We start from the raw sequence: 57,671 nt of genomic DNA, 5'->3' as shown, positions 1-57,671 counted from the left end.
GCCGGTGCCTCCGGACAGCTGCGCAACAAGGCGACCACCGCCGGCAATCTCCTGCAGCGCACCCGCTGTCCGTACTTCTACGATACCGCGCAGGCCTGCAATAAGCGTCAGCCGGGCTCCGGCTGCTCGGCCCTCGACGGCGTCTCGCGCCAGCTTGCCGTGATCGGTGCGAGCGAGGCCTGCATTGCCACGCATCCGGGCGACATGGCGGTCGCCATGCGGGTGCTTGACGCCACGGTCGAGACCGTCGACGCCAAGGGGACCAAGCGGAAGATCCCGATGGCCGAATTCCACCGCCTGCCGGGTGACCGGCCGGAGGTCGACACCACGCTCGCGCCCGGCGAGCTCATCACGGCGGTGACGCTGCCGAAGCCGCTGGGTGGCGCGCACATCTACCGCAAGGTCCGGGATCGCGCGTCCTACGCCTACGCCCTGGTCTCGGTGGCGGCGGTGGTTCAGCCGGACGGCAGCGGCCGGGCGGCCTTCGGCGGCGTGGCGCACAAGCCCTGGCGGGTGGAAGCGGCGGAGGGCGAGATGGCCCGGGGCGCCAAGGCGGTGACCGCGCAGGCCTTCGCCGGCGCCAAGCCGACCCACGACAATGCCTACAAGCTGACGCTGGCCGAGCGCACGCTCAGCGCGGCGCTGAACGAAGCGAGGGCCTGAGCCATGAAGTTCGACACCCCCGCGGGCCAGAACCCGATCGACCAGCTCAAGGTCGTCGGCAAGGCCACCGACCGCATCGACGGCAAGTTCAAGACCACCGGGACGGCGCCTTATGCCTATGAGCGCCACGACGTGGTGGCGAATCAGGCCTACGGCTACGTGCTCGGCGCCGGCATCGCCAAGGGCCGCATCCGCGCCATCGACACGGCGGCCGCCAAGGCGTCGCCCGGCGTCGTCGCCATCGTCACCACCCTGGACATGCCGGCTCTCGGCCTCGGCCGGATGAACGCCGCCAACCTCTTCGGCGGTGCTCAGGTCCAGCACTACCACCAGGCCATCGCGGTCGTGGTGGCCGAGACCTTCGAGCAGGCCCGAGCCGCGGCGTTCCTCGTCAAGGTCGACTATGCCCGCGAGGCCGGCCAGTTCGACCTCGCGGCCGTGGCCCCGTCCGCCAAGCCGGTTCCCGGCGACAGCGGCGAGGGCAGCGGCGGCGGCGGCGAAGATCGGACCGGCGACTTCGAGGGCGCCTTCGCCTCGGCGCCGGTCAAGTTCGACGAGACCTACACGACCCCCGACGAGAGCCACGCGATGATGGAGCCGCACGCGACCATCGCCGCCTGGGAGGGCGACAAGCTCACCCTCTGGACCTCGAACCAGATGATCGCCTGGACCAAGGGCAGCATCGCCAAGATCCTCGACATCCCGGAGGCGTCGATCCGCGTCGACTCGCCCTATATCGGCGGCGGCTTCGGGGGAAAGCTGTTCGTGCGCTCCGACGCCGTGGTGGCGGCGCTGGCCGCCAAGGCCGCCGGCCGACCGGTCAAGGTCGCGCTGACCCGGCCGCTGGTCGCCAACAACACCACCCATCGGCCGGCCACGATCCAGCGGATCCGCATCGGCGCGACGGCGGACGGGACGATCACCGCCATCGCCCATGAGAGTACCTCCGGCAACCTGCCCAAGGGCAAGCCCGAAACCGCCGTGGACCAGACCAAGCTGCTCTATGCCGGGGCCAATCGCCTGACGGCCATGAAGCTTGCCCATCTCGACCTGCCCGAAGGCAATTCGATGCGGGCGCCGGGCGAGGCGCCGGGCCTGATGGCCCTCGAGATCGCCATGGACGAGATGGCCGAGAAACTGGGCATGGACCCGGTCGCCTTCCGCGTCCGCAACGACACCCAGGTCGATCCGGGGCATCCCGAGCGTCCGTTCTCCCACCGCAACCTCGTGGGCTGCCTGAAGCTCGGCGCGAAGACGTTCAACTGGTCGGCCCGCAACCCGAAGCCCGGCCAGGTTCGCGACGGGCGCTGGCTCGTGGGCATCGGCATGGCGGCGGGCTTCCGCAACAACCTGCTGATGAAGTCGGGCGCCCGCGTTCGGCTCGGGCGCGACGGCCTCGTCACGGTCGAGACCGACATGACCGATATCGGGACCGGCTCCTACACCATCATCGCGCAGACCGCCGCCGAGATGATGGGCGTGGGCCTGGACAAGGTGGTGGTCCGCCTCGGCGATTCGTCCTACCCGGTCTCGGCCGGCTCTGGCGGGCAGTTCGGTGCGAACAACTCGACCGCCGGTGTCTACGCGGCCTGCGTTCAGCTCCGCGAGGCGGTGGCGCAGCGGCTCGGCTTCAACTCGGCCGATGCGGTGTTCGCGGACGGGCAGGTCCGCTCCGGAAATCGCACCGAGACCCTGGTGAAGGCGGCCGCCGACGGCGAACTCGTGGCCGAGGATTCGATCGAGTACGGCGACCTCGCCAAGAAGCAGCAGCAATCGACCTTCGCGGGCCACTTCGTCGAGGTCGGCGTCGATGTCGACACCGCCGAGATCCGGGTGCGGCGCATGCTGGCGGTCTGTGCCGCCGGGCGCATCCTCAACCCGAAATCGGCCCGCAGCCAGGTCATCGGCGGCATGACGATGGGCGTCGGCGGAGCGCTGATGGAGGAACTGGCAGTCGACACGAAGCGCGGCTTCTTCGTGAACCACGATCTCGCCGGCTACGAGGTGCCGGTGCATGCGGACATTCCGCACCAGGAGGTGATCTTCCTCGACGAGGTCGATCCGCAATCCTCGCCGATGAAGGCGAAGGGTGTGGGCGAACTCGGCATCTGCGGTGTGGGCGCGGCGGTGGCCAACGCGGTCTACAACGCCACGGGCGTGCGGGTGCGGAGCTACCCGATCACCCTCGACAAGCTCCTCGGGCAGATGCCCGACGCTGCCTGAGACCGAACGCGCGAAGGCCGCGGCAGGGATCCTGCCGCGGCCCGTAGGACGTTGCGCGACCCCCGATGGCCTTCAGGCCGCCGGGGGTCGTTCGCGTTCAGCTGTGTGCCAGCACCGCCAGCAGCAGCAGGGCGATGATGTTCGTGATCTTGATCGCCGGATTCACGGCGGGGCCGGCGGTGTCCTTGTAGGGATCGCCGACGGTGTCGCCGGTCACGGCCGCCTTGTGGGCCTCCGAGCCCTTGCCGCCGTGGTGCCCGTCCTCGATGTACTTCTTGGCGTTGTCCCAGGCGCCGCCGCCCGAGGTCATCGAGATCGCGACGTAGAGCCCCGTGATGATCACGCCGAGGAGCATCGCTCCCACCGTGGCGAAGGCCTGGCTCTTTCCGCCGATCGGCTGGATCACGAAGAACAGCACGATCGGCGACAGCACCGGCAGCAGCGAGGGAACGATCATCTCCTTGATCGCCGCCCGGGTGAGCATGTCGACGGCGCGGCCGTAATCCGGCCGGTCGGTCCCCTGCATGATGCCGGGCTTCTCAAGGAACTGCCGACGCACCTCCTCCACCACGGCGCCGGCCGCGCGGCCCACCGCGGTCATCGCCATGCCGCCGAACAGGAATGGGATCAGGCCGCCCAGCAGCAGACCGACGACCACGTAGGGGTTGGAGAGCGAGAAATCGACGGTCACGCCCTGGAAGAAGCGGTACTGGGTCGGGCTCGCATGGGCGATGAAGTAGTTCAGGTCGGAGGTGTAGGCGGCGAACAGCACCAGGGCGCCGAGGCCGGCCGAGCCAATGGCGTAGCCCTTGGTCACCGCCTTGGTGGTGTTGCCGACCGCGTCGAGGGCATCGGTGGACTTGCGCACGTCCGGCGGCAGGCCGGCCATCTCGGCGATGCCGCCGGCATTGTCGGTGACCGGACCGAAGGCATCGAGGGCCACGATGAAGCCGGCGAGCGCCAGCATGGCGGTGACCGCGATGGCGATGCCGAACAGCCCGGCCAGCGAGTAGGTGCTGATGATGCCCGCGACGATGACGAGCGCGGGCAGAGCGGTGGATTCGAGCGAGATCGCCAGGCCCTGGATCACGTTGGTGCCGTGGCCCGTCACGGACGCGTCCGCGATGGACTTCACCGGCCGGAAGTTGGTGCCGGTGTAGTACTCGGTGATGACGACGATCAGCGCCGTGATGACGAGGCCGATCACCGCGCAGCCGAGAAGGCCCCCGGAGGTGAAGGTCACGCCCGCGTTGGTGGTGAAGGCCGTGCCGAAGCCGCCGAACAGGGCGTAGTTCACGCCCGCGATGGCGACGATCGAGAGGGCTCCGGCGGTGATCAGGCCCTTGTAGAGCGCGCCCATGATCGACTGGTTGGCCCCGAGCCGCACCGCGTAGGTGCCGGCGATCGAGGTCAGGATGCAGGCCGAGCCGATGGCCAGGGGATAGAGCAGCATCGCCTCGAGGACGTTGCGCCCCCCGACCTCGGTCTGGCCGGAGAAGAAGATCGCCGCGAGCACCATGGTGGCGACCACGGTCACCGCGTAGGTCTCGAACAGGTCGGCCGCCATGCCGGCGCAGTCGCCGACGTTGTCGCCGACATTGTCCGCGATGGTGGCAGGGTTGCGCGGATCGTCCTCCGGGATCCCGGCCTCGACCTTGCCGACGAGGTCGCCGCCGACATCCGCGCCCTTGGTGAAGATGCCGCCGCCGAGACGGGCGAAGATCGAGATCAGCGAGGCGCCGAAGCCCAGGGCGACCAGGGCGTCGATGACGTCGCGGCTGGCCGGCGACAGGCCGGCGATGCGGGTGAGGTAGCCGTAGTAGAGCGCCACGCCGAGGAGCGCGAGGCCGGCCACGAACATGCCGGTGACGGCCCCCGATTTGAAGGCGACGTCGAGGCCGCCGCCGAGCGACGTGGAGGCCGCCTGCGCGGTGCGGACGTTGGCACGCACCGAGACGTTCATGCCGATGAAGCCGGCCGCCCCCGACAGCACGGCGCCGATCAGGAAGCCGATCCCCACCTTCAACCCGAGGAAATATGTGAGGGCGACGAACAGCACGAGCCCGACGATCGCGATCGTGGCGTATTGGCGCCGGAGATAGGCCTGCGCCCCCTCGGCGATCGCCCCCGCGATCTCCTGCATGCGCTGGGTGCCGGCGTCGCGCTTCATCACGTCGTTGATCGTGAGGATGCCATAGGCGACGGCGCACAGCCCGCCCAGGATGATAAGCAACAAAGCTGTCATTCGACCGTCCTTGATTGGCGATGCCCGTGCGGGTCTGTCGTGGCGTTGCTGGACTTCGTGGCCGTGATTTCCGGGTGTGCGCAGCGTTTCTGGCGTGCGAAGGTCATCGTTCGCGCGAGCGTCTCCGCCGCGCGCCGCGTTTCTGTTGTTGTGCATCTCCTCCCAAGGAATGCCTGCTCTGAGTGCCAAACTTCACCGGCGCTGGCAAATGCTGCCGAGCTTTTTCAGCCGCGAATATTTTTGCATCGCAAAACAGGTCGGGTTCGGTGGAAGTGTTCGCGCGGGCGCGAGCCTGATCTCAGCGTTCGCGGACGGCGCCGCGCGAAGCGGCCGGCGTCTCAGAAGTGGCTGAAGGACCCTGTCCCCAGCATCCGCGGCGTGCCGTCGGCCTCCCGGAAGGCAGGCGACGCGGAACCGGCCGTGACCGTGCCGATGCAGATCAGGGGCGTGCCGGTGGCGCCCGCCGCCGCCAGGCAGGCGTTCAGGTTCTCGGGGGCCACGGCGCAGAGGATCTCGTAATCGTCGCCGCCCGTCGCGATCGGGGTCAGGAGGGCCGGCTCCTGGGCCAGGGCTCTCGCGGCGGCGGGCGAGAGCGGGAGCCGGGCGAGATCGATCTCCGCGGAGCGCCCCTCCCCTTTCAGCATTTTGGCCAGATCCCCGGCGAGGCCGTCCGAGATGTCCATCGCGGCCCGGGCATAGCGGCGCAGGACCGGAGCGAGGCCGATGCGTGGGCGGGGATGCCAGTAGCGATCGATGAGGGCGTCGTGATCCGCCGCGTCCAGCGCGCCCGCCCAGCCCGGCCCGTTGGGGCGGCGCAGGAGCAAGCCCAGGGCCGCATCCCCGATCGTGCCGCTGACGCAGATCCGGTCGCCGACCTGCGCGGTCCCACGCCGGACGATTCCCCCCGCCGGGACTTCGCCGATTGCGGTGACGCCGATCAGCGCCGGGCCGGCCGCCCGCACGGTATCGCCGCCGAGGAGGTCGAGGCCGAACTCCGAGAGACCATCGGCGAGGCCGGCCGCGAAGCCAGCGAGCCAGTCCTCGGTCCAGTCATCGGGCAGCGCGAGCGTCAGCAGGATTCCGCGCGGGCGGGCGCCCTTGGCGGCGAGGTCCGAGACGTTCACGCCGAGGGCCTTGCGGGCGATCGAACCCGGTGGATCGTCGGGAAAATAATGCACCCCGGCCACGATGGCGTCGGCCGTGAGAACGAGGTCGCAGCCGGGACTGGGCGACAGGGTGGCGGCGTCGTCGCGCAGGCCATCCGCTCCGGGTCCCGCCAGGGGCGCGAAGTAGCGCGCGATCAGCCCGTCCTCGTCGGGCCGGGCCACCGGGGTCAGGCCCGGCCGGAGGCCGGCAGGCCGGCGAATTCGTTGCCCCGCACGTCCCGGGCCACCTTGTCGAGGACGCCGTTGACCATGCCGGGCTCGTCGCCGCCGAAGAAGCTGTGGGCGACATCGACGTATTCGGAGATGACGACCCGCGCCGGTACGTCGCGGCGGGACATGAGCTCGTAGGCGCCCGCCCGCAGGATGGCGCGCAGCACCGCCTCGATGCGCTTGAGGGGCCAGCCCGAGGCCAGTGCCCCGTCGAGGATCGGATCGATGGCCCGCTGCTCTTCGACGACGCCGCGCAGGAGGTCGCGGAAGAAGGCGATCTCCGCGGCCGGATGCTCGATGCCGTCGACCTCGCGCCCGATCCAGAAGGTCTCGAACTCGGTGAGCGCCTCGATCACGCCCTTGCCCGAGATTTCCATGTCGTAGAGCGCCTGCACGACGGACAGGCGTGCGCCGCTGCGTTCGGCGGTCTTCATCCCGGAGTCGTTGGCCATGATCCTCAATCCTCTCCGACCGACGCCGCCGATGCGTCGCGCTTCAGCGACAGCACCGCGAGCGCGGCCTCGGCGGCACCGCCGCCCTTGTTCAGTTCGGCGACCCGGGCACGGGCCTGGGCCTGGGCTTCCGTCTCCACCGTGAGGATGCCGTTACCCAGCGGCAGGCGCAGGGTGACGGACAGGTCCATCAGGGCCCGCGCGCTCTCGCCCGCGACGATGTCGTAATGCCCGGTCTCGCCGCGGATGACGCAACCGAGCGCCACCACGGCATCGTAGGGCTGGCCGGCACGGGCCGCGGCCTCGACCAGGATCGCGATGGCGGCCGGGATCTCCAGGGCGCCGGGCACGGTCACCACCGTGGCCACCGCTTCGGCCGCGGCAAGGGCGCCTTCCGCGCCGGCCAGGAGCTCGTCGGCGAGATCCTCGTAGTAGCGGGCTTCGACCACGAGGACGCGCGCGCCCTTGACGTTGGCGGGAGCGGTGCGGGAAGCGTAGGCGAGCGATACCATCGAGAGGCTTTCACGGGACACGGTCGGCGGACGGCACAGCAGCCGGGACCGGGCGCGCTTGCCGCGACCCTCGGGGATCCGTCGGTGCGCAAGACTCGACCGGCCGGACCTGTCCTGCGCCCGCAGGCGCGAGCGATAGACCCTAGGCGCCGTGGCGACAAGCGCGAGCCCCGCCAATCCGGGACGGCGAGTGCTGGTCCGCGCGCGCTCAGGCCCCTGCGGCGGCGCGGCTCTCGGACAGGCGGGCGGCGTAGCGGGCGATGAGGTCGACCTCGAGGTTGAGCCGATCCCCGGCCCGCCGCTCGCCCCAGGTGGTCACCGCCAGGGTGTGCGGGATGAGCAGCACCGAGAACAGGTCGCCGTCCACCGTGTTCACGGTCAGCGAAGTGCCGTCGAGGCAGACCGAGCCCTTCTCGGCGATGAAGCGTGCGAGCTGGGCCGGGGCGCGTAGGGTGAAGCGGTCCGAGGGGGCCCATTGCGGATCCCCCGCGCCGCCCGTGACGGGGTCTCGGGCCACGAGTTCGGCCAGGCCGTCCACGTGGCCGGTGACGAGATGGCCGCCAAGCTCGTCGCCGATCTTCAGGGAGCGCTCGAGATTCAGGCGCCGGCCCTCGCGCCACGTGCTCACATGGGTGCGGGCCAGCGTCTCGGCCGCGGCATCGACGGCGAAGATGCAGCCGTCCTCCGCCGGCTCGATCGCGACCGCCGTGAGGCAAGGGCCCGAGCAGGCGATGGAGGCACCCAGCGCGATGGTGGCGGGATCGTAGTGCGAGCGGATGCGAATGCGGCGCAGGCGGTCGTCGCCGGCGACCGACACGACCTCTCCGACATCCGTGACGAGACCGGTGAACATCTCAGGCGCTCCGCTCGTAGGTGACGGCCCGGTCGGGACCGAGAATCCGGGTTTCGACGACCCGGAGGTGGTGTTCGTCGAGCCGCTTCCGAAGCACAGGGCCGATGGCCGGCAGGCCGCCGGTGTCGCCGAGTCGTCCTGGGCCGGTGATGAGCGTGAAGACGTCGACGAGGTCGGCGCCCGCCAGGGCATCGGCGAGGTGCGGGCCGCCTTCGCAGCAGAGGCGCGTCACGCCCCGCTCGGCCAGGGCCCGCAAGGCGGCGTGCAGGTCGACCCGTCCCGCGCCGTCGGCATCGACGCCGATCACCTCCACACCGAAGGAGGCCAGCATGCGCTTGGCGTGCACCGGAGCCCGGCGGGTGCTGAGGATCAGGGTCGGAACGTCGCGGGCGCTCCGCACCAGGGTGGTGGAGGGCAGCAGGCGGAGGTTCGAATCGAGCACGACGCGCAAGGGCGAACGGTCGGACAGCCCCGGCAGCCGGACCGTGAGGGACGGATCGTCGGCGCGCGCGGTGCCGATGCCGACGAGGATCGCATCCGCGTGCGCTCGCCAGAGATGGACTGCTCCGTCGGCGATGGCGCCGGTGATCCGCAGGCGCTCGGCGGGTGCACCGGCGAAACCATCCTGGGTCTGGGCGAGCTTGAGGTGCAGGCTCGGCCGCCCCCGCGTCACACGGGTGACGTGGCCGCGATGATCGCGGGCGGCCTCCTCCGCCAGGAGGCCCGTGGTCACCGCGATCCCGGCGGCGGCGAGGAGATGATGGCCGCGCCCGGCGACCCGCGGATCGGGGTCCTCCAGGGCCGTGACGACGCGGGCGATGCCGGCTGCGACGATGGCGTCGGTGCAGGGTGGGGTCCGTCCGTGATGGGAGCACGGCTCCAGGCTGACGTAGAGCGTGGCGCCGCGGGCCGCCTCCCCCGCCATGGCGAGAGCGATCGGCTCCGCGTGCGGGCGGCCGCCGGGGGCGGTCACGCCCTGGCCGACGATCCGCTCCGCACCGGGCGGACCCGCCACCACCACCGCGCCGACGGAGGGGTTCGGCCAGGTGCGTCCGAGGTTGCGATGCCCGAGGGCGAGGGCGAGACGCATGTAGCGGCGGTCGGTCTCGCCCGGGCCCGCGGTCTCCGTTCCGGCGGTCTCCATTCCGGCGCTCCTCACGCCCGGGACTTCGGCTGGCGCTTCGGCCGGAGGGGCGTGACCGTCGCGGAGAGATCCGGAAGTCGGTCCCCGGTCGCGGTTCCGCCCGCCCCGCGCGGCTCCTCCGAGCCCGTATCGGCCGGGAGGGCAGCCGGATCGGAGAGGGTCCCGAGCAACGCCTTGAAGTCGCTGGCCTCGCGGAAATTCTTGTAGACCGAGGCGAAGCGCACGTAGGCGACGTCGTCGAGCCCCTTCAGGCCCTCCATCACGAGTTCGCCGATGGCCTCGCTGCCGATCTCGGCCTCGCCGCTGCTCTCGAGCTGACGCGTGATGCCGCTGACGAGGCGTTCGATGCGCTCGGGGTCCACCGGGCGCTTGCGCAGGGCGACCCCGATCGAGCGCTGGAGCTTGTCGCGGTCGAAGGGCACGCGCTTGCCCGAACGCTTGAGCACGGTGAGTTCGCGCAACTGCACCCGTTCGAAGGTGGTGAAGCGACCGCCGCAATCCGGGCAGACCCGGCGCCGGCGGATCGCCGCCGCGTCGTCGCTCGGGCGCGAATCCTTCACCTGGGTGTCGGGACCGCCGCAATAGGGACACCGCATCGGACGGACACCTGGGAGGGAGGAGCGCTGAGGGGAAGGCGCGCCGGAAACGACAACGGCCGCGGACCCGAGGGTCCGCGGCCGTTGCATGGCATGGTGAGGGGCGCCGGTTCAAGCGCCCGCTGGCGGGGCGTTGCGCCTCAGCCGTAGATCGGGAAGCGGTCGGTGAGGGCGTGCACCCGCTGCTTCACGCTCGCCTCGACCGCGGCATCGCCCTCGTCACCCTTGGCCACCAGGCCATCGAGGACTTCGACGATGAGGCCGCCGATCTGCTTGAACTCGGCGACGCCGAAGCCGCGCGAGGTGCCGGCCGGGGTGCCAAGGCGGATGCCCGAGGTGATGGTGGGCTTCTGCGTGTCGAACGGCACGCCGTTCTTGTTGCAGGTGATGTCGGCGCGGCTGAGGGCCGCTTCCGCCGCCTTGCCGGTGAGGCCCTTGCTGGTGAGGTCGACCAGCATGAGGTGGTTGTCGGTGCCGCCCGAGGTGATGTTGTAGCCGCTCGACATCAGGGTGTCGGCCAGCGCCTTGGCGTTCTCGATCACCTGCTTGGCGTAGATCTTGAACTCGGGCTTCAGGGCCTCGCCGAAGGCCACGGCCTTGCCGGCGATGACGTGCATGAGCGGGCCGCCCTGGATGCCGGGGAAGATCGCCGAATTGAACTTCTTGGCCAGCGCCTCGTCGTTCGTCAGGATCATGCCGCCGCGCGGGCCGCGCAGGGTCTTGTGGGTCGTCGTGGTGACGACGTGGGCGTGCGGGAACGGCGACGGATGCACGCCGGCCGCGATCAGGCCCGCGAAATGCGCCGCGTCCACGAAGAAATAGGCGCCGACGGCATCGGCGATCTCACGGAACTTGGCGAAGTCCCAGTGGCGCGGATAGCCCGAGCCGCCGGCGATGATCACCTTGGGCTTGTGCTCTCGGGCGAGGGCCTCGACCTGCTCCATGTCGATGCGCTGGTCGTCGCGGCGCACGGTGTAGGAGACGGGCTTGAACCACTTGCCCGAGACGTTCGGGGGGGCGCCGTGGGTGAGGTGGCCGCCGGCCGCGAGGTCGAGGCCGAGGAAGGTGTCGCCCGGCTGCATCAGGGCCAGGAACACGCCCTGGTTCGCCTGGCTGCCGGAGTTCGGCTGCACGTTGGCGAAGCCGCAGTTGAACAGACGCTTGGCGCGATCGATGGCCAGGTTCTCGGCGATGTCGACGAACTGGCAGCCGCCATAATAGCGGCGGCCCGGATAGCCCTCGGCGTACTTGTTCGTCAGCACCGAGCCCTGCGCTTCGAGAACCGCGCGCGAGACGATGTTCTCGGAGGCGATCAGCTCGATCTCGTGCTGCTGGCGGCCGAGTTCCTGGGCCACCGCCTGCGCGATCTCCGGATCCGCGTCCGCGAGGGGAGCAGCGAAGAAGGTGTTGGAGAAGTGCTTGTCGGCAGCAGTACCGGCGCTCATGGAAAGCCTCGATTGTTGAACGGGCGGACGCACCCGTAATCCGCTGGCGTTGGGCGGGCGGGCGTTCGAAGGCTGGATTACTACACGCGACCGGTTCCAAGGCCAAGCACAGGCATTTTTTTGCGTGGGATCAAAAAAATTCAGCACAGAGCGCGTCGCTCAGAGTCGAGACGGCAACAACCCGTGTCGTGGCGTCGCATCCACCATGCAAAAGGCCCGCGCCTTGGGGCGCGGGCCACGACAATCGTGCGGTTTGATCGCCGGTGAGTGGGCTCAGTTCTCCTCGTCGCCCGGCTCGAAGCTCTGGACCGGCTCGGCGCTGGCGACTGGGGTCGGAGCCGAGAGGGTCGAGGGCACGTTCACGCCGTCGCGCTTGTAGATGTCGTCGCGGAACTGGACGAGGCCGTCCGGGGTCGACCAGGCCGTGATGTAGGTCCAGTAGACCGGAACCGGGGTCGACAGCGTGGCGTCGACCCGCTTGCCGCTCTCGATGGCCTGCTCGACCTGCTCGCGGCCCCAGCCGGGCGTGTCCTTGAGAAGCCAGGTGATGTACTCGCGCACGTTCTGCACGCGGACGCAGCCCGAGGAGATGAAGCGGAAATCGTCGCCGTAGACGCCCTTCGAGTTCGTGTCGTGCATGAACACGCCGTAGGGGTTCGGAATGTTGATGCGCACGATGCCCATCGAGTTAAAGTCGGCCCCCGAATCCTGGCGGTAGCGGTAGCGGGTGCCTTCGTCCGAGTTCCAGTTCACCGAAGCCGGGGAGATTTCGTTTTCGCCGGCGAAGATACGGATCTTGTTCTCGGTGAGGTAGGTCGGATCCTTCTGCATCTTGGGGATCAGGTCCTTCTTCACGATGGAAGCCGGGACCGTCCAGAAGGGGTTGAAATTGATCTGCGTCGCCTTGGTGTTCATGATCGGCGACTGGCGGTCGATCTTGCCGACGCCGGCGGCGTGAAGGGTCACGACCTGGCCGTTCTCCACCGTCTGCACCAGGGCGGCGGGGATGTTGGTGATGACGAACCGATTGCCGAGGTTGCCGGCATAGGAGCGCAGGCGCACCACGTTGATCTCGAGCTGGTGCAGGCGGACATCGGCCGGCACGTTCATGGCCGCCTGGGTGGTCTGGCTCATGGCGCCGGTCTGGCTCAGGCCATGCCGCGCCTGGAAACGCTTTACGCCGGCCGCGACGTAGGAATCGTACACGCCCGAGCCGCCGGAGGCCGGGTCGAGATCGCCCGTGACGATCAGGCGCTGGCGCAGGGCGGCCACGGCCGGCCCCTTGGCGCCGACGCGCAGGCGATCGGCGCCGGAGACCGGCTTCCATCCGCCGCGATTGACGATGTCCCGGTAGCGCTCGATCATCTGCTCCGTGGCCGCCACGGTCTGCGGAGACAGGATCGGCGTCGAGGAGCGCTGCACCTGCATGGCGGCGGGCGAGGCATAGTCCTGCGCCCATTCGGCCTGGGCGAAGCCGCCGGCCTCACGCGCCGTCGCCGACTGGCCGATGACGGCCGCCGATGCGAGCAGCGCGAAGCCGAGCGCGCGGGTGTGGAAAGCCTGATTCAGCATCGGACGTGAACTCTGATCTGATTTACGAAGCGACATGCGGTGTCGTCGGTCCCGGCAGCGCGCGCCGAGGTCTCGCAACACCCCCTGTCACGACCGTGTCGGGGTACGGTTAAGAACTCATGGGGACCCGGCCACATTGTGGCACGGCGCGGCTTATCCCCGCGATCCCCGGACACGTTCTCTCGACTGCGGCCCGTGTGCCACAGCACGGTGTCTCACCGTGCGATCGGCATGGCGAAACGAGGACCGATGGCGTAAGTCGAAGGACGATGACGCTTCCGGCGAACCAGGCTGGCCACGGAAGGTGGGCCCCGCTGTGTGCGATCACTGCGGTGGTCGCCCTCTACGCGTTCGTTCTCCATGCCGTCCTCAGCGGTCTCGTGCTCCTGCCGGACTCCTCCGCGCACGGCATCCTCTGCCTCGGGCAGATCGACGAGGCCGGCCCCGCTGCACCCGATTCGACCCACGCCCATCATCAGCCCTGTTGCACCGTGGCCGGGCCGATGCTGCACGCGGCGATGCCGGAGGTGTCGGCTCGCACCATCGTCTGGCCGGCGCCCGCGACGAGCCGGGTGACCTGGCGACGCGAGGCGTCCGTTTCCGCTCGTGGACCGCCGGGCACGATCCCCCATCCCAGAGGTCCGCCCGCCGTCTGATCCGATCGCCGATTCCCGATCCCATCAGACACGGACCATCCGATGAACCGCATCCCCCGGGCCGAGCTCTTCGCAGGCCTTCTCCTCTCCCTGTCCGCGACCGCCGCCCTCGCCCACGCCACCCTGGAGCGCAAGGAGGCGAGCCCGAATGCCGCCTACCGCGGCGTCGTGCAGATCACCCATGGCTGCGACGGCCAGCCGACCAACCGCGTCAGCGTCACCATCCCCGAGGGCGTGATCGGTGCCAAACCGATGCCGAAGCCCGGCTGGACCGTGACGACCGAGAAGGGCGCCTATGCCCGCGCCTATCCGTACTATCACGGGGACATTCGCGAGGGGGTGAGGACCATCACCTGGACCGGGGGCAGCCTGCCCGACGATCAGGTCGACGAATTCACCTTCCTGGCGCGGATCAGCGACGCCTTCGCGCCCGGCAGCACGGTCTACTTCCCCGTCGAGCAGGATTGCGCCGCGGGGCAGTACCGCTGGGGCGAGATCCCGGCCGCGGGGCAGGAGGCCCATGCCCTGAAATCCCCCGCCCCCGGCGTCCGCATCGTGGCCGCCGCCTCCGGCCCGGCCCGCGCCGCGGCGTCGAGCGTCAAGGCCGGCGACCTGAGCATCGAGACCCCCTGGATGCGCGCGACGCCCGGCGGCGCCAAGGTGGCGGGCGGCTACGTCCGCGTCACCAACACCGGCAGCCAGGCCGACCGCCTCGTCGGAGCTTCGATCCCCCTGGCGGGACGCACGTCGATCCACTCCATGACCATGGAGGGCGGTGTGATGAAGATGGCCCCGGTCGAGGGTGGCCTGGTGATCAAGCCGGGCGAGACGGTGGAGCTGAAGCCCGGCGGGCTGCACCTCATGTTCGAGGATCTCGCGAGTGGACCCAAGGCCGGCGAGACGGTCGAGGGCACGCTGCGCTTCGAGCGCGCCGGCACCGTGCCCGTCACCTTCAGCGTCGCGCCCATCGGCGCGATGAAGCCGGGTGCGCCAGCCGCCGCCGCGACGGCACCGGGCCACCACGAGCACTGACGCCGCGCGTCCCCGGATCCCGGGGACCGAAGGCCGGCCGGATCCTACCGTGACCGGCCGGCTCGACGCCTGGCGGTGTCCGTCTTCCAACTGGCCCGACCCATCGCTCCGCCGCGCGCATCCCCGCGCGGCGTCCGCCACCTCGCCCCTCTCCCACCGGGATCATGCCGGCCCCTTCGCGCCGTCGCGAAGCGCGGGCCCATGGTCCGGAGCCCGTCCCATGTCCGCGCCTCGGAATGTCTCCCCTCCCCGAAATGAGCTCGCCCTTCTCTCCCGCTGCCCCAAGGCCGCTGCCCTCGCCCTCCTGGGCGGCGCCTCGCTCCTGACCCTCGTCATCGCCGCGACGCCGTCCTGCGCCGAGGAAACGGCTGCCGCGACGTTATCCGAGCTCAGCATCGAGGGCGCCGCGGCCGGCTCCTTCACGGTGCCGAGCGTCGCGGCCCAGCGCGCTGCGGTGAACGCCACCGTCGGTTCCGTCGCCTTCGTCGACGCCAAGGACTTCCAGGACCGCTACGCCAATACCCTGCGCGACACGCTGAAGGACGTGCCCGGTGTCTACGTGCAGGAACGCTACGGCCAGGAACTCCGCCTGTCGGTGCGCGGCTCGGGCATCTCGCGTGGCTTCCACTTGCGCGGGCTCGAATTGCTTCAGGACGGCATTCCGCTGAACCTCGCCGACGGCAGCGGCGACTTCTACCAGGTCGATCCCCTGGGGCTGCGCTCGATCGAGGTCTACAAGGGCGGCAACGCCCTCACCTTCGGAGCGACAACCCTCGGCGGGGCCATCAACGTCGTCACCCCCACCGCCCAGACGGCCTTCGCGCCCAACATCCTGCGCATCGACGGCGGCGCCTTCAACACGATCCGGGAGAACGTTCAGGTCTCGCGCATCTCCGGCCCGGTCGATTTTCTCGTCAACGGCACGATCACCAATTCCGACGGCTACCGGGACCACGAGACCCAGCGGACGCAGAACTTCAACGCCAATCTCGGCTACCAGCTCGCGCCGGGCGTCGAGACGCGCTTCTATGCCGGAGTCTACCTGACCGACCAGAAGCTCCCCGGCACGCTGAGCCTCTTCAATGCCCTGAACAATCCGACGCTCGCCAATCCATCGGCGATCGCCGGCAACCAGTCGCGCAAGGTCGAGACCGAGCGGATCGCCAACCGCACCTCGTTCCTGCTCGATGTCGGCAAGCTCGACATCGACACCTGGGCGATCCACAAGTCGCTCTACCACCCGATTTTCCAGGTCATCGATCAGGACGGCTGGACCTACGGGATCGCCCCGCACTGGGCCGGGACCTTCGAGGTCGCCGGCTATCGCAACGACCTGATCCTCGGCCTGCGCGCCTTAGCGGGCCAGAATTCGGCCCTCCAGTTCGTCAACGTCGCCGGCCAGCGCGGCGCGCAGACGCTGCGCACGGTGCAGAGCGCCTCGAACTACGAAGCCTATGGCGAGAACCGCTTCTGGTTCCTGCCGGACGTGGCCCTGATGGCCGGCGCCAAGGCGTTTTCCTCCAACCGGACCTACAGCAACAAGGGCGGCTTCTCCGGCGCCAACGCGTTCCCCGCCTCGGCCAACGAGACCTATGCGGGTATCAATCCCAAGGTCGGCCTCCTCTGGCAGCCGCTGCCCGACCTGCAGGTCTTCGGCGACATCACCGGGTCGCGTGACGTGCCGGATTTCTCCGACCTCGTGCAGCAGAATACGCTGAACACCACGTTCGTGCCGCTGCGGGCGCAGCGCGCCGTGACCTACGAGGCCGGCACGCGCGGGCGGATCGATCGACTGTCCTGGGACGTCACCCTCTATCGCTCGGAGATCCGCGACGAGCTCATCAACTTCTCGATCAACCCGGGCCTCAACATTCCGGCCGCGACCTTCAACGCGCCCCGGACCCGCCACCAGGGCGTCGAGGCCGCAATCGCCCTCGATCTTGCCCGCGACCTGATCGGCACCGGCGACGCGGTCGTGGTTTCGCAGATCTGGACCCACAACGACTTCCACTTCATCGCCGACTCGGTCTTCGGCGACAACCAGATCGCCGGCATCCCGCGCGATGTGCTGCGCACGGTCCTGACCTATCGCAACCGCGAGGGTTTCCACGTCAGTCCCTCCGTTGACTGGGTGCCCCAGGGTGCCTTCGCCGACCACGCCAACAGCCTGAAGGTGCCGGGCTACGCCCTCCTCAACGTCCAGGCCGGGTACGACTTCCAGAACGGCGTCTCGGTCTTCGTCGATGCCCGAAACCTGATCGATGCCCGCTACGTGTCGGACATCTCCGTCGTCACCGATGCCCGGACCGTCGCGGGCGGCCCGGTGGCCTTTTACCCGGGCGTCGGCCGCAGCATCTTCGGCGGCATCCGCGCCGGTTTCTGATCGGGCGGGAGCGGGCCGCCGGGTGAGGGTGCGCCTTTCGCGGCCGCCCGCTAGAAGCGCGCCATGAATGAGGGTTTCACCATCGCGCGCGCCCCCGGTGTTCCGGCGCCGGACCATCACCCGGACGTGCATGTCGGCCGGGATGGCTGGCTGTTCCTGATCGGCGGCACCAATTCCGTGCTGAGGCAGTATCGCGATCCGGGGATGCCACGCGCCATCCTCTGGCGCTGGCGCCGCATCCTGGAAGCGCGGGTGCGGCGCTGCGCGGGCCTCGGCACCCGCTACGCCCACGTGGTGGCGCCGGAGAAGCTCACGGTCTATCCGCAGGCGTCCGATGCGCTCGCCTTCGACCCCGAGCGCGCGCCGGTCCTGCGCCTGGAGCGCTGGCTCCGCCTCTCGCCGGCCCGGCGCCACTGGATCGATCTCGTACGGCCGTTTCGCGCGCGTGCCGCCGAGGCGCCGCTCTATTGCCGGACGGACAGCCACTGGACCTTCGCCGGATATCTCCTCGCCTATGGCGAGATCTGCCGCCATCTCGGTCTTGCTCCGCGCCAGGATATCCTCCGGCGCCGCATCGGCTCACCCGCACCCTATGCCGGCGATCTCGGCCTGAAGTTCGATCCGATCCGCAGGGAGACGGTGGAGTCCTGCCTGTTCGAGACCTCGGCGCGGCGCATCCACGCCAACAGGCTCGTCACGGCCTTCGAGGCGGAGGGCCGGGGTCAGGCGGCGCATATCGGCGCCCACGTGGTCTACCGGAACGACTCGCGCGAGGCCGACCCGCGCCGGCTGGTGTTGTTCGCCGATTCCTACGGCCACCATACGTCGACCCCCCATACGGGGAGCCTGACGCCGCTCCTCGCCGACACCTTCCGTGAGGTTCACGTCCTGTGGTCGACGAGCATCGACTGGGGCTACGTCGCCCGGGTGAAGCCGGATTTCGTGGTGTCGGAGATCGCCGAGCGCTTCATGATCGAGCTGCCCCAGACCGGCTTCAACATCGAGAAGCTCGCGGATCTCGCCTTGGCGCGTAGGACAGGCTGAAACGACGAACGCCCCGGAGATGTCTCCGGGGCGCGATGTCGATCGATGGCGGTCCGCGATGGGAGTGCGGGCCTAGTAGAGCCCGCCGGCCTGGGCGGCGCGATCTGCGTCCGGCGGAACCGCGGCCGGGGCGCTGGAGGATTGTGCCGGGGCGGCGACGTAGGCGTCGGGCGGGGCGGTGCCGGGCTTGAAGGCCTCGAGGATGGTACCACCACCCTCGCCCGAGCCGGCGCGCATGCCGGAGGCGGCCGAGACGCGGATCAGCTTGATGCCCGGGGGCACGCGGAACGGCGTCGGCGGCTTGTCCTTGAGGGCCTGCTTCAGGAAGTCCAGGGCGATGGGGGCTGCGAGACCGCCGCCGGTGGCCCGGTCCCCCAGGGAGCGCGGCTTGTCGAAGCCGATATAGACGCCCACCGCGAGGTCCGGCGAGAAGCCGACGAACCAGGCGTCCTTGGCGTCGTTCGTCGTCCCGGTCTTGCCGGCGAGGGGCTTGCCGACCTGCTTCAGGATGGTGGCGGTGCCGCGCTGGACCACGCCTTCCATGATCGAGACCATCTGGTAGGCGGTCAGCGGGTCGAGGACCTGCTCGGAATCGTCCACGAGCTTGGGCTCGTCCTGGCCCGACCACTTGTCCGCGTCGCAGCCGAGGCACTTGCGGTTGTCGTGCTTGTAGATGGTCTCGCCGACGCGATCCTGGATGCGGTCGATCAGGGTCGGGCGGATGCGCCGGCCGCCATTGGCCAGCATCGAATAGGCGGTGACCATGCGCATCACCGTGGTCTCGCCGGCGCCGAGCGACATCGGCAGCACCGGCAGCATGTCGTCGTAGACGCCGAAGCGGCGGGCATATTCCGCGATCAGCGGCATGCCGACGTCCTTGGCGAGCCGCACCGTCATCAGGTTCTTCGAATGCTCGATGCCGTAGCGCAGGGTGTGCGGACCGCCGGACTTGCCGTCGTAGTTCGAGGGCGTCCAGGCCTCCTGGCCGGGGCCCGCCTCGATGGTGATCGGCGAATCCTGCACGATGGAGGACGGCGTGTAGCCGTTGTCCAGGGCCGCCGAGTAGACGATCGGCTTGAAGGAGGAGCCGGGCTGGCGCATCGCCTGGGTGGCGCGGTTGAATTGGCTCTCGTCGTAGGAGAAGCCGCCGACCATTGCGTGCACGCGACCGGTATAGGGGTCCATCGCCACGATGGCGCCCGAGACCTCGGGCCGCTGGCGCAGGCGGTACTGGTTGCGGCTCGTATCCGTCGCCTCGACGTAGACGACGTCGCCGGCGTTGAGCGCCGCGGCGGGCGACCGCCCGGTCCAGCGGGTGCCCTCGGCGGTGATCGTGCCGGTCTCGCGCTCCTTCGAAACCTGGCCGGAGGCTTCCCGGCGCGGCTGCAGCCCGATCTGGGCGGAGCCGCCGGTGGTGTTCAGGACCACGGCGAGGCGCCACGGCGCGACGTCGCCGAGACCGGGCACTTCGGCCACGGCGAGGCCCCAGTCGCGGCCGACGAGGTCGACCTTGGCCTGCGCGCCGCGCCAGCCGTGCGACTGGTCGTAGCGAACAAGACCGTCCACCAGGGCCTTGCGGGCCCAGGACTGCATCTTCGGGTCCAGGGTGGCGCGCACGGAGAGGCCGCCCTCGTAGAGCTTCTTCTCGCCGTAGCGCTCGGCGATCTCGCGCCGGACCTCTTCGGTGAAATAGTTGGCGTTGGCGGCGTTGGCGAAGGCGACGCGCGGATTGACGCCGAGGGGCATCTTGCGGGCCGCTTCGGCCTCTTCCTTGGTGATGTACCCGTTCTGGGCCATCAGGCCGATGATCTCGTTGCGCCGATCGAGCGCCTTCTGGGTCTGGCGGTAGGGGTGGTAGTTGTTCGGCCCCTTCGGCAGGGCGGCGAGGTAGGCCGCTTCGTTGATCGTCAGTTCGTGAACCGACTTGCCGAAGTAATCGAGTGCCGCTGCCGCGACGCCGTGCAGGTTGCGCCCGGGCACGATCGTGCCGAGGAAGATCTCGTTCAGGTAGAGCTCAAGGATCTTGTCCTTCGAGTAGGCGGCCTCGATCCGGAAGGCGATCAGCGCCTCCTTGGCCTTGCGCTCGAAGGTCTGCTCCGGGGACAGGAGGAAGTTCTTGGCGACCTGCTGGGTGATCGTCGAGGCGCCCTGCTTCTTGCCGCTCTTGAAGTTCGTCAGCGCGGCGCGCACGAGACCCTCGGGGTCGACGCCGCCATGCTTGTAGAAGTTCTTGTCCTCGGCCGAGAGGAAGGCCGCGACGACGATCTTGGGCATCGCCTGGATCGGGAGGTAGAGCCGCCGCTCACTGGCGTACTCGGCCAGCAGCGAGCCGTCCGCCGCATGGACGCGGCTCATCACCGGCGGCTCGTAATTGGCGAGCGCGGCGTGATCCGGCAGGTCCTGGCTGAATTTCCAGTAGAAGAACGCGGCCGCCGCGGCGGCGATCACGAAGACCATCGCGCCGACGCTGAACAGGAAGCCGAAGAAACGAAGGATGAAGCGCATCCGGGTCCCGTCCGTCGATGATCCATCGCCGCCGGCCGGCCGCGAGAGCACCCGCCACGATGGCGCGTACCTCCTCGGACCGTGTCCCATTCCGAAATGCAAGAGTCCCGCCGCGTGAAATGCGGTCGAGCCCACGCTGTCGGCGGCGTTCGCTCAAGCGCGCCGCGATCAATCCGACCGAGACCATCTGCATCGGTGTGACCGGAGCGCTGTGAGCCCCGGTTTCACACGCATTCTATGGTGAAACTGGGGCGATTGCGGCCGAGCGACGGGGCGGCTGCGGACGGGTCAGCGACGTCCGGCTGCCGAAGAACGCATCGATCGCCTTGGCCATGCCGCCGGTCACCTCGGCGCGCCAACCCTCCGACTGCAGCAGGTCGAGGTCGTGCTTGCTGGACAGGTAGCCGAGTTCCACCAGCACCGAGGGGACGTCGGGCGAGCGCAGAACCTGGAAGCCGGCCTCGCGGTGCGGCTTGGCGCTCATCTCCATGACCGGCCCGAGATGGGTCATCAGCCTCTTGGCGAACCCCGACGAGAAGGTGCGGGTCTCGCGCAGGGTCAGTTCCTGGAGGATGTCGGCGACATGGCCGGGACCCTCGTTCGATTCGGTGCCGGCGGCCGCGTCGGCGCGGTTCTCGCGCTCGGCGAGCTTGGCCGATTCGGCGTCGGTGGCCTTCTCGGAGCCGGTGTAGATGGTGGCGCCGCGCACCTGCGGGGCCGACGAGATCGAATCCGCATGGATCGAGACGAAGAGGTCGGCCTTCGCCTCGCGGGCGAGGCGGACGCGCTCGGAGAGGGGCACGAAGACGTCGCGGTCCCGCGTCATCCGCACCCGGTACCGGCCGCCGGCTTCGAGCTGGGACACCAGGGCCTGGGCGAAGCCGAACACGATGTCCTTCTCGAAGGCGCCGGTGGCCGCGATGGCGCCGGGATCGGTCCCGCCGTGGCCGGCATCGACCATGATCAGAGGGCGGGCGTCCGTCGATTCCGGGATGGTCGCGGCCTTGCGCTGGGCCGGTGCCGGATCGCTCGCCACCGAAGCGCGTCGGAAGCCCTCGCGATCGCTGCGCTGGAACTCGATGCTGAGCAGCACGGCGCCGTCGCGCGGGCGCGTGACGGTCTCGATCCGCCCCACCGTCGCCGGTTGGGCGAGGTCGACGACGATGCGCGACCGTCCCGGCGCGAAGAGCCCGTAGCGGAAGGAGGCCACCACCCCGTCGCGCTTCCGGCCGGTTTCCGGCCCGAGCTGGAAGTTCACTTCCGCCAGATCGATCACCGCCCGATCCGGACGCTCCATCACGAAGGCCTTCGCCTCGATGGCCTTCGAAAGGGTCAGGGTCAGCTTCGTGGTACCGTTGCTCGTGGCGAGGTCCGCCGCGATGGCGACGGCCGCCGGCGAGGCGGTCCCATGAGCCTTGTCGGTGTCCTGTGCCCGTGCACCGGTCCCGGCGAACGGGCTCGCTCCGGCGCAGGCCAGGGCGAGGAGGACGGAGCGGAGAAGGCGGGCGCGTCTCGGCATCGTTCCGGCAATCATCCCCGTGAGGACGGGCACGCCCCGGAGGAGCGGGCTCGCGAGCGGGCTATGGCGTAAGCCAGCCACTACGGGATACCGACGGGATGGTTAACCGTTCCTCAAGGGCCGCGTTCCACTTCGGCGCCCCTTGTGTCCCGGAGGCGACAGCCCCCGCCACGACGCGGGCCGCGGCGATCCCCCTGCCGAGGTTCGGCACGGCGATGTCAGGTCAGAGCGGCAGATCAAAGATTAAGGACCTTGCCAAAACGTCGCGACGCTCTGTAATGATACGGTCCCCTTCCCGGTGCCGTGCGGTTTGCTCCGCGGCCCGCGGGCGCGGTTCGGCATTGCGTCGAATCGCCTTCGCAGTCGGTTCCCCGCGTCAGACATGGCGGCACAGCAAGGCCGGGTGGGAGTCGGTTCATTCGGTGGCCTTTTCGGCCGCCGCACCGTTCTGCACATGCCGGCCTGTCCTCGGATGGGCCCATACAGTCTTCGCGAGGTCAGGGAGAGAATGAGCGGACACACAGCATCGGTTGCCGTTGCTCGTGTTCAACGCCTGCGCGTTTCGCGTGGCGCCGCCTTCTCGTCGCCCCTGGCCAGGATCAACCCCACGCGCGCCGAGATCCGGCGCCCAGCGGCGGTTGGCGGCAATCCCTTCCCCACAGCTTCCGCGACCCCCTTCCCCGGGTCGTCACGGGCACCGATCCGCCGGGCCGTCGCGCCCGGACCGGTCGGCGCCCCATCGGGACCGCGCGGTTCGAGGAGAACGACGTCGACCGCCATGTCGAAAGTTCGTCATGGCCAACAACAACAAGATGCTCATCGACGCGATGCACCCGGAGGAGACCCGGGTCGTCACGGTTCACGGGTCTAGGGTCGAGGAATTCGACTTCGAGGCCGCCAACAGGCGCCAGCTTCGCGGCAATATTTACCTCGCCAAGGTGACGCGCGTGGAGCCCTCGCTCCAGGCCGCCTTCATCGAGTACGGCGGCAACCGCCACGGCTTCCTCGCTTTCAGCGAGATCCACCCGGACTACTACCAGATCCCCCTCGCGGACCGGCAGGCCCTGCTCGAGGACGAGGCCCGCGAAGCCGAGGAGCACCGGGAGCGCGAGGAGCGCAAGCCCCGCCGCCGCTCGCGCGGTCGTCGCGACGGCACCTCCGCCAAGAAGGCCCGTACGTCCGAGACGGTGACGTCGGAGGACGTCGGCGCACCGATTGCCGGCGAGGCCAACGGCAACCCGATCTCCTTCGACGAGACCTCCGTCGACGAGACTTCGGCCAGCGATCCGGCGATCGGCGTCGCCGACGCGCTGCTCGAGGGCGGCCTCGGCGACGCGCCGCCGCCGATCCTGCCCGGCAGCGATGAATCCGCCGACCTGCCGCAAGCGGCCCTCGCCAGCGGCGAGAGCTCCGAGGGCGACGAGCCGGCGGCGTCGGACGTCCCGTTCTCCGACGACGCAGGGTCTGCTGGTGCTACCGCCGAGGCGCCGGTCGAGCCGGCGGCCGAGTTGGCGCTCGAAGCCGCACCCATGGGCGAGGCCGACCCAGACATCGCGGCGCCCGCCGCCGGGCCCACGTCCGAGGAGGAGCCCGACGAGGACGATGCGGACGAGAGCGACGAGGATTCGGAGGACGACGATTCGGACGACGAGTCCGAGGATGACGACGACGATTCCGATGAGGACGACGACGAGGACGACGAGGAGAGCGAGGGCGAGGACGGCGAGCGCCCGCAGAAGATCGCTCAGGTCGGCGGCGATGCCCTGGCCGAGATCCCCGAGCGCCCGCGCACCTATCGTCGCCACTACAAGATCCAGGAGGTCATCAAGCGCCGCCAGATCATCCTGGTGCAGGTCGTCAAGGAAGAGCGCGGCACCAAGGGCGCGGCGCTGACCACCTACCTGTCTCTGGCCGGGCGCTACTCGGTGCTCATGCCGAATACCGGACGTGGCGGTGGCATCTCCCGCAAGATCACCTCGGCCGCCGACCGCAAGCGCCTCAAGGAAGTCGCCCAGGACCTGGAGGTGCCGGAAGGGATGGGCGTCATCCTGCGCACGGCCGGCGCCTCGCGCACCAAGCCTGAGATCAAGCGCGACTTCGAGTACCTGATGCGCCTGTGGGAGAGCGTCCGCGAGCTGACGCTGTCGTCCTCCGCTCCGGCGCTGGTCTACGAGGAAGGCTCGCTCATCAAGCGCGCCATTCGCGACCTCTATAACAAGGACATCGACGACATCCTGGTGGCGGGCGACGAGGCCTATCGGGAGGCGCGCGACTTCATGCGGATGCTGATGCCCGGCCAGTCGAAGGTCGTGCAGCCCTACCGGGACGCGACGCCGATCTTCGCGCGCTACGGGGTCGAGCAGCAGCTCGACGCGATGTTCTCCACCCACGTCACCCTGAAGTCGGGCGGCTACCTCGTCATCAACCCGACGGAAGCCCTCGTCTCCATCGACGTGAACTCGGGTCGCTCCACCCGCGAGCACGACATCGAGGACACCGCCCTGCGCACCAACCTGGAGGCGGCCGAGGAGGTCGCCCGCCAGCTGCGCCTGCGCGATCTTGCCGGCCTCGTCGTGATCGACTTCATCGACATGGAGGAGAAGCGCAACAACCGCGCCGTGGAGAAGAAGCTCAACGAGTGCCTGAAGAACGATCGCGCCCGCATCCAGGTCGGCCGGATCTCGCCCTTCGGCCTCTTGGAGATGAGCCGCCAGCGCATCCGCACCGGGATGCTGGAGAGCTCGTCCCTGCCCTGCACCCATTGCGGCGGCTCGGGCTACGTCCGGGCGACCTCGTCGGTGGCGCTGCAGATCCTGCGGGCGATCGAGGAATCGCTCCTCAAGAGCACGACGCACAACCTCGTCCTGCGCACCCGCACCGAGGTGGCGCTCTACATCCTGAACCAGAAGCGGGCGCACCTGCGCGAGCTGGAGGTCCGTTTCGGCGTCTCGCTGACCATCGCGGCCGATGAGCGCCTCGCTGCCACCTCGGCCTTCCAGCTCGAACGTGGCGAGCCAGCGGTCCGTGCCGAGGGGCCGGTGACCGGTGTGCGTGCCGTGGCGATCAGCTCCGCCCTCGAGCCCGAGGAGGATTTCGATCCGGAGATCGAGGAGGAGGTCGCCGAGGCCGAGACCGAGGAGACCGAGGCCGGCGCCCCGGCCGAAGAGACCCGTGAGAAGGCCGCCGACGGTGGCGAGGGCCGCGGTGGACGTCGCCGCCGTCGCCGTCGGCGGGGCGGTCGCACCGAAGCGGGCGAGCAGATCGGTGGCGAGTCGGCCTCCGAGGGCGACGAGGATGGCGAGGGCGAGGAGTCCGAGGACATCGCCGCGCAGGCCGAGGCCGACGAGACGGTCGCGTCGGCCGAGACGCCTGCGTCCGGCGAGGATGATGGCAGCGGCCGCCGTCGCCGCCGGGGTCGCCGCGGCGGCCGCGGGCGCGACCGTGACGGTCGCGGGCGCGATGGCGAAGCCGTCGGCCAGGAAGCCGGGCGCGACGAGTCCGAAACTCAGGACTCCGCTCACCGGACCGGTGACGAGCAGGCCTTCGGCGATCGGCCGGTCGCTTCGGTGGAGGGCGATGAAGGTGCAACCGACGCGCCGTCCGCTTTCCTGGGCGGCGAGGAGCCGGTGAGCGCCGCGGCGGTGTCCGAGGCGGTGGCACCCGCGGCCTCCGAGACGGCCGCGCCGGTCGCCCTGGAAGCGCCAGTGGCGGTCGAGCCGGAGGCCGAAGCGGCCCAGACGACGGAGCCGGTGCTTGCGTCCAAGCCGGCGCCCGAGCCGGTGGCGGTGGTGCTCACGCCCCCGTCCGATCCGGATCGTCCGAAGCGGGCCGGCTGGTGGTCCCGGACCAAGGCGGCCCTGACCGGCGAGTGATCGTCCGTCATTAGCCAGAACGAGCGGGGTGGGCGTCGAGCCCGCCCCGTTTTGCGTTTCAGCGAAGCCAAGCCTTGAGGCGCCGCACCGCATCGACGCAATCGGCGTGCGAGCCCGCGAACGAGAAGCGGACGTGGTGGCCGCCATCCTGCCCGTCGAAATCGAGTCCCGGAGTCGCGGCGACCCCGGCTTCGTCCAGCATCCGCCGGCAGAATGCCACCGAATCGTCGGTGAGGTTCGAGGCGTCGGCGTAGAGGTAGAAGGCCCCGTCGGCCGGGTGCGTCCGCCCCAGGCCAAGGCCCGGGAAGGCGTCGAGGAGAAGGGCGCGGTTGGCCGCGTAGCCCGCGCGCACCGCCTCGACCTCGCCCACGGCGTCGAAGGCCGCCAGCGCCGCGACCTGCGAGAGATAGGGCGCCGAGATGTAGAGGTTCTGCGCCAGCCGCTCGACGGGCCGGGCGAGCCAGTCCGGCACCACCATCCAGCCGATGCGCCAGCCCGTCATGCACCAGGTCTTCGAGAACGAGTTGATGACGATCGCTTCGTCGTCGTAGCGCAGGGCCGTCTCGGTCGGCACGCCGTAGGCGAGCCCGTGATAGATCTCGTCGGAGATGAAGCGCAGCCCCAGCGCCCGGGACGTGGAACAGAGGTCGGCGAGGCGCGCCGGCTCGATCACGGTGCCGGAGGGGTTGGCCGGGCTCATCACGAGGATGCCGGACAGGGTCTCTCGTTCGTGTAGCGCCTTGAGGGCGGCGCCGGTGGGGGCGAAACGGTCCGCTTCCTGCAGCACCAGGGGGGCCGGGACGAGGTCGAGGGCGTTGAGGAGGCTGCGATAGGCCGGGTAGCCCGGTTGCGGAACCGCGATGCGGGCGCCGGCATCGAACAGGCCGAGGAAGGCGAGCACGAAACCGGCCGAAGAGCCGGTCGTCACGACGATCCGGCTCGGTGAGACCGCGAGCCCGTAGGTTTCGGCGTAGTGGCGTGCGATGCGCTCGCGCAGGGCCGGGAGGCCGAGCGCCTGGGTGTAGGGCAGTGCGCCGGTCGCGAGAGCCGCCTGTGCAGCCGCGATCACCGCGCGCGGGGCCGGTGCCGAGGGCTGCCCAACCTCCATGTGCACGACGGCCTCCCCGCGCGCCTCGCGGGCGGCGGCGGCCGACATCACGTCCATGGCGAGGAACGGGGCGACGCGGGCCGCGCGTTCGGAGGGCAGGTTCGGTGAGAGGATCAGGGGCTGGCTCATCGGCTCCGTCATAGCGGCTGCGCCGCGCGAGGGCCAAACCTGCCATTCGGTGATTGACCGCCCGCCGCGAAAACGCCTAACCCGGCCGCTAACCGCATGTCGCATCGACGACACGACCCCCGATGGCCGGCCTACGTCTGACCGGTCCCGCCCCGCGAGGACGTATGCCCCTCTTCCGCTCCCTGCTCTCCGCCACGATCTTGGCCGGCACCCTCGGCGCCGCGGTGGCTCAGACCACCCCGAGCCAGCCCGCCCCGGCCGCCGCCTTCACGGATGCGCAGCGCCAGGCGATCGAGGGGATCATCAAGGATTACCTCGTCAAGAATCCCGAGGTTCTGCAGGAGGCGATCGCCGAGGGCGAGCGCCGGCAGCAGGAGACCCAGAAGCTGGCCCAGTCGGCGGCCCTGAAGGAATCCCGCGAGGCTCTGGTCAACTCGCCCCACGGCGTCGTGGCGGGCAATCCCGCGGGTGACGTCACGCTGGTCGAGTTCTTCGACTACAATTGCGGGTATTGCCGCAAGGCGCTCTCGGACATCCAGGCCCTGATCAAGGGGGACCCGAAGCTGCGCGTCGTCCTGAAGGACTTCCCCGTGCTCGGCGCCGAATCCCTGGAGGCCAGCAAGATCGCGCTCGCGGCCAAGCAGCAGCTCAAGGGCGACAAGATCTTCGAATTCCATACCAAGCTCCTGGAATCGAAGGGCCGGGTGAACGGCGAGCGCGCCGTGGCCGTGGCGAAGGAGATGGGCCTCGACGTCACCCGCCTGATGAAGGACGCGCAGGGCCCCGAGGTGAAGGCCGCCCTGTCCGAGAATGTCGGCCTCGGCGACAAGCTCGGCCTGTCGGGCACGCCCGCCTTCGTCATCGGCGACGAGATCATTCCCGGCGCGGTCGGCCTCGAGCCGATCCGCAAGACCATCAGCGACGTGCGCCAGTGCGGCCACGCCAGCTGCTGAGCCCTCGACGTCCAGACCCGAGTCGTCGCTGCCGGGCGTGTTCCGCCCGGCCATGGCATCCGCCAGCGACCCTAGCCGCACCCTCCGCCTGACCTGAAGACGACCGAGCCGATGCCCAAGGAGCCGATGTCCAAGAACGACCCCTTCGATCCGGAGCTCGTCCGCGAGCTCGCCAAGCTCATCAACGAGACCGATCTCAGCGAGATCGAGGTCGAGAAGGGGGATCTGCGCATCCGCGTCGCCCGCCGCATCGAGGCGGTTCAGGTGCAGGTCGCGGCTCCCGCGCCGGCCCCGGTGCCCGCGATGGCCGCCGTCGCCGCGCCGCTTCCGGTCCCCGGTCCCGGGGGCGGCCTCGACCGCAAGGCCGGTGCCGGCCATCCCGGCTCGGTCCCCTCCCCCATGGTGGGTACCGCCTATCGCCGGCCCTCGCCCGAGGCGAAGCTGTTCGTCGATGTCGGCTCGAAGGTCGAGGCGGGCGACAAGCTCCTGCTCATCGAGGCGATGAAGACCTTCAACGAGATCGTTGCGCCCCGCGCCGGCACCGTCACCGCCGTCTTCGTCGAGGACGGCCAGCCCGTCGAGTTCGGCGAACCCCTCCTCGTCATCGAGTGAGCAGGGCCGCACCCATGTTCGATAAGATCCTGATTGCCAACCGGGGCGAGATCGCCCTGCGCATCCTGCGTGCGGCCAAGGAACTCGGGATCGCCACCGTGGCGGTCCACTCCACCGCCGACGCGGATGCGATGCATGTGCGCCTCGCCGACGAGAGCGTCTGCATCGGGCCGCCGGCGGCCCGCGACAGCTACTTAAACATTCCCTCGATCATCGCGGCTTGCGAGATCACCGGGGCCGACGCCGTCCACCCGGGCTACGGCTTCCTCTCCGAGAATGCGCGCTTCGCCGAGGTGCTGGCCCACCACAATATCGGCTTCATCGGCCCCAAGGCGGAGCACATCCGCATCATGGGCGACAAGATCGAGGCCAAGCGGACCGCCAAGCGCCTGGGAATCCCTTGCGTGCCCGGCTCCGAGGGCGGCGTGGAGGATCCCGAGGAAGCCAAGCGGATCGCCGCCGAGATCGGCTATCCGGTCCTGGTCAAGGCGGCTTCCGGCGGCGGTGGCCGCGGTATGAAGGTCGCGAGGTCCGAGGCCGATTTGGAGCAGGCCCTCGGCATGGCCCGCACCGAGGCCAAGGCGGCCTTCGGCGACGATGCTGTCTACCTGGAGAAGTACCTGGAGAAGCCGCGACACATCGAGGTTCAGGTGCTTGGCGACGGGCGCGGCAACGCGGTTCACCTCGCCGAGCGTGACTGCTCCCTGCAGCGCCGGCACCAGAAGGTCTGGGAGGAAGGCGGCTCGCCGGCTCTCAACGCCGACATGCGCGCCGAGATCGGCGGCATCTGCGCCCGCGCGATGCAGGACCTGCAATATCTCGGCGCCGGGACGGTGGAGTTTCTCTACGAGGACGGAAAGTTCTACTTCATCGAGATGAACACCCGCATTCAGGTCGAGCATCCCGTCACCGAGATGATCACCGGCATCGACTTGGTGAACGAGCAGATCCGCGTCGCCGCCGGTCTGCCTCTGTCGATGACGCAGGACGAGATCAAGGTCGAGGGGCACGCCATCGAGTGCCGCATCAATGCCGAGCATCCGGCGACCTTCCGTCCCTCGCCGGGGCTCATCACCTATTTCCATCCGCCCGGCGGGCTCGGCGTGCGCGTGGATTCGGCCGTGTTCCAGGGCTATCGCATTCCGCCGAACTACGACTCGCTGATCGGCAAGCTGATCGTGCACGGACGCACGCGCAACGAGTGCCTCATGCGCCTGCGCCGCGCCCTCGACGAGTTCGTGGTCGACGGTGTCGACACCACCCTGCCGCTGTTCCGGACCCTGGTGCGCAATGCGGATGTCCAGAACGGAGAGTACGACATCCATTGGCTCGAGGGGTTCCTGGCCGATGGCGGCCTCGACGAACCGTCGGCGCCGTAAGCCGGGGGGGAACAGCGCCGGCGCAGATTCGTTTTCCAGCATCTGCCCAGGCTCGATCGCGGGATTTGCCGCCGGGCCGCCCTGCAAGGAATACCCACCGCGTGCGCCTGACCATCCCGCTTCTCGCCGGCCTCCTTCTCGCCGGTCCCGCCCTCGCCCAATCGCCCTCCGGCAATGTCGGCCAGCCCGAGCGGGCGGTACCGCAGGCGGGTGGAACCACCCGCGGACCGATCGACAACCCCTCGACCCGCGACATGGCGCCGGTCCCGGGCGCAGCGACGGCCCCGGCCGGCGAACGCGGCATGAGCGCCGGCGCAGGCGCGGTCGATTCGGCCAAGGGCGGCAATGCCAACGACACCAACCGCGGCGTGCCGAACACAGGTACGACGTCCGGCGGCCCCGCCCGCTAATCGGACAACCCGTCGCGGCGGGTCTGCCCTGATTGTTCGATCCCGAGCCGGCCCCGAAACGGGCCGGCTTTTTCGTGCCGGTCCGCTCCCCTGGCGGGTCATCGACCACCCATGTGCGTTCACGCACAACCAAATTGCGCGTGAATGAGATTCAAGCTGATCCGGATCATCTCTTTCACGCTGAGCTCCGTTCGCGGATTGGCCCAATCTGAGCCGTTGCGACGACGTTCGCTTGTTCCTTGGGAATGATCTCAACACTTTCCAGGCCCGTCGCCTGCGACCGATTGCCAGCGAAGGAAGTGCCGGAACGCTTTGATCCGTCACGACTTCCTCCCCCAGATCAGTCAGGCGGAGCCGGAGCGGGCCTTTCGAGCCCCGAAGCGACCTGCTCCGCCGGAGACCGAATTCCTAACGACCGACTTCCCGAAAGATTCCGATGCGCACCTTCAGCCTGACCTTCGTCGCCGCCTCCCTGATTGCCTCTGCCGCCCTGGCGCAGTCTCCGTCCGGCAATGTCGGCCAGCCCGAGCGGGCCGTTCCGCAGGCCGGCAACACCACCCGTGGCCCGATCGACAATCCGTCGGCCTACGGCGCCTACCGCAACGCCGATGGCCGCGTCGACATGGACGTGACCGGTTCGGTGGTCGAGGCGCCCTACACCACCAACCGCGAGGCGATCTTCGAGGATTCCGCGAAGGGCGGGAACGCCGAGCAGCCGAATCGGATTGTGCCGAATCTCGGCACCACCTCGGGCGGCCCGAATTTCTAAGCATCCCCGCCGTGTGGCATGCGAGGGCGGAACCGAGAGGTTCCGCCCTTTTTCGTGAATCGGGCGCCCCGTGCGGCGCGCCTCCCTCTGGCCTTCCACGTGGCACCGCTTCAAACTCCGCTCATGTATGATGGCGACCGCGTCGAGATCACGCCCGAGATCCTGTTGAAGGCGTATGCGGCCGGCATCTTTCCCATGGCGGAGGATGCCGACGATCCGGCCATCTACTGGGTTGAACCACGGGCGCGCGGCGTCCTGCCCCTCGACGCCTTCCATGTCGCCAAGCGTCTCGCGCGAACCGTGCGGTCGGACGTGTTCGAGGTCCGAACCGATCAGGATTTCGATGCGGTCATCGCCGGCTGCGCCGCGCCGCGGGGTGATGCCCAGCGAACCTGGATCAATGGCCGGATCCGCGAGCTCTACGGTGCCCTTTTCGAGGCCGGGCATGCCCACACGGTGGAGGTGTTCCTCGACGGCCAGCGGGTCGGCGGCCTCTACGGCGTCTCCCTCGGAGCCGCCTTCTTCGGGGAGAGCATGTTCCACACCGTCCGCGACGCCTCGAAGGTCGCCCTGGTGCATCTCGTGGCCCGTCTGCGCGCGGGCGCCTACCGCCTCGCCGACACGCAGTTCGTGACCGATCACTTGATGCAGTTCGGCGCGGAGGAACTCCCGCGCCACATCTACAAGCGGCGCTTGGCCGAGGCGATCGACCAACGGGCAGACTGGACCGTCTGGCCCGGGGACGGATCGGTGCGCGGGCAACAGGTTTTGGACGCGTTAGCCCTCGGCTGACGCGCGTCGGTGCATCCTAACGGAACAGGGCGTCGAACAGCGACTGCGGCTGCTGCGGCGGCGGCGCCGGGGCCGGCCCCTCGTTCGACGGGAAGAACTTGCGCGAGGGCTTCTGCCTGGGCTGGACCGGCACCCCGCGCGGCGCTTCCACATCCACCTGGCCGTTCGGATTCACCTGCTGGGCGGTCCGGGTGGCGTCCTGGCCGCTCTTTGGACGCCGGGTCTTCTCCGGCTTCGAGGCCATGGCGGGCACATCTTCCTGCTCGCGCGCCTCGGCGATCACGTCGGAGCCGCCCTTACAATCGACGAGCCAGACATCGTAGATCGGATGCTCGATGGCGTGCAGGCCGGGGCTCGACGCGAACATCCAGCCGGTGAAGATGCGGCGATACTTGTTGTCGAGGGTAACCTCGTCGACCTCGAGGAAGCCCGTGGTCTTCGGGCTCTCGGTCGGCGGGCGGCTGTAGCAGACCCGCGGCGTCAGCTGCAGGGCGCCGAACTGCACGGTCTCGTCCACCGCCACTTCGAAGGAAACGATGCGCCCGGTGATCTTGTCGAGGCCCGAGAACACCGCGGTGGGGTTCTTGATCTTGTCGGCGGCAGCCGGGAGGCCGGAGAGGCCGATCGCAACCGACGCGAGGAGGAGGCGCTTGACCACGGAGCGAGACGATCCTGCTGTGCTGCGGCTCACGGACGACCCTCCTCGCTGGCGCCCCGGGCGGGCGCGACGATGCGAGGTCTTCATAAGCGCGCGAAGATTGGTGGAAAAAGGGCCGGCCCCTGACCGGAGGGCCTGCCCTCAGTTGCCCGGGCTCCAGGGCACGTAGTCGCCGGTGGCGGCGGGGCGCTGGCCGACATTCAACTGCGAGCCGCGCGGGCGGTAGGCGCCGCTGGTGCCGGTCAGGTTCTCCACGTAGGGCTTCTGCCAGGCCCGCGGCGTGTAATCCTGTTCGCTCGGGGGCACGTCGCCGTTGTGACAGAGCCAAGCGCGCCAGCCCGGGGGCACCTTCGAGGCGTCGGCATATCCGTTATAGACCACCCAGCGCCGCTCGGTGCCGACGGAACGGTCGATCAGCGGCCCCTGCGCCCGGTAGTAGACGTTGCCGAGATCGTCCGCGCCGACGCGCTGACCGCTGCGCGCCGTGTAGAGCGCGAGCGACATCGTCTGCCCGTTCCACCAGGTGAAGATCCGCAGGAGCGTGTCCTTGAGAGCCATCGCGTTCGCCTGAATGGGGCACCCGCGCCCCGCCATCGTGTTCCGACGCGGACTATGGTGAGGCGCATGCGTGAAGTCCAGCCGCGCGGCGGCGCCCGCGAGGCGAAGGGCCTGAGCCCGATGCGGCGGAAATCTCACACCCGGCGCCGTTAACCCTGCGGGCACCACCGGCGAGGGTGGCACCACCTGTGGGTGGAAAATTTTTCGCCTCCGAATCCATCAAGCGAAAAGGGCACTTACGGATCGGGTCGCGATATCCACAGGAATAAGACGTCACCCACTACATGTAGCTCGGAACAGGCAGTCGGCACACTAGTTATTGACGTGAGGCCCCGGGCTGGCATACCTTCGGATCGTCGCCGAGGCTGTCGCGTCACCGGCGGACCACCGAATTTTCGAGACCCATTCCGGCGCTTCGCGGCGTTCGCGGACGCTTGGCTTCATCATTCTTCGACACGGCGCCGCACTTCTTCAGGCGGCTCGGGAGACAGGTTCCATGCGGTTCGAACGGCGCCATACCACGGCCGGACAATCCCCTTACGCGACGATTCCCTTTCGCAAGACCCTGAGCGAGATCCGGAACCCGGACGGTTCCACGGTCTTCCGCCTCGACGGGATCGAGGTGCCGGAGAGCTGGTCCCAGGTGGCCAGCGACGTCCTCGCACAGAAGTACTTCCGCAAGGCCGGCGTACCGGCGTCCCTGAAGAAGGTCGAGGAGAACGACGTGCCGTCGTTCCTGTGGCGTTCGGAGCCGGATCTCGTCGCGCTGGCCGAGCTGCCCGAGGCCGAGCGCTACGTTTCCGAGATCTCGTCGACGCAGGTCTTCGACCGTCTCGCCGGCTGCTGGACCTACTGGGGCTGGAAGGGCGGTTACTTCACGTCCGAGGCGGACGCCTCGGCCTTCCTCGACGAGCTGCGCTTCATGCTCGCCCGCCAGATGGTGGCGCCGAACTCGCCGCAATGGTTCAATACCGGCCTCCACTGGGCCTACGGCATCGATGGCCCGGCGCAGGGGCACTACTACGTCGATTACCGCACCGGTGAACTGACGAAGTCCGCCTCGTCCTACGAGCACCCGCAGCCGCATGCCTGCTTCATCCAGGGCGTGCAGGACGACCTCGTCAACGAGGGCGGCATCATGGACCTCTGGGTCCGCGAGGCGCGCCTGTTCAAGTACGGCTCGGGCACCGGCTCGAACTTCTCGCTGCTGCGCGGCGAGAACGAGAAGCTCGGCGGCGGCGGCAAGTCCTCCGGCCTGATGTCCTTCCTCAAGATCGGCGACCGGGCCGCGGGTGCGATCAAGTCGGGTGGCACCACCCGGCGCGCGGCCAAGATGGTCATCGTCGACATCGACCATCCGGATATCGAGCAGTACATCGACTGGAAGGTGAAGGAGGAGCAGAAGGTCGCTGCCCTCGTCACAGGCTCCAAGATCGTCTCCAAGCACCTGAGCGCGGTGATGAAGGCCTGCACCCAGTGCGAGGCCGAGGGCGATGCCTGCTTCGACCCCGAGCGCAATCCCGTCCTGAAGAAGGCCGTCAAGGCCGCCCGCAAGGACGCGGTACCGGATTCCTACACGAAGCGCGTGATCCAGTTCGCCCGCCAGGGCTTCACCAAGATCGACTTCCCCGTCTACGACACCGACTGGGATTCGGAAGCCTACCTCACCGTCGCCGGCCAGAACTCCAACAACTCGGTCTCTCTCACCGACGACTTCCTGCGCGCGGTCGAGTCCGATGCCGACTGGAACCTCACCGCCCGCACCACCGGCAAGACCACGAAAACCGTGAAGGCCCGCGACCTTTGGGAAAAGATCGGTGAGGCCGCCTGGGCCTCGGCCGATCCGGGCCTGCACTTCAACACGACGATGAACGACTGGCACACCTGCCCGGCGGGCGGCCGGATCCGGGCGTCGAATCCGTGCTCCGAATACATGTTCCTCGACGACACCGCCTGCAACCTGGCCTCGGCCAACCTGCTGACGATGTACGACCGCGCCACGAACCACTTCGACGTCGCGACCTTCGAGCATCTCAACCGCCTCTGGACGGTCGTGCTCGAGATCTCGGTGATGATGGCGCAGTTCCCCTCGAAGGAGATCGCAGAGCTCTCGTACCGCTACCGCACCCTCGGTCTGGGCTACGCCAATATCGGCGGCCTGCTGATGAGCATGGGCCTGCCCTACGACTCCGAGAAGGGTCGTGCGCTGGCCGGCGCCCTCACGGCGATCATGACCGGCGTGGCCTACGCCACCTCCGCCGAGATGGCCGGCGAACTCGGGGCCTTCCCGGCCTACGAGGAGAACGCGGATGCCATGCTCAAGGTGATCCGCAACCACCGTCGCGCCGCCCACGGCGACGCGGAGGGCTACGAGTTCCTTTCGATCGCCCCGGTGCCCCTCGATCTGGCCAACGTGCCCCAAACCGACATCGCCGAGCGGGCGAAGCACGCCTGGGACCGCGCCCTGGCGCTGGGCGAGGAGCACGGCTACCGCAACGCTCAGGCGACCGTCATCGCGCCCACCGGCACAATCGGCCTCGTGATGGATTGCGACACCACCGGCATCGAGCCGGACTTCGCCCTGGTGAAGTTCAAGAAGCTCGCTGGCGGCGGCTACTTCAAGATCATCAACCGCGCGGTGCCGGATGCCCTGCGCACCCTCGGCTACCGGGAATCCGAGATCGCCGAGATCGAGGCCTACGCGGTCGGCCACGGTTCGATGGGCCAGGCGCCGGCGATCAACCCCGGGTCGCTCCGCGCCAAGGGCTTCACCGACGACAAGCTCGCGGCGGTGGAGGCGGGCCTGAAGTCGGCCTTCGACATCAAGTTCGTGTTCAACCGCTGGACCCTGGGCGACGACTTCCTGAAGGACGTGCTCAAGGTTCCGGCCGAGAAGCTTGCCGATCCGACCTTCGAGATCCTGCCCTTCCTGGGCTATTCGAAGAAGGACATCGAAGCGGCCAACACCCACATCTGCGGTGCGATGACCCTGGAGGGTGCGCCCTTCCTCAAGCCGGAACACTACGCGGTGTTCGATTGCGCCAACCCGTGCGGCCGCATCGGCAAGCGCTACCTCTCGGTGGAGAGCCACATCCGCATGATGGCGGCGGCGCAGCCCTTCATCTCGGGCGCCATCTCCAAGACCATCAACATGCCCAACGACGCGACGGTCGAGGATTGCAAGAACGCTTACAAGCTGTCCTGGACCCTGGCCCTCAAGGCCAACGCCCTCTACCGCGACGGCTCGAAGCTCTCGCAGCCCCTGAACTCGGCCCTGATCGCCGACGAGGACGACGACGCCGAGGACTTGGTCGAGGCGCTGATCGCGGCCCCGGCCGCCGCCAAGGCCGCGCAGGTCGCGGAGAAGATCGTCGAGCGGGTGATCGAGCGCGTCGAGCGCATCCGCTCCCGCGAGAAGATGCCCCATCGTCGGAAGGGCTACACCCAGAAGGCGGTCGTGGGCGGGCACAAGGTCTACCTGCGGACCGGCGAGTACGATGACGGTCGCCTCGGCGAGATCTTCATCGACATGCACAAGGAAGGCGCCACCTTCCGCAGCCTGATGAACAACTTCGCTATCGCGATCTCGCTTGGGCTCCAGTACGGCGTGCCGCTGGAGGAATACGTCGAGGCCTTCACTTTCACCCGCTTCGAACCCGCGGGCTTCGTGCAAGGCAACGACGCGATCAAGAACGCGACTTCGCTCCTCGACTACGTCTTCCGCGAGCTCGCCGTGTCCTACCTCGGCCGCGCGGATCTGGCCCACGTCAACCCGTCCGAGATCGGAGGCACGGTGATCGGCGGCGGCGAGACCGACACCACCCGCGAGCCCGGCCGGACGGAAGCCACCGCCTCCAGCGTCGTCTCCCGCGGCCTCCTGCGTGGCTCGGCCGACCGGCTCACCCTGATCCAGGGCGGACCCGCCGGCGGCACCGTCGGTGTCGGCGCGGCAAGCGCTGGCCAGACCACCCCCGCCGGCGGCGTGGTCCATGCGCTGCGCGGTGCCACGGCTTTGAAGGCCGAGCCGGTCCAGGCCGGCCAGGCCGAGGCCCTGGTCAACGCCTTGCCCTTCGCCAAGTCCGACCCGATCAAGCCCGAGCGCACGGTCTCCGATCGCCGCGCCGAGGCGAAGATGAAGGGCTACGTCGGCGAAGCCTGCCCGGAATGCGCGAACTTCACGCTCGTCCGGAACGGCACCTGCCTGAAGTGCGACACCTGCGGCTCGACGACCGGCTGCTCGTAAGTCTCGGGAACCTTCGGAACGGCCGCGCGATCCCCATCGCGCGGCCGTTTCGCGTGACGGGAACGGAACCCATCCATGCCTGCCTCGCCGCCCAGCGCCGTGGTGATCGGCGCCTCCGGCGGGATCGGCCGGGCCCTCGTCGCCGGCCTCGTGGGCCGGGGGACCTACGGATCGGTCTTCGCCCTCTCGCGGTCGGGGACCGTCGAGGCTGGGCCCGTGGCGGTGGGACCGATCGACCTGACCGATGAGGCGTCCGTCCGTATCGCGGCCGAGCGCGTCGGGCGTCACGGTCCGGTGGGCCTTGTCGTCGTCGCTGCGGGGCTCCTCCACGGGTCCGGCGTCGCGCCCGAGAAGGCGATCCGGACCCTGGATCCGGCGGCCATGGCCGCGGTCTTCGCGGTGAACGCGATCGGTCCGGCCCTGGCGGCCAAGCACTTCCTGCCGCTGATGCCGCGCGCCGGGCGCAGCGTCTTCGCCGCGCTGTCGGCGCGGGTCGGCTCGATCTCCGACAATCGTCTCGGTGGCTGGTACGCCTACCGCGCGTCGAAGGCGGCCCTGAATCAGATCCTGCGCACCCTTGCGATCGAGGCACGCCGCACCCACCCCGATGCGATCGTGGCGGGCCTGCATCCCGGCACCGTGACCACGGCCCTGTCCGAACCCTTCCGACCGGACCCCAACACCCCCGGTCTGTTCACCCCCGAGACGAGCGCGGCGCACCTGCTGCGGGTGATCGAGGGGCTCGGGCCGGAGGATACGGGCGGGGTCTTTGCCTGGGATGGACGCCGCGTTCCCGCCTGATCCGGTTCCGGGCCCCGCATGGGGACCGGAAGGACCGATGTCGCTCCCCGGCAACGGCGCGAACCATACGGACGAGGCAGGAAGGTCCGATGTCGGACGAACGATGTCGCCCCGGCGAGGATGGTGCTAGACCGAAGCAGGTCCTGTCGGCCGGGCGATCCGCCGTCGGCGCGCGGCCGGGAGCAACATCGTGCCGGACTGCGCTGGCCCTCCAGGCCTCTCGACCTTGGCGGATGCCGGGACGACCCCCTCGCAAAGGCGATTCGCGGTTGCGGTCGCCGCCGCCTTCGGGCTTCTGACGCTCGCCCTCCTGCCCATCGTGGCGGAGCCGATGGGCGCGATGCCGGGATTCGTCCCGAGCTACCAAGCCGCGCTGATCACGGTCTACGCGGTCACAACCTGCCTTTTCTTCGCGCAATACCGGCGCACCCGGTCGGTGCCGCTGCTGGTTCTCGCCGCCGGCAGCCTGTTCACGACACTCATCGTCGCGGTTCAACTCCTCAGCTTCCCGGGCCTGTTCGGACCGGGACGGATTATCGGCTCGGGGCCGGGCACCACGACCTGGCTCTGGACCCTATGGCATGTGGGGCCGCCGCTCTTCGCCCTGCCCTACGCGATCATGGAGGGCGACCGGCGCCCGCGCCTCGTGCCGCACGCCCGGGTCGGGGCCGTCGGCGGCCTCACCGCCCTGGCCGTCGCAGCCGCCGCCGGTGGGCTGAGCTGGATCGTCGTTGCCTACGTCGACTATCTGCCCCGCAGCGTCGAGGGCGACAATTACTGGCTGCTGACCACGTCGGGAGTCGGTCCGGCCGTGGTGCTCCTCACGGTGGCGGCCCTTGCGACCCTGTGCTGGCGCACGCGCCTGCGCACCGTGCTGCAGCTCTGGCTCGCGGTTTCGCTGCTGCTCCTCGTCTTCGACAACCTCATCACTCTGCCGGGCGCCGCTCGAGGTACGGTGGGCTGGTTCGCCGGGCGGCTGGAGGCCCTGGCGGCCGGCATCGTCGTCCTGGCCATCTACCTGCGCGAGGTCGACGTCCTCTACGGCGCCGCGGAGGCGGCCGCCGTCCAGAGCGAGCGCCAGCGGGCCGAGCTCGAGATTGCCCGCGACAACGTCGCGATCGCCCTCGAGGCCGCGGATATGGGCAACTGGACCCTCGACCTCCGGACCGGGGCCTCCGTTCGCACGCTGCGGCACGACCGCATCTTCGGCTACGACAGCCTGCTTCCGCGCTGGGGCCTCGCCGACTTCCTGGGGCATGTGGTCGTTGACGACCGGGCGCTGGCGGAAGCCGCCATGGCGCGGGCGCAGGTGGAGAACACCCTCTGTTTCCAGTGTCGCATCACCCGGGCCGGGGACGGTGCCGAGCGCTGGATCGACGTGCGCGGCCGGCTCTATCGGGACCCGGATGGAACCCCCGCCAGCATGGCCGGCGTGGTCATCGACACCACCGATCGGCACGAGGCCGAGCAGCGCCTCAGCCAGGCGCAGAAGATGGAGGCGATCGGCCAGCTCACGGGTGGTGTCGCCCACGACTTCAACAACCTCCTCACGGTCATCGTCGGAAACCTCGACATGATCGTGCGCCGGCCCGACAACGCCCAGCGGGTCGAACGGCTGGCGACCTCGGCGATGACGGCGGCCCGGCGCGGAGCCGAGGTCACCGAGAAGCTCCTGTCGTTCTCGCGCCGGCAGGTCCTGCGACCCGAGACCGTCAATCCCAACCACCTCATCAAGGACTTCCAGGGCCTGCTGCAGCGCGCGGTCGGCGAGACCGTCGACATCGTCCTCGACCTCGACGCGGCCCTCGATCCCGTCCGCCTCGATCCCGGACAGTTCGAGAGCGCCATCCTGAACCTCGCGGTGAATGCCCGCGACGCCATGCCGAGTGGCGGCACCCTGACGATCCGGACCGAGAACCTGTCCCTCACCCCGGAGCGCCGGGCGGCCTGGCCCGATCTGTCCCTCGGCGATTACGTCCGCGTCACGGTCACGGATACCGGCCTCGGCATGGATGCGGCCACGGCCGCCCGAGCCTTCGAGCCGTTCTTCACCACCAAGGATGTCGGGAAAGGCACCGGGCTCGGTCTCAGCCAGGTCTACGGCTTCGCGCGCCAGGGCGGCGGGCAGGTCCGGGTCGCGAGCGTGCCGGGCCAGGGCACCAGCATCACCATCGACCTGCCGCGCTCGGCCGAGCCGGTCGTGCAGGCCGCCCGGACGGACGGGCTCCTGCCCCTGCGTCGGGCCGCGGAGGGCGAGGTCGTCCTGGTGGTCGAGGACGAGGCCGCCGTGCTGGAGATGGCGGTGGAGAGCCTGTCGGAACTCGGCTACCGGACCCTCACCGCCACCCATGCGGCCGAGGCGCTGGAACGCCTCAAGGGACCGGAGCGCATCGACATCCTGTTCTCCGACGTGGTCATGCCCGGCGGGATGAACGGCGTCGAGCTCGCGACCCACGCTCGGTCCCTGCGTCCCGGTCTGCGGGTGCTGCTCGCCTCGGGCTATACCGGCTCGGCCCTCGGCGAGCAGGGCGTTCCCGTCGACCTGCCGCTCCTCAGCAAGCCCTACCGGCGCGAGGATCTCGCCGACAAGCTGCGTCTGGTGATGGTCGGACGCTGACGTCGGTACCGGTGCGTCAGGGCTTCGGCAGCATCCGGTCGCTGATGATCCGGCGCTGGATCTCGCTCGTTCCCTCGAAGATCGTCGTCAGGCGCGCGTCGCGCCAGTAGCGCTCCACGCGGCGTTCGGTGGTGTAGCCGTTCCCGCCATGGAGCTGCATCGCCTGGTTGGTGACCCGCACCGCCATTTCCGTGGCGACGAGCTTGACCATCGCCGACTCGCTCTCGGCCGGCTCGCCGGCATCGAGCAGGTGGGCCACCTGGTTCCAGAAGGCGCGCGCCTGCGCGACGTCGGCCGCCATGTCGGCCAGGGCGAAGCGCAGGGCCTGGAAGTCGCCGATCGGGTGCCCGAACTGCTCGCGCTCCTGCAGGTAGGCCTGGCAATCCTCCAGGGCCGCCCGGGCCACGCCGACCGCGCGGGCCGCCGTGTGCACCCGTGCGATGTTGAGCCCCCGCTGGACCGAAGCGAAGCCCCCGGAATCCGCGTCGGCGCCCTGGTCGCCGTAGAGCCCGGTGAGGCGATCGGTCTCCGGCACCCGCACGCCGTCGAGGTCCAGTTCGAAGGTGAGGAAGCCGTGATAGCCGATCTTGTCGATGACTCGGCCGGTCATGCCGGGCGGAAAGGTGCCGGGCTCCTTCACGACGAGGAAGGGTTCGAGCCCCGCCGAGCGTGGCTCGCCTGGCTCGGGATCGCGGGTCCGGGCCAAGACCTCGACGAAGTCCGCGGCCTTGGCGAAGCCCGCCCAGCGCTTGGTTCCAGTCAACACCCAGGTGTCGCCCTCGCGTACCGCCCGGGTCTGCACGCCGGCGAGGTCCGAGCCGGCGGTGGGCTCCGAGAGGGCGATGCCGCCGATCCACTGTCCCTTCGCCGACTTCTCCAGAAGGGCCTTTCGCCGCTCTGGATCGAGGGTCTGGGTGCCGAGACCCTGGCCCCGCGCCAGGATGCTGCCCACCGAGAGCCAGGCCCGGGCGAGTTCCTCGGAGACGAGGCAGTACTCGAACACGCCGTGGCCGAGGCCGCCCTGCTCGGCCGGGATCGTGATGCCGAACCAGCCCTTGGCGGCCATTTGATCGATGAGGCTTCGCGGCATCTCCGCCTTCTGCGGATCGAGCGCGTCGGCGAGCGGCATCACGACGTCCCGGGCGAAATCGCGTGCCTCGGCCTGCAGTCTGGCCCGCGCCTCGGTCCGCCAGGGGCTCAGGAGCTCTGGCGGCGTCGGTTCCATGCGCTCGCGCTTCGCCATGTCGTCCCCCCCTTGTCGTCGATCCCGCCGCGTTGGACGGAGTCGATCCTCTTCGGAAGCTAGAGCGGCCCGCAGGGATGTCGACCGGAGATTGCGGGGCTGGCGGGCGCGACGGGGTACGGGAGTTCTCGCGGTCTGTTGTGGCTGCCGCGCGCCGGGTCGCGTTGCGCCGCCCGCGCGATCCGCGTAACCAAACGCGAGAGGACGCGCATGACGGGGACGGTCGGGGGGAGCGGAGGCTTTGACGGTGGATTCGCGGGGGTTGGACATGGGCTTGTCGCCCGCCGAAGCTCTGACCGTCTGCGACCGTGAGCCGATCCACCGCCTCGGGACGCTCCAGCCGCACGGCTTCCTCCTCGCCCTCCGGGCGACGGACGGCCGAATCGTCCAGGCGAGTGCCAACGTCCCCGGGGGTGTCGAGGCCTGCCTCGGCCAACCCTGCGATGCGGTCTTTCCGGAACTCGCCGGCCTCCTGCTGGAGGGAGCGGCGGAATCCGAGCGCGACGGCGCCCAGTACCTGCGCACCGTGACCCTGGCCACCCCCGAGGGGCCCCTCGCCTACGACCTCGCGATCCATCGCTCGGCCGGGCTCATCATTCTGGAATTCGAAGCGGTCGCGAGCGTCTTCGCATCCGACCACAGCCTCGACGCGCTCTACCCGCGCCTGAGCCGCTTCGTGGAGGGTCTGCACGACGCCGCCTCCGTCGCCGCGCTGTGTCACCTCGTGGCCGTCGACATCCGCCATATCACCGGCTTCGACCGTACCCTCGTCTATCGGTTCGACCGGGACTGGCACGGCACCGTCATCGCCGAGGATGGCAACGGCGCCTTGCCCTCCTACCTCGACCTCCGCTTTCCCGCGTCCGACATCCCCGCCCAGGCCCGGGAGCTTTACCGGCGCAACCGCCTGCGGATCATCCCCGATGCCGGGTACCGGCCGGTCCCCATCCTGCGGGAGGCCGGCGAGGACGCGGAGCCCCTCGACCTCAGCCAGTCGATTCTGCGCAGCGTTTCGCCGGTGCATGTCGAGTACATGCGCAACATGGGCACGATGGCGTCGATGTCGGTGTCGATCCTGGTCGACGGCGTCCTCTGGGGCCTAATTTCCTGCCACAATGCCGAGCCCCGCCGCGTGCCGCTCCAGGCCCGCAACGCCTGCGACTTCCTCACCCGCATCTTCGCGCTTCAGCTCGCGGCCAAGGAGCGTGGCGCGGAGACCGAACAGCGCCTGCGCCTGGGGGCGATCCAGTCGCGGCTCCTCGGCTTCATGGCGGAAGAGGAAAACTTCCTCGACGGCTTGCTGAAGCATTCCGACGACGTCCTGGCCCTCGCCGGAGCATCAGGCGCGGCCGTGATCACCTCGGACACCTGCCGGCTCCTCGGCGCGACGCCGCGGGAATCCGAAGTGCGGGCAATCTACCAATGGCTCTCCAGCGGGCCCGGCGGTGCCGACCTCGTCGCCACGGATGCGCTGAGTGAAGTCTATCCGCCGGCACGCGCCTTCGCCGAACGGGCGAGCGGCCTCTTGGCGATCTCGATCTCGCAGAAATATGCCAGCTATGTGCTCTGGTTCCGACCCGAGGTGGTGCGCACTGTGAAGTGGGGCGGCGACCCGACCAAGGCCGCCGTGCCCGATCCGGCCGGCGGCCTCGAACGATTGCACCCTCGGCAATCCTTCGCCATCTGGAAGGAGACATTGCAGAACCGCGCCCTCCCCTGGATGCGGGCTGAGATCGAATCGGTGAAGGACCTGAGGGCCTCCGTGCTCGGGATCGTTCTGCGGCGGGCGGAGGAGCTCGCCTCCCTGAGCGAGGAATTGCAGCGCTCCAACAAGGAACTGGAAGCCTTCTCCTACTCGGTCAGCCACGACCTCCGCGCGCCCTTCCGGCATATCGTCGGGTACTCGGAGCTGTTGCGATCGCGCGAAGGCAGCCTCTTATCCGAGAAGGGGCGGCACTACATCAACACGATCATCGAGGCGGCCTTCTCGGCGGGTACTCTGGTCGACAACCTGCTGCGCTTCTCGCAGATGGGCCGCAACGCCCTGAACCCGGTCGCCGGCGATCTCAACGCGCTGGTCGAGGAGGTCCGTCGCTCTGTGCTTCGTGACGTCTCCTCGGAGCGGACGATCCACTGGACCATCGGACAGCTCGGACGGGTCAACGCCGATCCGGTGATGCTGCGCCTCGTCATCGAAAATCTGCTCTCGAACGCCGTCAAGTACACCCGTGGTCGGCCGGATGCGGCGATCGAGATCGGTCGTCTCGATGGTCGGAGCCCCGACACCGGACAGGAGGACGACGGAGCGGAGCAGGCCGTCTTCTTCGTGCGCGACAACGGCGTCGGGTTCGACATGGCCTATGTCGACAAGCTGTTCGGGGTGTTCCAGCGCCTGCACCGGGTGGAGGAATTCGAGGGAACCGGCATCGGACTTGCGAATGTGCGGCGCATCGTCGAGCGCCATGGCGGTCGCACCTGGGCCGAAGGAGCCGTGGGACACGGCGCAACCTTCTACTTCACGCTGCCGACACCGAGGGCGGTGCCCAATCCGAATGCCGCGAACCGAGCCCGATCGTCGCGGAACCCCAGGGAAGCGCGCTGATCCATGCCCGATCTGAAGCCGATCCTCCTCGTCGAGGACAATCCGAACGACATCGAACTCACCCTTGCCGCCCTGGAGAAGAGCCAACTCGCCAATGAGATCGTGATTTGTCGCGACGGTGCGGAGGCACTCGACTTCCTCTATCGCCGCGGCGACTTCGCGGGCCGGGATACGCGCGACCCGGCCGTCGTCCTCCTCGACCTCAAGCTGCCCAAGGTCGACGGCCTGGAGGTCCTCGCGCAGGTCAAGGGCGATGTCCGGACCCGCGCGATTCCGGTCGTGATGCTGACCTCCTCGCGGGAGGAGACCGACCTCGTGCGGTCCTACGACCTCGGCGTGAACGCTTTCGTGGTCAAGCCCGTTGGGTTCACGGAATTCTTCGAGGCGATCCAGGATCTCGGCGTATTCTGGGCGGTCCTGAACGAGCCGCCCCCGCATCGGGGAGGAGGTTGGCCATCGAACACGTGACTCAGCCCGATCAGGCGACGCAGGATGATGTCGGTCCGGCACTCCTGAGAATCCTCCTTCTCGAAGACAGCGACCTCGATACGGAACTCCTCGGTGCGGTGCTCGACGATCTCGGGCGTCCGTATACGATCGACCGGGTGATGACCGCGCCGGACTTCACCGCTGCAGCTGCGTCCTGCGGGCATCACCTCATCCTCGCCGACTACGTTCTGCCGACCTTCGACGGCCTCAGCGCCCTGGCGATCGCTCGCACCCATTGTCCGGGTACGCCCTTCGTCTTCGTCTCGGGCACCCTCGGCGAGGATGTCGCGGTGGAAGCCCTGAAGCGGGGTGCCACCGACTACGTGACCAAGCAGCGCCTCGACCGCCTGCCCCGGACCATCCTGCGCGCCCTCGCCGAGGCGCGCGCCCATGCCGAGCGCGAGCGCGCAGTCCAGGATCTGCGGGACCTCAACGCGACCCTGGAGGCCCGTGTGAAAACGCGCACGAGCGACCTCGCTGCCGCCAATGCCGAGCTGCACCGCCAGATTGCCGAGCGCGAGCGGGTCGAGGAGGCTCTCCGCCAGGCGCAGCGCCTGGAAGCCGTCGGCCAACTCACCAGCGGCGTCGCCCATGATTTCAACAATCTGCTGACGGTGATCTCCGGCAACATCGAGTTCCTGGAGCGTGCCATCCCCGACGAGCGGTCGCAGCGCCGCCTTCAGATGATGCGTGGTGCCGCCGACCGCGGAGCACGCCTGACGGCGCAACTCCTCGCCTTCTCCCGTCGTCAGCGCCTGGAGCCGACGCCGGTGGAGCTGAACCAGACCGTCTCGTCCATGCGCGATCTCCTGCAGAGCTCGATCGGCGGTGCGGTGCGCATCGAGATGACGCTGCAATCCGATCTCTGGTCAGCCCTTGTCGATGCGACGCAGATCGAGCTCGTGATCCTGAACCTCGCGATCAACGCGCGCGACGCCATGGCCGTGGGGGGTTGCCTCACCATCGAGACCGCGAACGTCACCCTGACGCGGACCCCTGCCCGTGCGGAAGAGCCGGTGCCCGGCGAGTACGTGATGCTCGCGGTGAGCGACACCGGTACCGGGATTGCGCCCGAGGTCCTGGCCCGTGTGTTCGAGCCGTTCTTCACCACGAAGGCGGTCGATAAGGGGTCTGGCCTCGGCCTCGCACAAGTCTATGGCTTCGTGAAGCAGTCCGGCGGCGGTGTTCGCATCGACACATGCGTGGGCGAAGGCACCTCGGTGCGGATCTACCTTCCGCGGGCGGAGGCCACCTCCCCGGCCCGCGAGGCATTCCGGCCTGTTGCCGACTGCGCCGAGCAGCGTCGGGCGGGCGATCGGCCGGTGGTCCTCGTGGTGGACGACGATAGTGCGGTGCGCGAGATCACCACCTCGATCCTGTCCGAGAACGGCTATCGCATCCGCGAGGCGGGCTCTGGCCTTGCCGCTCTCTCCGCTCTCGAATCCGACGCCTGTGTCGACCTGATCGTTCTGGACTTCGCCATGCCGGGCATGAACGGGGCCGAGGCCGCGTGCCAGATCCGCCTTCGCTGGCCGCATCTTCCCGTGATGTTCGTCACCGGATACGCCGACACCGCGGCGCTGATGCAGGCGGGCGAGGTCGGGGCCGAGCGCATCGTCCAGAAGCCGTTCCAGCGCGGAGAACTGGCGCGCAAGGCCACCGCCATCCTCGCCGAGGCGTCCGTCGGCCCGGCAGGCTTGCGCCTCGTCGTCGGCCAGCGCCACACCGCCTGAGCTTGTTGCGGATCGGCCAAGCTCTCATTCGACGGCCGAGAGGGTTGATCGGAGATCGATCCACCGCATCCAGCCATGACGATCGTTGTCGGCAAGCGTCGATCGGCCTTGTCCGACGGCCATGTCCGCAGGCCCTGCGTGCCCCGGCAAGTCGAGGGAGAAATCCGAACGGATGACGCGCGGTACATCGGCGGCGACCGCTGCATCGGGCCGCCGACCCCGTGCTTCGAAGATGACAGGGTCCACCCCGCTCAGGGCCGTGACGACGCAGGCGGCCCCATTGCGGACGTTCGTGAGCACCGGAGGCGATCGCCGCCGCGATCGTGACCGCGGGGTCGGTGTGCGCGTCGGGTTTGCCCGTCGCAGCGGCGACGAAGATCCCGGCCAGGACGGCGAAGGCCCAGCCAGGACGGCGAAGGCCCAGCCAGCGGTGGTCGCGATTCAGCCTGCGCCTTCCGCCTCCGAGCCGCGCAAGGAGGGCCCCGGCCACAACCCCTTTGCCGAGGATGATCAGCACCATCGTGCCGAGAAGCTCCCCCAGGAGTGGCGACGTCATGGCATGTCCGCCGACGTCGTCTTGTGTTTCCGGGGTGGTCGATGCCGGGGTGAACGTCAGTCGTCCTGCCTGTCCCAGTCGAAGGCGCGCTTCACCGCCCGGCCCCAGTCCGCGGTGATGCGCCGGCGCTGCGTCGCGTCCATATTTGGCTCCCAGCGCCGGTCGATTCCCCAGTTGCGCACGAGGTCGTCCGTGCTCTTCCAGTATCCGGTCGCGAGGCCCGCAGCGTAGGCGGCTCCCAGCGCTGTGGTCTCCGTCACCTTCGGCCGCACGACAGGAACGTCGAGGATATCGGCCTGGAACTGCATCAGGGTCACGTTGGCGACCATGCCGCCGTCCGAGCGCAACTCCCGCACCGGGATGCCGGAATCCTTCTCCATCGCCTCCAGGACCTCGTGGGTCTGGAACGCCGTAGCCTCCAAGCAGGCCCGGGCGATGTGGCCGCGATTGGCATAGCGGGTCAGGCCGATGATCAGGCCGCGGGCACCTTCGTTCCAGTGCGGCGCGTAGAGCCCAGAGAAGGCGGGCACGAAGTAGACACCGCCATTGTCTTCCACGGTGGTGGCCAGGCGCTCGACTTCGGCGCTGTCCTGGATCATGTGCAGGTTGTCGCGCAGCCACTGCACCAGCGCGCCCGTGATGGCTATGGAACCTTCCAACGCGTAGACCGCTGGCTTGCCGTCGAGCTTGTAGCCCAGCGTCGTCACGAGGCCACAGGTCGAGGGCACCGGCGTCTCGCCGGTGTTCATCAAGGCGAAACAGCCGGTGCCGTAGGTGTTCTTCGCTTCGCCCGGCCGAAAGCAGGTCTGGCCGAACAGGGCCGCCTGCTGGTCTCCAAGGATCCCGGCGATCGGCACCCCGGCGAAGGGCAGGCGTGTCTCTCCGTAGACTTGGGACGACGAGACGATCCCCGGCAGCATCGCGCGGGGAATTCCGAACACGGCAAGCATGCCATCGTCCCAGGCCAGGGTCTCGAGGGACATGAGCTGGGTGCGGCTGGCATTGGTCACGTCGGTGACATGGAGGCCGCCGCCCGGGCCGCCGGTGAGATTCCAGACGAGCCAGCTGTCGATATTTCCGAATAGGACGTCGCCAGCTTCCGCCTTCTCGCGCGCGCCGTCGACATGGTCGAGGAGCCAGCGCAGTTTCAAGCCCGAGAAGTAGCTCGCCAGGGGCAGGCCTGTGAGCGCCCGGAAGCGATCGCGGCCGCCGTGGCGAGCAAACTCGGTCACGAGGCGATCGTTGCGGGTATCCTGCCAGACCAGCGCATTGTGAAGCGGAGTACCCGTGCGCCGGTCCCAGATCAGCGTAGTCTCACGCTGGTTCGTGATGCCGATCGAGAGCAGGTCCTTCGGCGTCAGTCCGGCCCCGTCGAGGGCATCCTGCATGACGGCCTGCGTATTGCGCCAGATCTCTATCGGATCGTGCTCGACGTGGCCGGGCCGCGGATAGATCTGCGCATGTTCCCGCTGCCTGCAGGCGGTGATGTGCCCTTCGCGATCGAAGACGATGAAGCGGCTGCTGGTGGTGCCCTGGTCGATGGCGCCGACATACTGAGACATGGTCGTCTTCCTCCCTTGGGAGCGGCGTCGAAGATGTCCGGGCCGGTCTTCGTGCCGGCTTTGGCGTTTCGGAAGGCGTTGGCGTCAGGCGGCTTCGGCCTTCCGCGCGATATAGGCGGCGAGGCGCGCGGCACTTTTCGGACTCGTGCGCAGGCCGAGCTTCGAGCGGCGCCAAAGGATGTCCTCGGCGGTCCGCACCCATTCGGCGCGAACGAGATAGTCGACCTCGACAGCCGTCAGGCCGCCGTCGAAGGCGTCGCCGAGATCCGCGAGGTTGCGGGCGCCCTTCACGATCGTCCGCGCTTCGGTCCCATAGGCTCGGGCGAGGCGCCGCGCGGTCTCGGACGGGAGGAAAGGAGCCTCTCGGCGGAACTGCTCCAGAAATGTTTCGAAATTCGCCGCCGGCATCGCGCCGCCGGGCAGGACTGCAGTGCCGGTCCAGGCTTTCTTGAGCCCCGGGAAATGTGGCGCGATCTTCTCTATCGCGTGCTCGGCGAGGCGACGGTAGGTCGTGATCTTGCCGCCGAAGACCGAGAGTGCTGGAGCCCGCCCACCGCCATCCTCGAGGTCGAGCACGTAGTCTCGGGTGACCGCCGAGGCATCGGCTGCCGCGTCATCGTAGAGCGGGCGCACCCCGGAGTAGCTCCAGACCACATCCTTCGGGTCGATCGACCGGGCGAAGGAGCGGTTGATGCAATCGCAGAGATAGCGCGTCTCCTCCGCCGAGATCGTCGCCGGGCCGGGCTCGTTCTCGTAAGGCACGTCGGTGGTACCGATCAGGGTGAAGTCGTGCTCGTACGGAATCGCGAAGATGATGCGCTTGTCGGGCTGCTGCAGGATATAGGCCTGGTCGCCTTCGTAGAGCCTTGGCACGACGATGTGGCTGCCCTTGATCAGGCGGACTGCCGCGCGGCTGTTGATCCCGAGGGTGGTGCCCAGCGTCTCGCTCACCCAAGGTCCGGCCGCATTGATGACGGCCTTCGCGCGAACGGTCTCGGACTGCCCGGTGCCGACGTCGCGGAGGGTTGCGGTCCAGGACCCATCGATGCGGCGGGCCGATTCGACGCCGGTCCGTGTTCGGATTTCGGCGCCCCGCGACCTGGCATCCATCGCGTTGAGGACGACGAGCCGACTGTCCTCCACCCAGCAATCCGAATAGACGAAGCCCTTCGAGAGCCGAACCTGTAGAGGCGCGCCCATCGGCGATGCTCGCAAGCGAACCATCTCCGAGCGCGGGAGCGTGCGCAGGCGCGCGAGATGATCGTAGAGGAAGAGGCCGATCCGCAGCATCCAGGCCGGGCGGAGTCCATCGTCGTGCGGGAGCACGAAGCGGAGCGGCCAGATGATGTGCGGTGCCAGACGTAGCAGGCGTTCCCTCTCGGCGAGCGCCTCGCGCACCAGGCGGAACTCGTAATATTCCAGGTAGCGCAGGCCGCCATGGATCAGCTTCGTGCTCGATGACGAAGTGAATTCGGCGAGGTCCCCACGCTCGCAGAGCAGGACCGAGAGGCCTCGTCCGGCCGCGTCGCGAGCGATCCCCGTGCCGTTGATGCCTCCGCCGATGACGAGCAGATCGTAGGGGGCTCCCTCGGCCCGACGGATCCCTCCTGACGTCATGAGTCTCCTCCAGGTCTCGTCGTATGCCGACGCCAGGAGGATTTCCCTTTGTCGAGGAATAGTCGCAAGCGAAAATCAGGGCTTCGCGAGACGCCTCCCGATCCGGTCAATGCGAGCTTCACCCCGTGCCGTTCCATCAGGGCGACGATTTCTGGCGGCGGCGGCCGGTCCGTGAAGAGCGCGTCGATCTGCGCAAGGCGTCCCACCTCGACCATCGGCCGGCGCGTGAACTTGGTGTGATCGGCCACCAGGAAGGTCCGTCGGGCGTGCAGGAGGATGGTCTGGGTCGCCCGTACCTCCTCGTAGTCGTAGTCGAGAATCGCTCGGTCGGTGTCGATACCGCTGATTCCGATCACTGCCGGGTCGACCCTGAACTGGCTGAGCGGATCGCAGGTGAGTTGCCCAAGGACGGCACCGTCGCGGTTGCGCATGGTGCATCTCGCCACGACGATGCGAAAGGCGGTCGACGCCGCCACGCCGAGGGCGACGTTAAGGTTGTTGGTGATGATGCTGAAATTGTCGTGGTCCACGAGCTTACGCGCCATGGCCACTGTCGTCGTGCCGACGTCGAGGAAAACCGAGCCATGCGACGGGATGTGGGTCGCCGCCAAGCGACCGATCCGCGTCTTCTCCGGCAGGAGTGTGGTCCGGCGGTCGGCATAGTCGATAGTCTCGATGCTCGATGGGAGTCCGCCTCCCCCACGGGATCGCTCCAGGCGCCCTTCTCCGCTGAGTTCGTTGAAGTCGCGTCGGATCGTCTGGACGGTCACGCCGAAGTGGCTCGCCAGGACCTCGATGGTCACGAAGCCGGGTTGGCGTACCATCGCGACGATCGCGGCAGCGCGGGTATCGACCGCCCGCGCTTCGCTGCGATCGATCGCCTTGCGTTCGAAGCCGCTCCGTTCAGGCGGATGCATCATGCAGACCACGGTCGTTTCCGCACGCTGATCATCCGCTTCGGGAGACGTTCGAGGTTGGCGCGCTGTTTTTGGAAACGGAATACGATGGCTTCGACGGTCTGCCATAATTACTTGCTGCGGCTTCGTTCATCAGCGGTCCGTCGCCCAGGGCAGCGACCTTCGGGCGCGCGCTCGACATCTCGACGATGGCTGCATGCTCCGGGGGAACGCTACGGCTTCATGCTTCGAGGAGCCACATCCTCAGAGCGTGCAAAACCGCCTCAGGCTGCTCGATCGGGGCCATGTGCCCGGCCTTTGGCACGATCACGAGGCGCGCAGCCGGATTCAAGCCGGACAATTTCCGATGGACCATCGGCGGTGTCACGGCATCGCTGTCTCCGCATATGACGAGCAGCGGTCTAATGAAACGGCGCAAGATCTCGCTCCCGTCCCTTCGTTCGACGGCTTTCTGACGGATGAAGACCTCGGACCTGTGCCGTTCGTTCCGGCGTCGCATCAGGTCCAGCACCACAACCTGATGCGCCACGTCCAGGGCCGAGATCGGCGCGTCGAGGAGGAAACAGCCGGCATCCTGCGCCACCCACATGGCGAGCCAGACCCTCTGGCGCTCGCCGCCCGAAAGGCGGTCGACGAGGCGGTCAGCGAAGGTCTCCGGATCGGTGAGGGCCATCGCCCTGGCGATGATCCAGCGATCGGAAGCTGCGACGCGGCCCAAGGCGCCGTGCCAGAGGGATACCGGCCCATCGCGACGAGCTCGCGCACCGTGAGGCGCGGCGCCTGAGGCAAGTAGTCCACGGCCCGCGCGAAGGCGCGATTGAACCGCGCCGGGTCTTCCAAAGGCGATTTGGTTTGGATCATGTGGCCAAGGCTTGCGCCTTGGTTTGGGCAACCTCGCCGACAACCTCGAGCGATTCCTCTGGATCGAAGCCAAGCCGGTTGCCGCCTGAAAGTGGCTCGGGACGGGCCTCCGAGGCCCGTTCCCAATGATTGTCAGGCGGCCAGAACGCCAGTGCAATCAGGCCAAAGCTGCCGACGTCGGCGAATCATCGACCAGCCCCTTTGATGATGCGGTTCTTCGAGGTGTCTGGTCGTATCCTGCTCGAGTGAATGTCAATTCGCCTGCCCACCGGAGTAACCAAAGTTCACAACGAGGGTTAAAAGGCCGCAACTTTACAAAAGAGCCGGAAACACAGAAACCGCGTCCTCACCAAGCAAGCGGCGGGCAAAAGTCAGATCATTGATGGATGCCTGTGCTCGTAGTTCGTTAAGTCGGAACGCAATCCGATGCCGAAGATGATCGCCCTCGACCAATATGGATACAAGCTTCTCATTAGATGTTTCCAAATAATCGGCATCTTCGACGTCAAAAACAAATTCTTCGAGACCAAAAAATCTCATGCTACCTTTATTTTTAAAATAATAATATTCTCCTGAAACCGGAGATAAAATAGGTACTCCACCTCGTAGAGCAAAAATAAGGCTATGATGTGGGCAAGCTATCATCAATCGAGCTTGCGAGGCAATTAGTATTGGATCTCGGAAAGGATCTTCTGGAATTACTACCTGACAAGGAACTTTTAAGTTACTTGCAAGGCAGTTCAAAGCTTCTATATCGAATGGCACTTGCGGCAGTAATGCAATGGGAAGTCCGAAGATCTCGTGAGCGCGATGTACGATTTTTGCCGTACGCTTCATCATGTTTTGCCCGACGCCCACACTCGGATTGTCGCGGTAACCAACACAGATGAAAGCGCCTGGTGTCAGGTTGTATCGAGCTAGCACTGGTCCCGGCGCTTGGTCCATCCTAAGAATTACAGCATCGTCGACCTGATCAATAATCTTACTTTGATTTCCGTACAGCTTTACTTCTTGAGAGCTCTGTAAATAGTCGCGAGTGCTGACGTAGCAGGCGTACTGCAATATTGTGCGAATGCGGGCACGATCGTTTTCGTCTGTAAATGGCCCAAGTTGATGGCTTCGCAGCAAAACACGCTTACCTAGCCGGCGTGCCAACTCGACGGTTAGCGCGTGTTCCCAAAGGCGCGATCGCGTTGCGGACGTGAGAACACCGCCGCCATGCAGAACGACGACATCAGCGAGAAGGAGCGCGTCCCAAAAATCTAGTGCTTGTGTTCGATCAATGAAATCCAAATGAGGCGACTCCACAAGAGCTTGCCGCGCCTCTTCAGCGGGAGGAATTACCAATTCATCTCTGAGGATAGACCATCTACTTTTAAAAACATCATCTCCCTTACCGTAATGTTCGTCAGAGCGGAAAAACGCTAATCTTGGTGATGGGACAAAAGACAACTCATATCCAGCGAGTGTTTCCCTTGCAATTTCAATGTTGTTGGCCGCCAGGATCAATCGAGCTGTTGGGGCGTAATCTCGGCACACCTGAACACACGCCCTAAGTAATGCCTCATCGCCAGAATTGTAAAATCCTGCTCCACCCAGAATCAAGATGGTCAACTTTTTAAGAGATTTTGGCATTATATCGGGTCTAGCCTATCTTGCGGGGCAATTTTACGAAAACGGACCATTGAGGCGAACGGTCCTATTCAAGTAAAAATTGCAGATTTAGAGGAATGACTCAAGCCCACCTGGGTATGATGCGGTGGTCGCTCGAGCTCGCACAGAATGCCCTGGTTAAAGCGCAAGGAAGGGGCGATGCATGCCTGCTCCGGTGGCCTGGGAGGGTATCAAGGCCAAGCACCCAGGGGCTCGACCACCACGACGGCGCCTCGTTGAGAGGCGTCGGGGGATAAGCGCTTCCGGTCCTATCCGCCCCCCTTCCCCTCCCCTCCTCCCGTTCCCTTATCCCGTCCGGCCCGCAATAACCGTCGAACCCCATGTCAGCTTCACCGAAGCCCAAGCTCGTGCCCGCCGACCCGAAGCTCGGGCGCAAGCGTTTCCTCGACCTCCGATCTAGCGTTGTCCCGTGCCCAGGCGTTTCATGCTGCAATTTTGAGAGGCGCGTACGAAGCATGCATCGACTTTGCAGATCGCTGGGCGGATGGGGCTGTCGCCCTCGGCTAGAGCACGCTCTATATCTTCAGCGTCTGTATTGCGGTTGGCAGTAACCGCCCCGACTTCTGCGGCGCCAGGGTGCTTGTCCACGAGTGCGGGCCGGGGATCACCGAGACTCACATCCGGTTCGTCAACACGACTTTCTACTCCAACGTTCTTGGCCGGCCCAGCGGCGCGGTGCCACTGTGGGTGTTCGTGCGGTGACGTGGCCGGACCGCATGCGATTGCTACAACTTGGCTGCTTCTCACCCGACGACAGGCGAACTCATCAAGGCGAAGGGTCTACTTTCCAATTTTGGTTGTTACAGTGGTTGGCGCAGGATCGGAGAAGCCGAACATTGGGGTGTTCAGAATCGGAAATCGCTAAATCCTTTATATTTTTGGTGCTGTATCGGCCAATAGCTTCACTGCATTGGTTCTAAAAGACTGTCATGTTAATGAGACGCCTCAGCGAGGAGCGCTGTGCACCGCGGTCCTGCTCGCCCGGCTGGAGAGACCGTAACATCGTTTGGGCCCGCACATGACCTGAGCGCGGCGACGTGCGGCGCGACGACGTGGCCAAGGACGATAGCGTCCCCTCCCGCCGGATCCCTTTCATCGAGATCGCCATCGGGCCCGCGTGGTTCTGCGAAACTCACGGGATCCCGGCTTCGCCGGCAGCTGTCGGATGTCTCCTCAGCGGATACGGAGCGACGAAGCAAGCAACCGCAGATCGGGTGAATGCTGCTTGGGCGCGATGCCTGGAAACGAATGCGCAGCGTACGACGGATGCCGACTTCCGAGCTGATCCATAATCGTCGTCTGCGACCGCCTCGCGCGTCTTAGCAACTTTTTGGGCGCGATAATTGTCATTCCATATTATCTGGCCTACCAATGGGTGTCGGCACGTTTTCGTGCGCAAATCGCTGATACCATTTCAGTCTCAGGAGCCGCCATATGCACAATGGGACCGAGAAATACACCAGCATGCAGAAGAGCTGGTATGAAAATGCGGCATCAGTTTCTAACTATGATTCTACTAATAAAATCGATAATGTTGTTGGCAGCTACGACGAACATAACAGATGGCCAGACTACGATAAATACATGATGGGATTCATCGACGAGACCTGGAAAACTAAGGTTGCCCTAGATTTCGCCTGCGGTCCCGGAAGAAACATTATCAAGTACAATCATCTTTTCAGACGAATTGATGGTGCCGACATCGCACAAGCGAACCTCGATAACGCGAAAGCAAATTTTGCATTTCACGGCATTGCGATCCCAAATCTTTATGTAACGACGGGTAATAACCTAGGAGCCGCCCAAGACAATACCTATGATCTGATCTTTTCGACAATAGCTATGCAGCATATCTGCGTGCATGAGGTGCGCTTCTCGATATTGCGCGACATGTATCGAGCCCTTAGAAAGGGCGGAAAGGTATCAATTCAAATGGGCTTTGGCTTTTCCCAAGGCAAAGGCAGCTATTTCGAAAACAACTACGACGCTATTTCAACAAATAGCGGCTTTGATACGATGGTCGAGAACACAGATTATGTCGAAAGCGATCTGAGACAGATTGGCTTCCTCAATTTCAGATATAACATCCGGCCCACTGGGCCGGGCGACTCCCACCCTCACTGGATCTTCTTTTCTGCAGATAAGTAGTAGAACGCGCAGCAAATGCCGGGCGGGGCAGATGATTGCGAATGAGCGGGGATCGGGCATTCCCGCCACCCCACCTCCCACCGGGCGCGGATCAACCAGACCGCGCTCGTGTGGGCCTATGCGCGACAGTCCACCGGATCGACCAACGCAACGAGTAGACTTGCTTCGATTTAATGGAGAGCGGTTTGGTGGGTGATGCTCCTTTCGAACAGGATGGGGCTGGTGAAGCCGAGCGCCGAGTGACGGCAACGGGGATTGTAGAAGCCGTCAATGTAACGGGCCAGCGCGTCGATGGCTTCGAATCGTGTCTGGAACGCGGTGCGCCAGACCAGCTCGCTCTTCAGCGTCTCGAAGAACGTCACGACCATCGCGTTGTCACAGCAGTTGCCCTTTCCGGACATCGAGATCACGACGCCATTTCCTCGTAGTTCCGCCTGGTACTCATTTGCACAATACCGACTGCCGCGGTCGGAGTGGTGCATCAAACCTGACAGCGGCTGCCGGACGACAAGGGCGCGTCGCAGCGCGGTCAGCGCGAGTTCCTTGTGAAGACGGTCGCCCGCCGCCCAACCCACGACGCGTCGGGAGTACAGGTCGAGAACCACCGCCAGATACAGCCAGCCCTCCCGCGTCCAGATGTAGGAAATGTCCGCGCCCTACTTCCGATCCGGTCCGGGTGCCGTGAAGTCCTGGTCGAGGTGGTTGGGCGCGATCGGGAAGGCGTGGCCGCTGTCCGTCGTGCGTTGGAAGCGGCGCGGCCGGCGGGCCTTGAGCCCGTTCTCCCGCATCAGCCGGGCCACGCGCCGCCGGCCGGCCGCCAAGCCCTGCTCGCGCAGTTCGTGGGTCATGCGCGGGCTTCCGTAGGTCTCGTGCGAGAGCATGAAGGCGGACCGGACATGGACGAGCAGCACGAGATCCTCGCGCTGCCGCGTCGAGGCTGGACGACTCTTCCAGGCAAAATAGCCGCTCGGACTGACGTCGAGAATTTTGCACAGGCGCGCGACCGGGAAGTCCTTTTTCGCCGCGTCGACGAGGTGGAACCTCATCGACTTCCCTCGTTGGCGAAAAAAACTAGGCTGGCAAATCTAACTGTTGGGCTTGGCGTTCGAGGGCGGTGAGGTAGGCATCGGGATCGCGTCGGAAGCGGG

The 57,671-nt window shown here is 67.7% G+C and carries 41 protein-coding genes and 2 pseudogenes (1 of these 43 running past the window's edge); 20 read left to right on the top strand and 23 right to left on the bottom strand.

Features of this window, described 5'->3' with window-relative positions:
* Positions 1–663 carry the 3' portion of an FAD binding domain-containing protein gene (locus AC6EUL_RS18810; RefSeq protein WP_056351412.1) on the top strand. It extends 288 nt beyond the left edge of the window, so only the last 663 of its 951 coding nucleotides appear in the window; its start codon lies beyond the left edge, outside the window; the stop codon is at positions 661–663.
* A 3-nt stretch (positions 664–666) separates the two neighbouring features.
* Complete coding sequence (paoC, locus tag AC6EUL_RS18805) at positions 667–2,886, top strand: aldehyde oxidoreductase molybdenum-binding subunit PaoC (RefSeq protein WP_499871928.1); 2,220 nt, start codon at positions 667–669, stop codon at positions 2,884–2,886.
* Between the two features lie 97 nt (positions 2,887–2,983).
* On the opposite strand, the gene AC6EUL_RS18800 is transcribed toward paoC, so the two are convergent.
* From AC6EUL_RS18800 to AC6EUL_RS18760, 9 genes are all read right to left on the bottom strand, one after another.
* Positions 2,984–5,131 carry a sodium-translocating pyrophosphatase gene (locus AC6EUL_RS18800; protein ID WP_499871926.1) on the bottom strand — a complete coding sequence of 716 codons (2,148 nt, stop codon included), beginning with the start codon at positions 5,129–5,131 and terminating at the stop codon, positions 2,984–2,986.
* A 338-nt stretch (positions 5,132–5,469) separates the two neighbouring features.
* Positions 5,470–6,459 carry a thiamine-phosphate kinase gene (thiL, locus tag AC6EUL_RS18795; protein ID WP_499871924.1) on the bottom strand — a complete coding sequence of 330 codons (990 nt, stop codon included), beginning with the start codon at positions 6,457–6,459 and terminating at the stop codon, positions 5,470–5,472.
* A gap of 5 nt (positions 6,460–6,464) precedes the next feature.
* Entirely contained in the window at positions 6,465–6,941 is a 477-nt protein-coding gene (gene nusB / locus AC6EUL_RS18790) for a transcription antitermination factor NusB (protein WP_056214016.1), read from the bottom strand.
* Positions 6,942–6,964: 23 nt separating this feature from the next.
* Positions 6,965–7,471, bottom strand: a complete 507-nt coding sequence (gene ribH / locus AC6EUL_RS18785; protein WP_056213889.1) for a 6,7-dimethyl-8-ribityllumazine synthase — start codon at positions 7,469–7,471, stop codon at positions 6,965–6,967.
* 208 nt (positions 7,472–7,679) lie between these two features.
* Entirely contained in the window at positions 7,680–8,324 is a 645-nt protein-coding gene (locus tag AC6EUL_RS18780; protein WP_056351400.1) for a riboflavin synthase, read from the bottom strand.
* A gap of 1 nt (position 8,325) precedes the next feature.
* Positions 8,326–9,468 carry a bifunctional diaminohydroxyphosphoribosylaminopyrimidine deaminase/5-amino-6-(5-phosphoribosylamino)uracil reductase RibD gene (gene ribD, locus AC6EUL_RS18775; protein ID WP_499871922.1) on the bottom strand — a complete coding sequence of 381 codons (1,143 nt, stop codon included), beginning with the start codon at positions 9,466–9,468 and terminating at the stop codon, positions 8,326–8,328.
* Positions 9,469–9,479: 11 nt separating this feature from the next.
* A complete protein-coding gene (nrdR, locus tag AC6EUL_RS18770; protein WP_244476410.1) occupies positions 9,480–10,064 on the bottom strand; it encodes a transcriptional regulator NrdR in 585 nt (194 codons plus the stop codon).
* Between the two features lie 140 nt (positions 10,065–10,204).
* Positions 10,205–11,509 carry a serine hydroxymethyltransferase gene (gene glyA, locus AC6EUL_RS18765; protein WP_499871920.1) on the bottom strand — a complete coding sequence of 435 codons (1,305 nt, stop codon included), beginning with the start codon at positions 11,507–11,509 and terminating at the stop codon, positions 10,205–10,207.
* Positions 11,510–11,782: 273 nt separating this feature from the next.
* Complete coding sequence (locus tag AC6EUL_RS18760) at positions 11,783–13,081, bottom strand: L,D-transpeptidase family protein (protein WP_056351394.1); 1,299 nt, start codon at positions 13,079–13,081, stop codon at positions 11,783–11,785.
* A gap of 332 nt (positions 13,082–13,413) precedes the next feature.
* Between AC6EUL_RS18760 and AC6EUL_RS18755 the strand changes: the two genes are divergently transcribed.
* The 4 genes from AC6EUL_RS18755 (at position 13,414) to AC6EUL_RS18740 (ending at position 18,196) form a co-directional block, all read left to right on the top strand.
* Positions 13,414–13,737: a hypothetical protein gene (locus tag AC6EUL_RS18755; RefSeq protein WP_056492648.1), complete on the top strand. Its 324-nt coding sequence runs from the start codon at positions 13,414–13,416 to the stop codon at positions 13,735–13,737.
* 42 nt (positions 13,738–13,779) lie between these two features.
* A complete protein-coding gene (locus tag AC6EUL_RS18750; RefSeq protein ID WP_056380553.1) occupies positions 13,780–14,769 on the top strand; it encodes a DUF1775 domain-containing protein in 990 nt (329 codons plus the stop codon).
* A 220-nt stretch (positions 14,770–14,989) separates the two neighbouring features.
* Positions 14,990–17,152 (top strand): TonB-dependent receptor family protein, encoded by a 2,163-nt coding sequence (locus AC6EUL_RS18745; RefSeq protein ID WP_499871915.1) that lies wholly within the window; start codon positions 14,990–14,992, stop codon positions 17,150–17,152.
* Between the two features lie 63 nt (positions 17,153–17,215).
* Positions 17,216–18,196 carry an alginate O-acetyltransferase AlgX-related protein gene (locus AC6EUL_RS18740; RefSeq protein ID WP_499871912.1) on the top strand — a complete coding sequence of 327 codons (981 nt, stop codon included), beginning with the start codon at positions 17,216–17,218 and terminating at the stop codon, positions 18,194–18,196.
* Positions 18,197–18,268: 72 nt separating this feature from the next.
* Here the strand turns inward: AC6EUL_RS18740 and AC6EUL_RS18735 are convergent, their stop codons facing one another.
* Together AC6EUL_RS18735 and AC6EUL_RS18730 are read right to left on the bottom strand one after the other, a co-directional pair.
* Positions 18,269–20,701 (bottom strand): penicillin-binding protein 1A, encoded by a 2,433-nt coding sequence (locus AC6EUL_RS18735; RefSeq protein WP_056213908.1) that lies wholly within the window; start codon positions 20,699–20,701, stop codon positions 18,269–18,271.
* 235 nt (positions 20,702–20,936) lie between these two features.
* Positions 20,937–22,220, bottom strand: a complete 1,284-nt coding sequence (locus AC6EUL_RS18730; RefSeq protein WP_499871908.1) for an N-acetylmuramoyl-L-alanine amidase — start codon at positions 22,218–22,220, stop codon at positions 20,937–20,939.
* A gap of 794 nt (positions 22,221–23,014) precedes the next feature.
* On the opposite strand from AC6EUL_RS18730, the gene AC6EUL_RS18725 reads away from it, so the two are divergent.
* On the top strand, positions 23,015–26,092 hold the full coding sequence (locus AC6EUL_RS18725; RefSeq protein WP_499871905.1) for an Rne/Rng family ribonuclease: 3,078 nt from the start codon (positions 23,015–23,017) through the stop codon (positions 26,090–26,092).
* A 58-nt stretch (positions 26,093–26,150) separates the two neighbouring features.
* On the opposite strand, the gene AC6EUL_RS18720 is transcribed toward AC6EUL_RS18725, so the two are convergent.
* The gene (locus AC6EUL_RS18720) at positions 26,151–27,329 is read right to left on the bottom strand and encodes a pyridoxal phosphate-dependent aminotransferase (protein WP_499871903.1); all 1,179 of its coding nucleotides are present in this window, start codon (positions 27,327–27,329) and stop codon (positions 26,151–26,153) included.
* 164 nt (positions 27,330–27,493) lie between these two features.
* Here AC6EUL_RS18720 and AC6EUL_RS18715 point away from each other — a divergent pair, with 164 nt between their 5' ends.
* The 6 genes from AC6EUL_RS18715 (at position 27,494) to aat (ending at position 32,244) form a co-directional block, all read left to right on the top strand.
* Positions 27,494–28,282, top strand: coding sequence for a DsbA family protein (locus tag AC6EUL_RS18715; protein WP_056380559.1), 789 nt, complete (start codon positions 27,494–27,496; stop codon positions 28,280–28,282).
* A 126-nt stretch (positions 28,283–28,408) separates the two neighbouring features.
* Positions 28,409–28,894: an acetyl-CoA carboxylase biotin carboxyl carrier protein gene (gene accB / locus AC6EUL_RS18710; RefSeq protein ID WP_056214026.1), complete on the top strand. Its 486-nt coding sequence runs from the start codon at positions 28,409–28,411 to the stop codon at positions 28,892–28,894.
* 14 nt (positions 28,895–28,908) lie between these two features.
* The gene (gene accC, locus AC6EUL_RS18705) at positions 28,909–30,273 is read left to right on the top strand and encodes an acetyl-CoA carboxylase biotin carboxylase subunit (RefSeq protein ID WP_056213926.1); all 1,365 of its coding nucleotides are present in this window, start codon (positions 28,909–28,911) and stop codon (positions 30,271–30,273) included.
* Between the two features lie 101 nt (positions 30,274–30,374).
* A complete protein-coding gene (locus AC6EUL_RS18700) occupies positions 30,375–30,683 on the top strand; it encodes a hypothetical protein (RefSeq protein WP_056213929.1) in 309 nt (102 codons plus the stop codon).
* 436 nt (positions 30,684–31,119) lie between these two features.
* Entirely contained in the window at positions 31,120–31,452 is a 333-nt protein-coding gene (locus AC6EUL_RS18695; protein ID WP_056380562.1) for a hypothetical protein, read from the top strand.
* A gap of 123 nt (positions 31,453–31,575) precedes the next feature.
* A complete protein-coding gene (aat, locus tag AC6EUL_RS18690; protein ID WP_056380564.1) occupies positions 31,576–32,244 on the top strand; it encodes a leucyl/phenylalanyl-tRNA--protein transferase in 669 nt (222 codons plus the stop codon).
* A 16-nt stretch (positions 32,245–32,260) separates the two neighbouring features.
* Here the strand turns inward: aat and AC6EUL_RS18685 are convergent, their stop codons facing one another.
* Both AC6EUL_RS18685 and AC6EUL_RS18680 read right to left on the bottom strand, forming a co-directional pair.
* The gene (locus tag AC6EUL_RS18685; RefSeq protein ID WP_244472658.1) at positions 32,261–32,902 is read right to left on the bottom strand and encodes a DUF2155 domain-containing protein; all 642 of its coding nucleotides are present in this window, start codon (positions 32,900–32,902) and stop codon (positions 32,261–32,263) included.
* A gap of 141 nt (positions 32,903–33,043) precedes the next feature.
* Positions 33,044–33,460, bottom strand: coding sequence for an NADH:ubiquinone oxidoreductase subunit NDUFA12 (locus AC6EUL_RS18680; RefSeq protein WP_056213944.1), 417 nt, complete (start codon positions 33,458–33,460; stop codon positions 33,044–33,046).
* Positions 33,461–33,956: 496 nt separating this feature from the next.
* On the opposite strand from AC6EUL_RS18680, the gene AC6EUL_RS18675 reads away from it, so the two are divergent.
* The 3 genes from AC6EUL_RS18675 to AC6EUL_RS18665 all read left to right on the top strand — a co-directional run bounded on the left by AC6EUL_RS18675 (position 33,957) and on the right by AC6EUL_RS18665 (position 41,121).
* The gene (locus AC6EUL_RS18675; protein WP_499871895.1) at positions 33,957–37,703 is read left to right on the top strand and encodes a vitamin B12-dependent ribonucleotide reductase; all 3,747 of its coding nucleotides are present in this window, start codon (positions 33,957–33,959) and stop codon (positions 37,701–37,703) included.
* Positions 37,704–37,778: 75 nt separating this feature from the next.
* Complete coding sequence (locus AC6EUL_RS18670) at positions 37,779–38,504, top strand: SDR family NAD(P)-dependent oxidoreductase (RefSeq protein ID WP_499871894.1); 726 nt, start codon at positions 37,779–37,781, stop codon at positions 38,502–38,504.
* Between the two features lie 190 nt (positions 38,505–38,694).
* Positions 38,695–41,121 (top strand): MASE4 domain-containing protein, encoded by a 2,427-nt coding sequence (locus AC6EUL_RS18665; RefSeq protein ID WP_499871892.1) that lies wholly within the window; start codon positions 38,695–38,697, stop codon positions 41,119–41,121.
* Positions 41,122–41,137: 16 nt separating this feature from the next.
* Here AC6EUL_RS18665 and AC6EUL_RS18660 read toward each other — a convergent pair whose 3' ends face one another.
* Positions 41,138–42,364 (bottom strand): acyl-CoA dehydrogenase family protein, encoded by a 1,227-nt coding sequence (locus AC6EUL_RS18660; protein WP_056213959.1) that lies wholly within the window; start codon positions 42,362–42,364, stop codon positions 41,138–41,140.
* A 268-nt stretch (positions 42,365–42,632) separates the two neighbouring features.
* Here AC6EUL_RS18660 and AC6EUL_RS18655 point away from each other — a divergent pair, with 268 nt between their 5' ends.
* The 3 genes from AC6EUL_RS18655 to AC6EUL_RS18645 are packed head-to-tail and all read left to right on the top strand — an operon-like array spanning position 42,633 to position 47,188.
* Entirely contained in the window at positions 42,633–44,966 is a 2,334-nt protein-coding gene (locus AC6EUL_RS18655; RefSeq protein ID WP_499871889.1) for an ATP-binding protein, read from the top strand.
* Positions 44,967–44,969: 3 nt separating this feature from the next.
* Positions 44,970–45,434 carry a response regulator gene (locus AC6EUL_RS18650; protein WP_056213964.1) on the top strand — a complete coding sequence of 155 codons (465 nt, stop codon included), beginning with the start codon at positions 44,970–44,972 and terminating at the stop codon, positions 45,432–45,434.
* Entirely contained in the window at positions 45,416–47,188 is a 1,773-nt protein-coding gene (locus AC6EUL_RS18645) for a response regulator (protein ID WP_499871886.1), read from the top strand. Before AC6EUL_RS18650 ends, AC6EUL_RS18645 begins: the two co-directional genes overlap by 19 nt.
* Before the next feature lie 24 nt (positions 47,189–47,212).
* Here the strand turns inward: AC6EUL_RS18645 and AC6EUL_RS18640 are convergent, their stop codons facing one another.
* The 7 genes and pseudogenes from AC6EUL_RS18640 to AC6EUL_RS18610 form a co-directional block, all read right to left on the bottom strand.
* Positions 47,213–47,488, bottom strand: a complete 276-nt coding sequence (locus AC6EUL_RS18640) for a hypothetical protein (protein WP_499871883.1) — start codon at positions 47,486–47,488, stop codon at positions 47,213–47,215.
* 312 nt (positions 47,489–47,800) lie between these two features.
* Positions 47,801–49,306 (bottom strand): glycerol kinase GlpK, encoded by a 1,506-nt coding sequence (glpK, locus tag AC6EUL_RS18635; protein WP_499871881.1) that lies wholly within the window; start codon positions 49,304–49,306, stop codon positions 47,801–47,803.
* Between the two features lie 84 nt (positions 49,307–49,390).
* Positions 49,391–50,923 carry a glycerol-3-phosphate dehydrogenase gene (gene glpD, locus AC6EUL_RS18630; protein ID WP_499871879.1) on the bottom strand — a complete coding sequence of 511 codons (1,533 nt, stop codon included), beginning with the start codon at positions 50,921–50,923 and terminating at the stop codon, positions 49,391–49,393.
* Positions 50,920–51,843 (bottom strand): DeoR/GlpR family DNA-binding transcription regulator, encoded by a 924-nt coding sequence (locus AC6EUL_RS18625; RefSeq protein WP_499871878.1) that lies wholly within the window; start codon positions 51,841–51,843, stop codon positions 50,920–50,922. The genes glpD and AC6EUL_RS18625 overlap by 4 nt, the downstream gene beginning before the upstream one ends.
* 217 nt (positions 51,844–52,060) lie before the next feature.
* A complete protein-coding gene (locus tag AC6EUL_RS18620) occupies positions 52,061–52,339 on the bottom strand; it encodes an alpha/beta fold hydrolase (protein WP_499871962.1) in 279 nt (92 codons plus the stop codon).
* Positions 52,331–52,659 (bottom strand): annotated as a pseudogene (locus AC6EUL_RS18615) (ATP-binding cassette domain-containing protein); the annotation flags it as partial. The gene AC6EUL_RS18620 and the pseudogene AC6EUL_RS18615, both read right to left, overlap by 9 nt.
* Positions 52,660–53,013: 354 nt before the next feature.
* Positions 53,014–54,336 carry a polysaccharide pyruvyl transferase family protein gene (locus AC6EUL_RS18610; protein ID WP_499871876.1) on the bottom strand — a complete coding sequence of 441 codons (1,323 nt, stop codon included), beginning with the start codon at positions 54,334–54,336 and terminating at the stop codon, positions 53,014–53,016.
* A 1,503-nt stretch (positions 54,337–55,839) separates the two neighbouring features.
* Between AC6EUL_RS18610 and AC6EUL_RS18605 the strand changes: the two genes are divergently transcribed.
* Complete coding sequence (locus AC6EUL_RS18605) at positions 55,840–56,523, top strand: class I SAM-dependent methyltransferase (RefSeq protein ID WP_499871874.1); 684 nt, start codon at positions 55,840–55,842, stop codon at positions 56,521–56,523.
* 170 nt (positions 56,524–56,693) lie between these two features.
* Here the strand turns inward: AC6EUL_RS18605 and AC6EUL_RS18600 are convergent.
* A pseudogene (locus tag AC6EUL_RS18600) lies at positions 56,694–57,596 on the bottom strand (IS3 family transposase); the annotation flags it as partial.
* Positions 57,597–57,671 lie beyond the last annotated feature (75 nt).

The organism is Methylobacterium sp. 001424705 (genome assembly GCF_059816145.1).
Note: the sequence above shows the minus strand (reverse complement) of the source record. Positions and strands in the feature narration are given on the sequence as shown.

Coding starts and splice junctions, on each gene's coding strand:
- AC6EUL_RS18735 (WP_056213908.1), bottom strand. CDS start 20,701: ATGCGCTTCATCCTTCGTTTCTTCGGCTTCCTGTTCAGCGTCGGCGCG.
- AC6EUL_RS18695 (WP_056380562.1), top strand. CDS start 31,120: ATGCGCACCTTCAGCCTGACCTTCGTCGCCGCCTCCCTGATTGCCTCT.
- nusB (WP_056214016.1), bottom strand. CDS start 6,941: ATGAAGACCGCCGAACGCAGCGGCGCACGCCTGTCCGTCGTGCAGGCG.
- AC6EUL_RS18760 (WP_056351394.1), bottom strand. CDS start 13,081: ATGCTGAATCAGGCTTTCCACACCCGCGCGCTCGGCTTCGCGCTGCTC.
- AC6EUL_RS18620 (WP_499871962.1), bottom strand. CDS start 52,339: ATGCGACGCCGGAACGAACGGCACAGGTCCGAGGTCTTCATCCGTCAG.
- AC6EUL_RS18625 (WP_499871878.1), bottom strand. CDS start 51,843: ATGATGCATCCGCCTGAACGGAGCGGCTTCGAACGCAAGGCGATCGAT.
- AC6EUL_RS18605 (WP_499871874.1), top strand. CDS start 55,840: ATGCAGAAGAGCTGGTATGAAAATGCGGCATCAGTTTCTAACTATGAT.
- AC6EUL_RS18675 (WP_499871895.1), top strand. CDS start 33,957: ATGCGGTTCGAACGGCGCCATACCACGGCCGGACAATCCCCTTACGCG.
- AC6EUL_RS18730 (WP_499871908.1), bottom strand. CDS start 22,220: ATGCCGAGACGCGCCCGCCTTCTCCGCTCCGTCCTCCTCGCCCTGGCC.
- AC6EUL_RS18780 (WP_056351400.1), bottom strand. CDS start 8,324: ATGTTCACCGGTCTCGTCACGGATGTCGGAGAGGTCGTGTCGGTCGCC.
- AC6EUL_RS18670 (WP_499871894.1), top strand. CDS start 37,779: ATGCCTGCCTCGCCGCCCAGCGCCGTGGTGATCGGCGCCTCCGGCGGG.
- aat (WP_056380564.1), top strand. CDS start 31,576: ATGTATGATGGCGACCGCGTCGAGATCACGCCCGAGATCCTGTTGAAG.
- AC6EUL_RS18715 (WP_056380559.1), top strand. CDS start 27,494: ATGCCCCTCTTCCGCTCCCTGCTCTCCGCCACGATCTTGGCCGGCACC.
- glpD (WP_499871879.1), bottom strand. CDS start 50,923: ATGACGTCAGGAGGGATCCGTCGGGCCGAGGGAGCCCCCTACGATCTG.
- accB (WP_056214026.1), top strand. CDS start 28,409: ATGTCCAAGAACGACCCCTTCGATCCGGAGCTCGTCCGCGAGCTCGCC.
- AC6EUL_RS18660 (WP_056213959.1), bottom strand. CDS start 42,364: ATGGCGAAGCGCGAGCGCATGGAACCGACGCCGCCAGAGCTCCTGAGC.
- AC6EUL_RS18720 (WP_499871903.1), bottom strand. CDS start 27,329: ATGAGCCAGCCCCTGATCCTCTCACCGAACCTGCCCTCCGAACGCGCG.
- AC6EUL_RS18610 (WP_499871876.1), bottom strand. CDS start 54,336: ATGCCAAAATCTCTTAAAAAGTTGACCATCTTGATTCTGGGTGGAGCA.
- glyA (WP_499871920.1), bottom strand. CDS start 11,509: ATGAGCGCCGGTACTGCTGCCGACAAGCACTTCTCCAACACCTTCTTC.
- ribD (WP_499871922.1), bottom strand. CDS start 9,468: ATGGAGACCGCCGGAACGGAGACCGCGGGCCCGGGCGAGACCGACCGC.
- AC6EUL_RS18800 (WP_499871926.1), bottom strand. CDS start 5,131: ATGACAGCTTTGTTGCTTATCATCCTGGGCGGGCTGTGCGCCGTCGCC.
- AC6EUL_RS18745 (WP_499871915.1), top strand. CDS start 14,990: ATGTCCGCGCCTCGGAATGTCTCCCCTCCCCGAAATGAGCTCGCCCTT.
- AC6EUL_RS18655 (WP_499871889.1), top strand. CDS start 42,633: ATGGGCTTGTCGCCCGCCGAAGCTCTGACCGTCTGCGACCGTGAGCCG.
- ribH (WP_056213889.1), bottom strand. CDS start 7,471: ATGGTATCGCTCGCCTACGCTTCCCGCACCGCTCCCGCCAACGTCAAG.
- nrdR (WP_244476410.1), bottom strand. CDS start 10,064: ATGCGGTGTCCCTATTGCGGCGGTCCCGACACCCAGGTGAAGGATTCG.
- AC6EUL_RS18725 (WP_499871905.1), top strand. CDS start 23,015: ATGGCCAACAACAACAAGATGCTCATCGACGCGATGCACCCGGAGGAG.
- AC6EUL_RS18740 (WP_499871912.1), top strand. CDS start 17,216: ATGAATGAGGGTTTCACCATCGCGCGCGCCCCCGGTGTTCCGGCGCCG.
- AC6EUL_RS18750 (WP_056380553.1), top strand. CDS start 13,780: ATGAACCGCATCCCCCGGGCCGAGCTCTTCGCAGGCCTTCTCCTCTCC.
- glpK (WP_499871881.1), bottom strand. CDS start 49,306: ATGTCTCAGTATGTCGGCGCCATCGACCAGGGCACCACCAGCAGCCGC.
- paoC (WP_499871928.1), top strand. CDS start 667: ATGAAGTTCGACACCCCCGCGGGCCAGAACCCGATCGACCAGCTCAAG.
- accC (WP_056213926.1), top strand. CDS start 28,909: ATGTTCGATAAGATCCTGATTGCCAACCGGGGCGAGATCGCCCTGCGC.
- AC6EUL_RS18680 (WP_056213944.1), bottom strand. CDS start 33,460: ATGGCTCTCAAGGACACGCTCCTGCGGATCTTCACCTGGTGGAACGGG.
- AC6EUL_RS18650 (WP_056213964.1), top strand. CDS start 44,970: ATGCCCGATCTGAAGCCGATCCTCCTCGTCGAGGACAATCCGAACGAC.